General features: G+C 66.0%; 46 protein-coding genes, 1 tRNA gene, 1 pseudogene and 1 riboswitch. Of the genes and pseudogenes, 29 read left to right on the top strand and 19 right to left on the bottom strand.

The genetic code is table 11. From position 1 onward, the window contains the following. The first annotated feature begins 92 nt into the window (after positions 1 to 92). The 11 genes from atzF to uca all read left to right on the top strand — a co-directional run bounded on the left by atzF (position 93) and on the right by uca (position 13,893). Positions 93 to 1,979 carry an allophanate hydrolase gene (atzF, locus tag AC6A67_RS16445; protein WP_498037642.1) on the top strand — a complete coding sequence of 629 codons (1,887 nt, stop codon included), beginning with the start codon at positions 93 to 95 and terminating at the stop codon, positions 1,977 to 1,979. Positions 1,980 to 2,010: 31 nt separating this feature from the next. Continuing rightward, positions 2,011 to 2,976, top strand: a complete 966-nt coding sequence (locus tag AC6A67_RS16440) for an ABC transporter substrate-binding protein (RefSeq protein ID WP_498037641.1) — start codon at positions 2,011 to 2,013, stop codon at positions 2,974 to 2,976. 8 nt (positions 2,977 to 2,984) lie between these two features. Further along, complete coding sequence (locus AC6A67_RS16435) at positions 2,985 to 3,830, top strand: ABC transporter permease (protein ID WP_498037678.1); 846 nt, start codon at positions 2,985 to 2,987, stop codon at positions 3,828 to 3,830. Then, positions 3,823 to 4,602 (top strand): ABC transporter ATP-binding protein, encoded by a 780-nt coding sequence (locus tag AC6A67_RS16430; RefSeq protein ID WP_498037640.1) that lies wholly within the window; start codon positions 3,823 to 3,825, stop codon positions 4,600 to 4,602. The genes AC6A67_RS16435 and AC6A67_RS16430 overlap by 8 nt, the downstream gene beginning before the upstream one ends. A 157-nt stretch (positions 4,603 to 4,759) precedes the next feature. Further along, positions 4,760 to 5,575 carry an alpha/beta hydrolase gene (locus AC6A67_RS16425; RefSeq protein ID WP_498037639.1) on the top strand — a complete coding sequence of 272 codons (816 nt, stop codon included), beginning with the start codon at positions 4,760 to 4,762 and terminating at the stop codon, positions 5,573 to 5,575. A gap of 331 nt (positions 5,576 to 5,906) precedes the next feature. After that, a riboswitch (guanidine-I (ykkC/yxkD leader) is annotated at positions 5,907 to 6,015 on the top strand. A 72-nt stretch (positions 6,016 to 6,087) separates the two neighbouring features. Further along, the gene (locus AC6A67_RS16420) at positions 6,088 to 7,164 is read left to right on the top strand and encodes a putative urea ABC transporter substrate-binding protein (protein WP_498037638.1); all 1,077 of its coding nucleotides are present in this window, start codon (positions 6,088 to 6,090) and stop codon (positions 7,162 to 7,164) included. A 42-nt stretch (positions 7,165 to 7,206) separates the two neighbouring features. Then, positions 7,207 to 8,025 (top strand): ABC transporter permease, encoded by an 819-nt coding sequence (locus tag AC6A67_RS16415; RefSeq protein WP_498037637.1) that lies wholly within the window; start codon positions 7,207 to 7,209, stop codon positions 8,023 to 8,025. Beyond that, on the top strand, positions 8,022 to 8,795 hold the full coding sequence (locus tag AC6A67_RS16410) for an ABC transporter ATP-binding protein (RefSeq protein ID WP_498037636.1): 774 nt from the start codon (positions 8,022 to 8,024) through the stop codon (positions 8,793 to 8,795). Before AC6A67_RS16415 ends, AC6A67_RS16410 begins: the two co-directional genes overlap by 4 nt. A gap of 44 nt (positions 8,796 to 8,839) precedes the next feature. After that, positions 8,840 to 9,658, top strand: a complete 819-nt coding sequence (locus tag AC6A67_RS16405) for an urea amidolyase associated protein UAAP1 (RefSeq protein ID WP_498037635.1) — start codon at positions 8,840 to 8,842, stop codon at positions 9,656 to 9,658. A gap of 11 nt (positions 9,659 to 9,669) precedes the next feature. Next, positions 9,670 to 10,353, top strand: coding sequence for an urea amidolyase associated protein UAAP2 (locus AC6A67_RS16400; RefSeq protein WP_498037634.1), 684 nt, complete (start codon positions 9,670 to 9,672; stop codon positions 10,351 to 10,353). Between the two features lie 3 nt (positions 10,354 to 10,356). Continuing rightward, positions 10,357 to 13,893, top strand: a complete 3,537-nt coding sequence (uca, locus tag AC6A67_RS16395) for an urea carboxylase (protein ID WP_498037633.1) — start codon at positions 10,357 to 10,359, stop codon at positions 13,891 to 13,893. Between the two features lie 290 nt (positions 13,894 to 14,183). Here the strand turns inward: uca and AC6A67_RS16390 are convergent. After that, positions 14,184 to 14,259 (bottom strand) — tRNA-Thr (locus AC6A67_RS16390). A 221-nt stretch (positions 14,260 to 14,480) separates the two neighbouring features. Here AC6A67_RS16390 and AC6A67_RS16385 point away from each other — a divergent pair. Both AC6A67_RS16385 and AC6A67_RS16380 read left to right on the top strand, forming a co-directional pair. Further along, positions 14,481 to 15,338 carry a VOC family protein gene (locus AC6A67_RS16385; RefSeq protein WP_498037632.1) on the top strand — a complete coding sequence of 286 codons (858 nt, stop codon included), beginning with the start codon at positions 14,481 to 14,483 and terminating at the stop codon, positions 15,336 to 15,338. A 203-nt stretch (positions 15,339 to 15,541) separates the two neighbouring features. Further along, complete coding sequence (locus AC6A67_RS16380) at positions 15,542 to 17,206, top strand: FMN-binding glutamate synthase family protein (protein WP_498037631.1); 1,665 nt, start codon at positions 15,542 to 15,544, stop codon at positions 17,204 to 17,206. A gap of 7 nt (positions 17,207 to 17,213) precedes the next feature. On the opposite strand, the gene AC6A67_RS16375 is transcribed toward AC6A67_RS16380, so the two are convergent. Continuing rightward, positions 17,214 to 17,942, bottom strand: a complete 729-nt coding sequence (locus AC6A67_RS16375; RefSeq protein ID WP_498037630.1) for an RluA family pseudouridine synthase — start codon at positions 17,940 to 17,942, stop codon at positions 17,214 to 17,216. A gap of 242 nt (positions 17,943 to 18,184) precedes the next feature. Here AC6A67_RS16375 and ftsY point away from each other — a divergent pair, with 242 nt between their 5' ends. After that, positions 18,185 to 19,573 (top strand): signal recognition particle-docking protein FtsY, encoded by a 1,389-nt coding sequence (ftsY, locus tag AC6A67_RS16370; RefSeq protein ID WP_498037629.1) that lies wholly within the window; start codon positions 18,185 to 18,187, stop codon positions 19,571 to 19,573. Positions 19,574 to 19,660: 87 nt separating this feature from the next. On the opposite strand, the gene acs is transcribed toward ftsY, so the two are convergent. The 4 genes from acs to tsaD form a co-directional block, all read right to left on the bottom strand. Further along, a complete protein-coding gene (gene acs, locus AC6A67_RS16365; protein WP_498037628.1) occupies positions 19,661 to 21,625 on the bottom strand; it encodes an acetate--CoA ligase in 1,965 nt (654 codons plus the stop codon). 359 nt (positions 21,626 to 21,984) lie between these two features. After that, positions 21,985 to 22,401 (bottom strand): EVE domain-containing protein, encoded by a 417-nt coding sequence (locus tag AC6A67_RS16360; RefSeq protein WP_498037627.1) that lies wholly within the window; start codon positions 22,399 to 22,401, stop codon positions 21,985 to 21,987. Positions 22,402 to 22,452: 51 nt separating this feature from the next. After that, positions 22,453 to 23,475 carry an NAD(P)H-dependent glycerol-3-phosphate dehydrogenase gene (locus tag AC6A67_RS16355; protein ID WP_498037626.1) on the bottom strand — a complete coding sequence of 341 codons (1,023 nt, stop codon included), beginning with the start codon at positions 23,473 to 23,475 and terminating at the stop codon, positions 22,453 to 22,455. Between the two features lie 9 nt (positions 23,476 to 23,484). Continuing rightward, positions 23,485 to 24,543 (bottom strand): tRNA (adenosine(37)-N6)-threonylcarbamoyltransferase complex transferase subunit TsaD, encoded by a 1,059-nt coding sequence (tsaD, locus tag AC6A67_RS16350; RefSeq protein WP_498037625.1) that lies wholly within the window; start codon positions 24,541 to 24,543, stop codon positions 23,485 to 23,487. Between the two features lie 514 nt (positions 24,544 to 25,057). Between tsaD and hemC the strand changes: the two genes are divergently transcribed. Further along, positions 25,058 to 25,993, top strand: coding sequence for a hydroxymethylbilane synthase (hemC, locus tag AC6A67_RS16345; RefSeq protein WP_498037624.1), 936 nt, complete (start codon positions 25,058 to 25,060; stop codon positions 25,991 to 25,993). Positions 25,994 to 26,247: 254 nt separating this feature from the next. Further along, positions 26,248 to 26,961, top strand: a complete 714-nt coding sequence (locus AC6A67_RS16340) for a uroporphyrinogen-III synthase (protein ID WP_498037623.1) — start codon at positions 26,248 to 26,250, stop codon at positions 26,959 to 26,961. A 166-nt stretch (positions 26,962 to 27,127) separates the two neighbouring features. Here AC6A67_RS16340 and AC6A67_RS16335 read toward each other — a convergent pair whose 3' ends face one another. Then, a complete protein-coding gene (locus AC6A67_RS16335) occupies positions 27,128 to 27,484 on the bottom strand; it encodes a hypothetical protein (RefSeq protein ID WP_498037622.1) in 357 nt (118 codons plus the stop codon). A gap of 217 nt (positions 27,485 to 27,701) precedes the next feature. Between AC6A67_RS16335 and AC6A67_RS16330 the strand changes: the two genes are divergently transcribed. Then, positions 27,702 to 28,832, top strand: a complete 1,131-nt coding sequence (locus AC6A67_RS16330; RefSeq protein ID WP_498037621.1) for a COG4223 family protein — start codon at positions 27,702 to 27,704, stop codon at positions 28,830 to 28,832. Continuing rightward, positions 28,829 to 30,568 carry a heme biosynthesis protein HemY gene (locus AC6A67_RS16325; protein WP_498037620.1) on the top strand — a complete coding sequence of 580 codons (1,740 nt, stop codon included), beginning with the start codon at positions 28,829 to 28,831 and terminating at the stop codon, positions 30,566 to 30,568. Before AC6A67_RS16330 ends, AC6A67_RS16325 begins: the two co-directional genes overlap by 4 nt. Before the next feature lie 150 nt (positions 30,569 to 30,718). Here AC6A67_RS16325 and AC6A67_RS16320 read toward each other — a convergent pair whose 3' ends face one another. Then, positions 30,719 to 32,302: an aspartate ammonia-lyase gene (locus AC6A67_RS16320; RefSeq protein WP_498037619.1), complete on the bottom strand. Its 1,584-nt coding sequence runs from the start codon at positions 32,300 to 32,302 to the stop codon at positions 30,719 to 30,721. Between the two features lie 441 nt (positions 32,303 to 32,743). After that, positions 32,744 to 35,359 (bottom strand): ATP-dependent chaperone ClpB, encoded by a 2,616-nt coding sequence (gene clpB, locus AC6A67_RS16315; protein ID WP_498037618.1) that lies wholly within the window; start codon positions 35,357 to 35,359, stop codon positions 32,744 to 32,746. Positions 35,360 to 35,762: 403 nt separating this feature from the next. Here clpB and AC6A67_RS16310 point away from each other — a divergent pair, with 403 nt between their 5' ends. Next, the gene (locus AC6A67_RS16310; protein WP_498037617.1) at positions 35,763 to 36,950 is read left to right on the top strand and encodes a CaiB/BaiF CoA transferase family protein; all 1,188 of its coding nucleotides are present in this window, start codon (positions 35,763 to 35,765) and stop codon (positions 36,948 to 36,950) included. A gap of 122 nt (positions 36,951 to 37,072) precedes the next feature. Here the strand turns inward: AC6A67_RS16310 and AC6A67_RS16305 are convergent, their stop codons facing one another. The 6 genes from AC6A67_RS16305 to AC6A67_RS16280 all read right to left on the bottom strand — a co-directional run bounded on the left by AC6A67_RS16305 (position 37,073) and on the right by AC6A67_RS16280 (position 45,559). Then, entirely contained in the window at positions 37,073 to 38,008 is a 936-nt protein-coding gene (locus AC6A67_RS16305) for a DUF4167 domain-containing protein (RefSeq protein WP_498037616.1), read from the bottom strand. A gap of 645 nt (positions 38,009 to 38,653) precedes the next feature. Beyond that, positions 38,654 to 39,526: a peptide chain release factor N(5)-glutamine methyltransferase gene (gene prmC / locus AC6A67_RS16300; protein WP_498037677.1), complete on the bottom strand. Its 873-nt coding sequence runs from the start codon at positions 39,524 to 39,526 to the stop codon at positions 38,654 to 38,656. 38 nt (positions 39,527 to 39,564) lie between these two features. Continuing rightward, positions 39,565 to 40,656 carry a peptide chain release factor 1 gene (gene prfA, locus AC6A67_RS16295; RefSeq protein WP_498037615.1) on the bottom strand — a complete coding sequence of 364 codons (1,092 nt, stop codon included), beginning with the start codon at positions 40,654 to 40,656 and terminating at the stop codon, positions 39,565 to 39,567. A gap of 88 nt (positions 40,657 to 40,744) precedes the next feature. Then, the gene (ptsP, locus tag AC6A67_RS16290; protein WP_498037614.1) at positions 40,745 to 43,015 is read right to left on the bottom strand and encodes a phosphoenolpyruvate--protein phosphotransferase; all 2,271 of its coding nucleotides are present in this window, start codon (positions 43,013 to 43,015) and stop codon (positions 40,745 to 40,747) included. Positions 43,016 to 43,283: 268 nt separating this feature from the next. After that, positions 43,284 to 44,462, bottom strand: a complete 1,179-nt coding sequence (locus AC6A67_RS16285; protein WP_498037613.1) for an iron-containing alcohol dehydrogenase — start codon at positions 44,460 to 44,462, stop codon at positions 43,284 to 43,286. 206 nt (positions 44,463 to 44,668) lie between these two features. Then, positions 44,669 to 45,559, bottom strand: a complete 891-nt coding sequence (locus AC6A67_RS16280) for a methyltransferase domain-containing protein (protein WP_498037612.1) — start codon at positions 45,557 to 45,559, stop codon at positions 44,669 to 44,671. Between the two features lie 39 nt (positions 45,560 to 45,598). Here AC6A67_RS16280 and AC6A67_RS16275 point away from each other — a divergent pair, with 39 nt between their 5' ends. The 6 genes and pseudogenes from AC6A67_RS16275 (at position 45,599) to AC6A67_RS16250 (ending at position 48,516) form a co-directional block, all read left to right on the top strand. After that, on the top strand, positions 45,599 to 45,739 hold the full coding sequence (locus tag AC6A67_RS16275; protein WP_498037682.1) for a hypothetical protein: 141 nt from the start codon (positions 45,599 to 45,601) through the stop codon (positions 45,737 to 45,739). Positions 45,740 to 45,761: 22 nt separating this feature from the next. After that, positions 45,762 to 45,815 (top strand): annotated as a pseudogene (locus AC6A67_RS16270) (hypothetical protein); the annotation flags it as partial. A 51-nt stretch (positions 45,816 to 45,866) separates the two neighbouring features. Continuing rightward, a complete protein-coding gene (locus tag AC6A67_RS16265; protein ID WP_498037681.1) occupies positions 45,867 to 46,481 on the top strand; it encodes a ComF family protein in 615 nt (204 codons plus the stop codon). A gap of 160 nt (positions 46,482 to 46,641) precedes the next feature. Beyond that, positions 46,642 to 46,896 carry a glutaredoxin 3 gene (gene grxC / locus AC6A67_RS16260; protein WP_498037611.1) on the top strand — a complete coding sequence of 85 codons (255 nt, stop codon included), beginning with the start codon at positions 46,642 to 46,644 and terminating at the stop codon, positions 46,894 to 46,896. Positions 46,897 to 47,030: 134 nt separating this feature from the next. Further along, positions 47,031 to 47,843 carry a carbon-nitrogen hydrolase family protein gene (locus AC6A67_RS16255; protein WP_498037676.1) on the top strand — a complete coding sequence of 271 codons (813 nt, stop codon included), beginning with the start codon at positions 47,031 to 47,033 and terminating at the stop codon, positions 47,841 to 47,843. 208 nt (positions 47,844 to 48,051) lie between these two features. Further along, positions 48,052 to 48,516, top strand: a complete 465-nt coding sequence (locus AC6A67_RS16250) for a DUF1178 family protein (protein WP_498037610.1) — start codon at positions 48,052 to 48,054, stop codon at positions 48,514 to 48,516. 139 nt (positions 48,517 to 48,655) lie between these two features. On the opposite strand, the gene AC6A67_RS16245 is transcribed toward AC6A67_RS16250, so the two are convergent. Together AC6A67_RS16245 and AC6A67_RS16240 are read right to left on the bottom strand one after the other, a co-directional pair. Continuing rightward, positions 48,656 to 49,054, bottom strand: coding sequence for a hypothetical protein (locus tag AC6A67_RS16245; protein WP_498037609.1), 399 nt, complete (start codon positions 49,052 to 49,054; stop codon positions 48,656 to 48,658). A 118-nt stretch (positions 49,055 to 49,172) separates the two neighbouring features. Then, entirely contained in the window at positions 49,173 to 49,562 is a 390-nt protein-coding gene (locus AC6A67_RS16240) for a nuclear transport factor 2 family protein (protein ID WP_498037608.1), read from the bottom strand. 283 nt (positions 49,563 to 49,845) lie between these two features. On the opposite strand from AC6A67_RS16240, the gene AC6A67_RS16235 reads away from it, so the two are divergent. From AC6A67_RS16235 to AC6A67_RS16225, 3 genes are all read left to right on the top strand, one after another. Further along, the gene (locus AC6A67_RS16235; RefSeq protein WP_498037607.1) at positions 49,846 to 50,682 is read left to right on the top strand and encodes an acyl-CoA thioesterase; all 837 of its coding nucleotides are present in this window, start codon (positions 49,846 to 49,848) and stop codon (positions 50,680 to 50,682) included. A gap of 246 nt (positions 50,683 to 50,928) precedes the next feature. Beyond that, positions 50,929 to 51,294 (top strand): VOC family protein, encoded by a 366-nt coding sequence (locus AC6A67_RS16230; RefSeq protein ID WP_498037606.1) that lies wholly within the window; start codon positions 50,929 to 50,931, stop codon positions 51,292 to 51,294. 390 nt (positions 51,295 to 51,684) lie between these two features. Next, the gene (locus AC6A67_RS16225) at positions 51,685 to 53,094 is read left to right on the top strand and encodes an MATE family efflux transporter (protein WP_498037605.1); all 1,410 of its coding nucleotides are present in this window, start codon (positions 51,685 to 51,687) and stop codon (positions 53,092 to 53,094) included. 26 nt (positions 53,095 to 53,120) lie between these two features. Here AC6A67_RS16225 and ubiG read toward each other — a convergent pair whose 3' ends face one another. Next, positions 53,121 to 53,918, bottom strand: a complete 798-nt coding sequence (gene ubiG / locus AC6A67_RS16220; protein ID WP_498037604.1) for a bifunctional 2-polyprenyl-6-hydroxyphenol methylase/3-demethylubiquinol 3-O-methyltransferase UbiG — start codon at positions 53,916 to 53,918, stop codon at positions 53,121 to 53,123. Between the two features lie 463 nt (positions 53,919 to 54,381). Between ubiG and AC6A67_RS16215 the strand changes: the two genes are divergently transcribed. Then, a complete protein-coding gene (locus AC6A67_RS16215) occupies positions 54,382 to 55,326 on the top strand; it encodes a lipid A biosynthesis lauroyl acyltransferase (RefSeq protein ID WP_498037603.1) in 945 nt (314 codons plus the stop codon). Positions 55,327 to 55,578: 252 nt separating this feature from the next. Here the strand turns inward: AC6A67_RS16215 and AC6A67_RS16210 are convergent, their stop codons facing one another. Next, complete coding sequence (locus AC6A67_RS16210) at positions 55,579 to 57,018, bottom strand: aldehyde dehydrogenase family protein (protein WP_498037602.1); 1,440 nt, start codon at positions 57,016 to 57,018, stop codon at positions 55,579 to 55,581. Positions 57,019 to 57,671 lie beyond the last annotated feature (653 nt).

The raw sequence follows: 57,671 nt of genomic DNA, 5'->3' as shown, positions 1-57,671 counted from the left end.
TAGGAAACAGCTTGTTCAAAAACGAGCAATAGACGTCAACAGCCGCCGCAGCCACTCTGTCTCCCGTAGCCAACAGCCGACCGGAGACGACGATGTCCGCAGCGCCCGCCCTTCTTTTCGCAGACATCCCCGCCCGGGTGGCTGCCTACCAGGCTGGACGTGACGCTGGCGCCGATCTGCGCGCTGTCTGCGCGGCGCTGGCCGCCGCCCAGCCAACCAACGCCTTCATTTCACTCACGCCGCTCGCCGAGGTTGAAGCCATGCTCGCCGCCGCGACCGCGCGACGCGCCGCTGGCGAGGAATTGCCGCTGTTCGGCGTGCCGTTTGCGGTGAAGGACAATATCGATGTCGCCGGCCAGCCGACCACGGCCGCCTGCCCGGCTTTCGCCTATACGCCAGCGACCTCCGCGACGGCGGTGGCGCGGCTGGTCGCCGCCGGGGCCATCCCGGTGGGCAAGACCAATCTCGACCAGTTCGCCACCGGCCTGAACGGCACGCGCTCCCCCTATGGCGCCCCTGCCTCGGCGCTGGACGCCACGCGGGTGTCCGGCGGTTCGAGCTCCGGTTCGGCGGTGGCCGTGGCGTTGGGGCTCGTGCCCTTCGCCCTCGGCACCGACACTGCAGGCTCTGGCCGGGTGCCCGCGGCGTTCAACAATGTGGTGGGCCTGAAGCCCAGCAAGGGCCTGATCAGCGCCAGCGGCGTGCTGCCCGCGTGCCGCTCGCTCGACTGCGTCTCGGTGTTCGCCGGCGGCGTCGCGGACGCCCTGCTGGTGACGCGGATCGCCGCTGGTTTCGACGCCAGCGACGCCTTTTCCCGCAAGGCGCCAGTGGGCGCGCTGGTCGCCACGGCGCCGCATACCTTCCGCTTTGGCGTCATCGACGCCGACACGCTGGCGCAATGCGATGGCGAATATCGCGCCGCATACGCCGCATCGGTCGAGCGGCTTGCAGCGCTCGGCGGCGAGGCCGTGGCCATTGACTGGTCGCCGCTGCGTGACGCCGCCGCTTTGCTCTACAACGGCCCATGGGTGGCCGAACGCCTCGCCGCCATCGCGCCGTTCATGGCGGGCCACGCTGAAGACGTGCACGAGGTGGTGCGCGGCATCATCTCCCAGGGCGGCGATTACAGCGCTGTTGACGCCTTCAACGGCCAGTACCAGCTCGCCAGCCTGCGCCGCGCCGCCGACGCCATCTGGGACGCCGTCGACATTTTGCTGGTTCCAACCACGCCTGGACACCCCACCCTTGCGGCGATGCTCGCCGACCCGGTGGCGCAGAATTCGCGCCTTGGGCTGTTCACCAACTTCGTCAATCTGATGGATCTGGCGGCGCTCGCCATTCCGTCGGACCGCGCCGCCAATGGCCTGCCGACTGGCGTGACGTTGATCGGGCCAGCGTTCAGCGACGGGCGGCTCGCCGCCATCGGTGATCTGCTGCACCGCGCCGTGGCCGGCGCCACGATCGGCGCAACCACGACGCCGCTGGCCAGGGCCAGCGACGTGGTTGGCCTCGGCGGCGCCGGGGCAGGATGGGCCGGTTTTGCGGGGGCCGGTTTTGAAGGCGCCGGTTCCGCAGGCGCCGATGATGACAGCATCGTTCTCGCCGTTGTTGGCGCGCATCTGCGCGGCCAGCCGCTCAACTGGCAGCTTACGCAGCGTAATGCTGAGTTTTTAGGCGCCGCAAAAACAGGCAATGGCTACAGCCTGTACGCCCTTCAGGGCACGGTCCCGCCCAAGCCGGGGCTGGCCCGCGATGAAGGCCCGGGCGGCATTGAACTTGAGCTTTGGAAGCTGTCGCCGGCGGCGTTTGGCACGTTTGTTGCTGAGATACCCGCGCCACTGGGCATCGGCTCGGTCGAACTCGACGACGGCCGCGTCGTCAAAGGATTTCTCTGCGAGGCCTACGCCCTGAACGGGGCCCGCAACATCACCGCATTTGGCGGCTGGCGCGCCTACAGGTCCGCCGCCACCGCCGCCTGAACAGACATCACCGGAACAGGAGCCCCACATCATGATCCAGCGCAGACAGTTTCTGATGGGCGCCGTCGCAGGCCTCGCCGCCCCCGCCATCCTTGGCCGCAGCGCCATCGCCCAGTCCGGCAAGCCGGTGGTGATCCGCATGGGCACCCTGAAGCTCATCCACTCCATCGCCCCCTATTTCTACGAGCAGTTCACCCCAGCTGGTTACAGGATCGACGTGATCCCGTTCGAGAGCCCGACGGAAGGCAAGAACGCTGTTGTGACCAGGTCGGTTGATTTCGGCATGTTCGGCATCGCCGCCGGCCTGCTGGGCGCCTCAGCTGGCGAGCCGGTCGCCTTGGTGGCGGGCGCCTGCAACAAGGGCGTCGGCGTGGTGGCCGCCAAGAACAGCGACATCAACACGGTGAAGGACCTCAAGGGCAAGCGCGTCGCCATCTGGCCGGGCTCGACCCAGGAAATGTTCATCCTCGAGCGCATGAGCCAGGAGGGCATGACCATCAAGGACATCACCCCAGTGCGCATCTCCTTCTCCGAAATGCACGCGGCGCTGGCGCGCGGCGATGTCGACGCCTATGTCGGCGCCGAGCCAGCCCCTGGCGTCAGCCTGTCGACGGGCGTCGGCAAGATCGTTGAATATCCCTATGGCACCTCACTCGGCGCGTTGAACATGATCACCGCCACCCACAAGGACAATCTGGCCGCCAAGCCGGAAGAGCTGAAGGTGCTGCTTGAGGTGCACCGCAAGGCCTGCGAATTCGCCATGGCCAACCGCGACCGCATGGCCGAAATGGCGGTGGCGAAGCTGGGGCAGAAGCCCGACGCCATCGCCGCTTCGGTTCCAAACGTCGATTTGGTTTGGGACTTCACGCCTGAGGACCGCAAGCGCGGCGAGACCTACGCCCAGCGCATGCTCGACCTGAAGCAGATCCGTCGCCTGCCGGATTTCGCCTCCTTCTTCCAGACCGCTGGCGTCGACAGGCTTGGAGGCCGGGCATGACCATGGTGATGCATGGAGCGCCTGAGCGCGAGGAGGGAGCCACGCGCTTCCTCTTCCCCGGCTTCAGGGGCCTGGGCAACCGCCTGGGCAATCTCGCCCTCGCGCTGGCCTTTCCCGCCGCCATCCTCGCCGGCTGGCATTTCGCAACAACGGGCGAACAATATTCGCTGGTGCCGCCGCCGGCCGAAGTCGCCCGGGCGACCTGGGACCTGGCGTTCGGCGGCATCTATGATGACGCCTTCAGCCAGACGCTGCTGACCCATGTGCTGGCCTCGGTCGGCCGGGTGCTCGGCGGTTTCGGGCTCGCCGTGCTGGTCGCTCTGCCGCTGGGTCTGTTGATTGGCCGCGTGCCGTTCGTGCGCAAGCTGGTCGACCCCACCTTGCAGATCCTGCGGCCGATTCCAGTGACCGCCTGGTTGCCGCTGGCGATGATCCTGTTCGGCATTGGGCCGCGCTCGGCCTTCTTCCTGGTGTTTCTCGGGGCGTTCTACCCGATCCTGATCAACACCGTGTTTGGCGTGCGCAATGTCGAAAACCGGCTGTTTGAGGCCGCCAGCATGCTCGGCTGCAAGGGATCGGCGCAGTTCACCCGTGTGGTCTTGCCCGCGTCGCTGCCGGCCATCTTCACCGGCCTGCGGCTGGGCCTCGGCTTCGCCTGGGTGGTCATCGTCATCGGCGAGATGACCGGCGTGCAGACGGGGCTTGGGGCCATCATCATGGAAGCCCGTCAGCTCTCCCGCACCGAGATCGTTATCGCTGGCATGGTCGCCATCGGCATCCTTGGTTTTATCTCAGACCGCCTTGTCATGATGCTGGGCCGTCGCCTGCTCTCGTGGAGTCCGAACCATGTCTAAGGCCACCACGCCAATCCTAGAGATGCGCAACGTCTCCAAGAGCTTCGACTTTAACGGCCAGCGCATTCAGGCCCTCAGCGGCGCCAATCTGACCGTGGAGAAGGGCGAGTTCATCTGCCTGATCGGCGCTTCAGGTTGCGGCAAGTCCACCCTGCTGCGCATCGCGGCGGGATTTGAAACCCCAACCTCTGGCGATGTGCTGATGTGGGGCAAGCCCATCGAGGGACCTGACCCGTCGCGCGGCATGGTGTTTCAGGATTACGGCCTGTTTCCCTGGCTGACGGTGCGCGGCAACATCGCCTTCGGGCTGGTGTCGCGCGGACGCCCCAGGGAGGAGATCGCCGACACGGTGCAGCGTTACATCGATGTAGTGGGCCTTGGAAAGTTCGCCGACGCCTATCCGCACCAGCTCTCCGGCGGCATGAAGCAGCGCGTCGCCATTGCCCGCGTGCTGGCCAATGACGCCGAAGTGGTGCTGATGGACGAGCCCTTCGGCGCCCTTGACGCCATGACCCGCGACCGCCTGCAGGACGAGCTGCTGGAATTGTGGGCGTCGACTGGCCTGACGGTGCTGTTCGTCACCCACTCGATCGAGGAGGCGGTGTTCCTGTCAGACCGCGTTGTGGCGATGTCGCCTGGGCCTGGCCGCATCGACAGTGAATTGCTGCTCGAGTTGCCGCGGCCGCGCAGTGTGGCTTCACCCGAGTTCAACGCCATTCGCGCCGATCTCAACATGCGGCTGCACAGCCACCACGCCCGCAAGGCAGCCTGAACCCGTCGGTCTGACGACAATGTGCGACCAGTCGCCAGGCCCCGTTGCAGCGGGGCCTGGCGTTTTGTTTCGCCGGCTGCCCTATTTCACAGGTGATCCGATGACGTCCGCAGCCTTTGCCCCGCTCCCTGGATTTGCCCAAGTGGAATGGCGCAGCATGAACCAGGCGGCGCGCGACGCCGCCTATAACAACACCGCCGCCGTCGCCCGCAGCGGCGCATGGCTCGCCCAATGGGCGGAGCGCAGCGCCGGCTTACGCGCCAGCAGTCCGGGCCACGTTGAGGCCGCATACGGCGCAGGCGAACGCCACCGCATCGATGTAATGCGCTCGGGCAGGTCTGGGGCGCCGCTGTTCGTGTTCATCCATGGCGGCTATTGGCAGCGCAATTGCAAGGAGACGTTCACCTGCATGGCGGAGGGCTTGCTGGCGCACGGCGTCGATGTGGCGCTGCCTGGCTACACGCTCGCGCCCGACGCCGACATGACCCGGATCGTCGCTGAAGTCCATGACGCGGTGCGCTATCTGCGATGCGAGGCGACAGCGCTGGGATTGTCATGTAGCCGGCTTATTGTTTCGGGGTGGTCGGCCGGCGGACATCTGGCCGCGTCATGCATGGCCCTGCCGGAAGTCGACGCCGGTTTCGCCATATCCGGCATCTTCGACCTTGAGCCGATCGCCCACACCTATCTGAATGCGGCGCTGCGCCTGTCGGACGATGAGATCGCGGCTTTCAGCCCGCTACGGCATCCGCCGACCGGGGGCGGGCCGCTGACCATGGCGTGGGGCGAGGCGGAATTGCCGGAGTTGCAACGGCAATCGCGTCAGATGCTCGCCACCTGCGTTGCGGCGGGCGTCGCCTGTCGGGGCGCCCCCATCGCCGGCGCCGATCATTTCAGTATTCTGGACGGGCTGACCCAGCCCGATGGGCCATTGACCCGCGAGGCGCTGGCGTTGCTCGCCGCGCTGCCGTGACGCGCAAGCCAAGTCGGGCGCCTGTTTCAACATCACTGTGCCTCTGACAGGGCGCCTGCATCGCAGGCGCCCTACGTATTTCCACGTAGCTGCGGCAGCGCCTGGTGATCGCGCAAGCGCAAGGTCACGTATTCGTCACCTAACGTAAGCATTGACGCAGACACGCCATGGACCGTCGCGCCGCAGGACGTTGTCTATTCAGACAAACCCGCGCCAGTCATCGCAATACACCACGTGAGCTCAACCCGCCGGATGCAAATGATCCCGACCGCGCCGTGATATATCACACTCGGATACAGCTGTTGGCACACCCCTTGCTTGAATGCCCCCAGAGTTAAGCGGCTAGGGTTCCGGCGTCCGTCAGGACGCGCTGGTCCGAGAGCTGCAACCGGCGGGGAGACAATCCGCCGGTCGCACGGCGGGACAAAAGCCCGGGAGACCTCGCAACCAGGGGACTGGTTCGACGATGGTTTTCGTCCCGTCCCCTTCTGGCGAACAACAGAGGGACGGCCATGCAGGTATTTTCCAGAATAGCGACGATGGCGGCCTTGGGCATCGCACTGGGCTTCAGCGCATTCTCTGGCGCTGACGCCGCGCCGAAGAAGAGTTTCAAGGTAGCGTGGTCGATCTACGCCGGCTGGATGCCGTGGGGCTATGCAGCGGAAGCGGGCATCGTCACCAGATGGGCGGACAAGTATGGCCTGAAGATCGAGGTCACGCAGTTCAACGATTACGTTGAATCGATCAACCAGTACACGGCGGGCGCCTATGACGCCGTGACCATCACCAATATGGACGCGCTATCTATTCCGGCGGCCGGCGGCGTTGACACCACCGCCCTGATCGTCGGCGACTTCTCCAATGGCAACGACGCCGTGATCATGAAGGGCAAGGCGGAGCTCGCCGCCCTCAAGGGGCAGAATATCAATCTGGTGGAGTTCTCGGTGTCGCATTATCTGCTCGCCCGCGCGCTGGAGAAGGCGGGGATGAGCGAGCGCGACGTCAAGGTGATCAACACCTCGGACGCCGATCTGGTCGCTGCGTGGAAGACCCCCGATGTCACCACCGTCGTCACCTGGAACCCGTTGGCGGCGACCATCGTTGAAGACAGCGCCGCCAAGAAGGTGTTCGACAGCGCCCAGATTCCTGGCGAGATCATCGATCTGCTCGTCGCCAATACTGAAGTGCTCAAGGACAACCCTGATTTCGCCAGGGCGCTGACCGGCATCTGGTACGAAACTCTCGCGCTGATGACCGCCGACAGCCCCGAAGGCAAGGCGGCGCGCGAGGCCATGGCCAGGGCGTCTGGCGGTGATCTCGCCAGCTTTGAGGCGCAGCTGGCCGCCACCCGCCTGTTCGTCAGACCGGACGACGCCGTGGGCTTTGTGCGCTCGCCAGAACTCGAGACAGCGATGAACCGGGTGCGCACCTTCCTGTTCGACAAGGGCCTGCTCGGCCAGGGCGCACCGTCGGCTGACTTCGTCGGTATCGAACTGCCAGGCGGCAAGATTCTCGGCGACAAGGGCAATGTGAAGCTGCGCTTTTCCGACGCGCACATGGCCGCCGCTGGCGCGCCCGCGGGCAAGTAAGCCCCGGCGCTGCAACGACGGCATGTGAGCAGGAGAGCGCCCATGCGCTGGATTAACGCCCGTCCCGGCCGGGGCGCCCAACTTGTCCTGATGGCCCTGCCCTTTGTGCTGGTGGCCATCGCCTATGGCGCGGGTTCGGCGGCGCGCCTCGCCGAGAACCCCAATGACCGGCTGCTGCCTGGTTTGTCTGCCTTTGCCAGCGCCATCGACCGTATGGCGTTCATGGCGGATCCGCGCACCGGCCAGATTCAGCTGTGGGCTGACACCTGGGCCAGCCTGGTAAGGCTGTTCGCCGGGCTCGGTCTGTCAACGGCGCTGGCGCTCGGCATCGGCATGGCCATGGGCATGCTGCCCTATGTGCGGGCCCTGCTGGCGCCCTTTGTCGCCATCGTCTCCATGGCGCCGCCGCTGGCGCTATTGCCAATCCTGTTCATCGTCATGGGGCTGGGCGAGGCCTCCAAGATCGCCCTGATCGTCATTGGCGTTGCCCCGGTGATGATCCGCGAGCTGGCCTTGCGGGTGCAGGAGCTGCCGCAGGAGCAGGTGATCAAGGCGGAGACGCTGGGGGCGTCATCCTGGCAAATCGCGCTCAGGGTGACGCTGCCGCAGATCGTGCCGCGCCTGCTGACCAGCCTGAAGCTGCAGCTGGGGCCAGCGTGGCTGTTCCTGATCGCTGCGGAGGCCATCTCGGCTGACAGCGGGCTCGGCTACCGCATCTTCCTGGTGCGTCGCTACCTGGCGATGGATGTGATCCTGCCCTACGTCGCCTGGATCACCCTGCTCGCCGTCGCCTTCAGCTTCATGCTCGACCGTATCCGCGTCGCCGCTTTCCCGTGGTCTGAACTGGAGAAGCAGCCATGAGCGAACTCGTCATCGACAGGGTCTGGAAGGAATATGACGACCAGATCGTGCTGGAGAATGTCTCCATCACCATCGAGTCGCGCGCCTTCGTGGCGCTGGTTGGCCCCTCTGGCTGCGGCAAGACCACCTTCCTGCGCATGCTGCTCGGCCAGGAGCGACCGACGCGCGGCGCCATCTTGCTGGATGGCGCGCCGCTGCCGCCCGAGCCTGGCCCGGATCGCGGCGTGGTGTTCCAGCGCTACTCGGTGTTTCCGCACCTCACCGCGCTGCAAAACGTCATGTTCGGCCCTGGCATGAAGGCTGCGCCGCTCAGCGGCAGGCTGTTTGGCGCGCGACGTCGCGCGGCTGAGGAAAAGGCCCGCGCCATGCTGGCCGATGTCGGGCTCGAGGCCGCCATCGACAAATATCCGGCCCAGCTCTCCGGCGGCATGCAACAGCGCCTCGCCCTGGCCCAGGCGCTGATCAACCGGCCGCGGGTGCTGCTGCTTGATGAGCCGTTCGGCGCGCTTGATCCAGGCATTCGCGCCGACATCCACGCGCTGATGAAGCGGCTGTGGCGCGAGACCTCCATGACGGTGGTCATGGTCACTCACGACCTGCGCGAAGCCTTCACCCTCGCCACCCGCGTCGTCGCCTTCGAACGACCGCGCGACCGCCCTGAAGAGAAGCTGCGCTACGGCGCGACCATCACCAAGGACATCGCCATCTGGCCGCCCCGCATTCCGGAGGCGCCCGTCACCATGGACCGGGACGACCCGGCTTCCGCCTGACCATCCGCCGGGACGACCCGGCCCCGCTCATGTGGAGCTGAGCCATGCATACGCCACGCTCGCCAGAAGCCATCGCCGCCAGCCGCCGCGCCTATGAGGTGTTCCAGCAGGCCGGTCTCGATTTTACCTCGAAGCCATTTCCGGGCCCGGCGCCGAAGCCGCCGGCGCCGCTGTATCCGGCCAGGATCATCCATGAGGAGGTGATCCCGGGCGGCTGGTGCTGGTCCACCAATCTGCGCCAGGGCGAAGCCCTGCGCATCGCCCAGCAACAGCCGGGAACCACCGTGGCGCTGGTCGCATGGAGCGCCGCCGACGTCTCGGAACGTTTGTGCCTCGTCGACACCGCCAAGCTGCAGTGGACCACGGCCCTGAGCACCGGTCGGGCGCTGTTCTCGGACATGGGTCGGGTGATGCTGTCATTCCTCGCCGACAGCAGTGGCCAGCACGACTGTCTCGCAGGCGGCTCCAACGCCGCCGCCAACGCCGCACGCTATGGAACCGCCGGTCTCCGCAACACCCGCGACAATCTGGTGCTGATGGCGCTGAAGCGCGGCCTCGACCGGCGCGACATCCCCGGCGTGCTCAACCTGTTTGCGCCGGTGCGCGTCGATGACGCCGGCGCGCTGGCGTGGCGCGGCGCGGCGCCCGAGGCGCCGGATTTCGTCGAGTTGCGCGCCGAGATGGATGTGGTGGTCGGCCTGTCCAACTGCCCGCATCCGCTTGATCCAAGGCCGGAATACGCGCCGGCGCCGGTGGCGATCACCCGCTTCCGCGCGCCTGAGCCTGGCCCTGACGACCTGGCGCGCACCGCGACCGCAGAAGCGATGCGCGGCTTCGAAAACAACGCTTTTGCGTCAGCCTGAGGGAGCTCGCCATGACTGCTTTTGCTGACATGACAGCTTATGTTGAGCCGCAATTCGTCAGAACCTCGGCCGCCCGCACCCCCGCGAACGCCGTGCTGGACGTCCGCATCCCCGCTGAGGCCCCGTGGTCAGGCGTGGTGCGCAAGGGTCAGGTGATCCGCATTGAGGACACCTACGGCCAGCAGGCTGTCGACACCCTGTTCTACCGCGCCGACGATTTCACCGAGCGCTACTCGAACCAGGACACCATGCGCGTCCAGGGCGGGCCCTATATCGGCGTCGGCACGCGCATCATCTCCAGCGAAGGCAATGTGATGGCCTGCGTGAGCGCCGACACCTGCGGCCGCCACGACACCTCGGCCGGCGCCTGCTCGTGCGAGAGCAATACGGTGCGCTTCGGCCACGCCACGAAGTATCTGCACTCCTGCCGCGAGAACTTCGCCCTTGAGGTGGCGAAGCACGGCATGAGCAAGCGCGACATCGCCCCCAACATCAATTTTTTCATGAATGTGCCGATCGCCCCCTCGGGCGCGATGACCATCGTCGACGGCCTGTCGCGCCCTGGCGACTTCGTCGAGCTGGTCGCCGGGATGGACGTGCTCTGCGTCATCTCCAACTGCCCGCAAATCTGCAATCCCTGCAATGGCTTCGATCCGACGCCCATCCGCGTCCTGATCTGGAATGGCGAGGTCTGAACGATGTTCACCAAGGTTCTTGTCGCCAATCGTGGCGAAATCGCCGTACGCGTCATCCGCACCCTGAAGCAGATGGGCATCGCCTCGGTCGCCGTCTATTCCGACGCCGACCGCTTCGCCCGCCACGCGCTGGCGGCTGATGAGGCGGTCCGGCTAGGCCCATCGCCGGCCAGCGACAGCTATCTCAATGTCGAGGCGGTGATCAGCGCCTGCAAGGCGACTGGCGCCAAGGCGGTGCACCCGGGCTATGGTTTCCTCTCCGAGAACATCGGCTTCGCCGAGCGTCTGGCCGCCGAGGGCATCAGCTTTATCGGCCCACGCCCCGAACATCTGGCGGCCTTCGGCCTCAAGCATACCGCCCGCGCCCTCGCCGAGGCGGCGGGGACGCCGCTGCTGCCAGGGTCGGGACTGCTCGACAGCCTGGAACAGGCCCTCGCTGAAGCTGAGCGGGTGGGTTACCCGGTGATGCTGAAGAGCACCGCCGGCGGCGGCGGCATCGGCATGCAATTGTGCGCCGACGACGACGCCTTGCGCGATGTCTGGGACAGCGTGCAGCGCACCGCACGGGCCAGCTTCGGCGACGCCCGCGTCTATCTGGAGCGTTTTGTCTCCGGCGCACGCCACGTCGAGGTGCAGGTGTTTGGCGATGGCGCGGGCACGGTGATCGCCCTCGGCGAGCGCGACTGCTCACTGCAGCGCCGCAACCAGAAGGTGATCGAGGAAACGCCTGCCCCGGGCCTGTCTGACGACGTCCGGGCGCGGCTGCACAAGGCCGCCGCCGATCTGTGCGCCTCAGTCAATTACGCCTCTGCCGGCACCGTCGAGTTCATTTATGACCCGGCGCGCCAGGAATTCTATTTCCTTGAAGTCAACACCAGGCTGCAGGTCGAGCATCCGGTGACGGAAGCGGTTTACGGCGTGGATCTGGTGGAGTGGATGATCCGCCAGGCCGCTGGCGAAGGTCTGCCCGAGGGCGCCGCCAACCTGAAGCCCGTGGGCGCAGCGATTGAGGCGCGGATTTACGCTGAGGCGCCCCATGCTGATTTTCGCCCCAGCGCCGGCATTCTCACCGAGGTCTCATTTCCCGAAGAAGCCCGCATCGACGGCTGGATCGAGACCGGCGTGGAGGTGACGACCTTCTACGATCCCATGCTGGCCAAGGTGATCGTGGCGGCGGAGGATCGCCCGGCCGCCATCGCCCGCTTGCAGCAGGCGCTGGCTGCGACCTCACTGTGCGGCATTGAGACCAACCTCGCCTATCTGCGCGCCATCGCCGCCTCGGACCTCCTGTCCAGCGGACACGTCGCCACCACCGCGCTCAGGACGTTTGCGTTTACCCCGGATATTATCGAGGTGCTCGCGCCAGGGCCGCAGTCGACATTGCAGGAGATGCCAGGGCGGCTCGGCCTGTGGCACATCGGCGTGCCGCCCTGTGGGCCAATGGATACGCGCGCCTTCGCCCACGCCAACCGCCTTGTCGGCAATGCTGACGAGACGGCGGCGCTGGAGATGACCGTGGCCGGGCCAACCCTGCGCTTCTACGCTAACGCCACGGTGGCGATCGCTGGCGCCGAGATGGCGGCGAAGCTCGACGGCGCGCCAGTCGCGCATCATCAGGCGATTGCTGTGAAGGCAGGCCAGGTGTTGAGCATCGGGGCCATCATTGGCGCGGGCCAGCGCGCCTATCTGGCGGTGGCGGGCGGGTTCGCCGCGCCCGAAATCCTCGGCTCGCGCGCCACCTTCGTGCTTGGCCAGTTTGGCGGTCACGCCACCGGCGTGCTCAAGACGGGCGACACGCTGCATCTGGCGCGACAGGCCATGAACGGGGCGAAGCCGCCAGAGGCGCCCCAGCCGCTGAGCCATGACTGGGACGTCAGCGTCACCTATGGGCCGCATGGCGCGCCTGATTTCTTCCAGGACACCGACATCGATGTGCTGCTGGAGACGCCCTATGAGGTGCATTTCAACTCCTCGCGCTCTGGCATCCGGCTGGTTGGCCCGGCGCCGAAGTGGGCCCGCACCGATGGCGGCGAGGCTGGCCTGCACCCTTCGAACCTGCACGACAACCCCTACGCCATCGGTGCCATCAACTTCACCGGCGACATGCCGATCATTCTTGGCCCGGACGGGCCGAGCCTTGGCGGCTTTGTCTGCCCGGCGGTGATCGCCCGCGATGAGCTATGGAAAATTGGCCAGTTCCGTCCAGGCGACCGCATCCGCTTTCATCCGGTGAAGCGGGCCGGGGACCCGGTGGCGGGGCCGGCGCTGATCCGCGCGGGCGAGGATTTTGGCGCGGCCATCGTCGGGGCCAGCGACGCAGGGCCTGTGCCAGTGATCTACAGGCGCCAGGGCGACGACAATATCCTCGTTGAATATGGCGCCATGTCCCTCGACATCGGTCTGCGCATCCGGGTGCATCTGCTCAAGACAGCGCTGGAAGAGGCGCGTGTGGCTGGCGTCATCGACATGACCCCGGGCGTGCGCACCCTGCAGATCCAGTACGACGGCTCAACGCTGACCCGCCGCCGCCTGCTCGGCCTGCTGCAGGAAATTGAAAGCGGCCTGTCGCGCATTGAGGACGTGAAGGTTCCAAGCCGCGTCGTGCATCTGCCGATGTCGTGGAAGGATCCGGAGGTCGAGGATGCGGTGCGCAAGTATCAGGAGCTGGTGCGTCCCAACGCGCCCTGGTGCCCGTCCAACACCGAATTTATCCGCCGGATCAATGGCCTGCCGGATGAGGAGGCGGTGCGCAAGACCGTGTTCGACGCCAGCTATCTGGTGCTCGGACTGGGCGATGTCTATCTCGGCGCGCCGCTGGCCACGCCGGTTGACCCGCGCCACCGCCTGGTCACCACCAAGTACAATCCGGCCCGCACCACCACGCCGGAGAACACCGTCGGCATCGGCGGCGCCTATATGTGCATCTATGGCATGGAAGGGCCTGGCGGCTACCAGCTGGTCGGCCGCACGGTGCAGATCTGGAACGCCTGGCGGCAGCGGCCGCCGTTCGTCGCCGGCAAGCCGTGGTTGCTCGATTTCTTCGACCAGGTGCGGTTCTTCCCGGTCGACGGCCAGGAGCTGGCCGAGATGCGCCAAGCCTTCCCGCATGGCGCCTGCCCGCTGAATATCGAACAGACCACTTTCTCTTACGCCGATTACCAGCGCGATCTCGCCGCCAACGCCGCCGAGATCGCCGCCTTCACCAGCCGTCGCGAGCGGGCGTTTAATGAGGAGCGGCAACGCTGGATTGACGCGGGGCTGGACAGTTTCGTGGCTGATGTCGGCGTGGGCGAGAGTTTCGACAGCGACATTCCTGCCGGCTGCTCCGGCGTCGCCAGCAGCGTGCCCGGCAGCATCTGGAAGCTGCTGGTGGAGCCAGGCGCGATAGTCGCGCCAGGCGACACGCTGGCCATCATCGAATCCATGAAGATGGAAATTTCGGTGACCGCCCACGCGGCTGGTCGGGTGCGCGAGCTGCGCGGCGCGCCGGGACGCAACATCCGCGCCGGCGACATTATCGCGGTGCTCGAAGACGCGTGAGGAGCGGCAGGCCTACGCGCCTACCGCCAAACATCAACCGTGCGGCGCGTCAGTCAGGCGCGCCGCCGGAGCCCACCTGGGAGACCATTATGCGCGCAATCATGCACACCATCCGCCGCCTGCTCGCCGTCGCCATCACCGCGCGCTGCAACGCCATCGCGACGCCAGATGCGAACGGAACACGCCGCTCGCAATGACGGCCCGCTACGCCGCTGACAGCCATCGGGCGCGCCTGTCGCGACGCTGGCCTGCTGCTGGCGGTGCTGCAAAACTGTATTGTTTGGGAAAGGTGGTGCCGCTTGCGTGACTCGAACACGCGACCCCATCATTACGAATGATGTGCTCTACCGGCTGAGCTAAAGCGGCTTCCGGGGGCTTATCTGCCCCAATCCTTGCCGCAATGCAAGGGCCATGGCCGGCCAAAATCGCGGCGCTTCACAGCCATGACGGCAGGCCCGGCGCTGACGTCGCCACGCTCCAGCTTTCACGCAACGGGCTCAGGTTACGGCGTCCGCATCAAACAAGGCTATAGTCGCCCCCAGCGACAGAATCGCCATTCCGGCGGCGTCGTCAGGGGAGCACGCGCCATGGATGTTTTCGACGCTTTAAGCAGCCCGATCACCTACCCGCTGGGCATTGGCAAGGTCACCCTGATCGTCCACGATCTCGACGCCATGGCGCGCTTCTACGAACGGGCGGTGGGATTGCAGCTGCTGTCCAGGGACGCCAGCGAAGCCGTACTCGGCGTCGGCTCCCGCCCCCTGCTGGCGCTACGGCGCGATCTGGGCGCGCGCCGGCGCGACGCCTCGGAGCCGGGACTGTTTCACACCGCCTTCCTGCTGCCCTCGCGCCATGACCTTGGCCGCTGGCTCGCCTATGCCGCGCGCACTGGCGTGCCGTTGACGGGCGCAGGCGACCATCTGGTGAGCGAGGCCATCTACCTTGATGATCCCGAAGGCAATGGTGTTGAGATATACGCCGACCGCCCGCCAGAGCAGTGGAGCTGGAGCGACGGCGAGGTGGCCATGGCCAATGAGCCGGTGGACCTAGCCGCCCTGGCCCGGGCCCCTGGCCTGTGGGATGGCGCCCCTGCCGCGATCACAGTGGGCCATGTGCACCTGCAGGTTAGCGACCTGGACGAGGGCGCCGCGTTTTATGGCGACAGCATCGGTCTCGACGTGACCTGCCACTACCCCGGCGCGCTATTTCTGGCCTCTGGCGGCTATCACCATCATGTGGCGCTGAACATCTGGAACAGTCGCGGCGCGCCAGCGCCAGACCGCCCCTGCACTGGCATCGCCAGCTTTGAACTGCTGGCTGCGGCGCCGGCGACGCTCGCAGGCCTCGCACAGCCAGGCGAGAACCAGGACGGCGACGGCCAGAGCGTGTTGACGCGCACCGACCCGTGGGGGGTTGAGGCCATCATTCGTCTGGCGTCTGGCTGACATGGCGGAACCACTGTTTCACCGCCTCTGCTTTAGACCGTGCGCGTGATGACCCTGACCGACGCCAATCTGGCGGCGGCGCTGATTGCGGCGCACCTTGTCTCCGCCCCCATCCGTAAGTTGCGCCATTGCTTGCCTCATCAGGGCTTGGGGCGCACTGCGCCCATAACGGCCCTGCGCCGCATGCCGAAGGAGCCCGGACCATGCTGACATCGCGACATTTTCAGCTTTGCGCCCGCTACACGGTGTTTGGCCTGTGCATCCTGCTGATGGTGCTCACGGGCATCTTCTCGGATCACCTGCTGCTGGGCCGCTTCTGGTCCTGGCTGTTCGCGGCGCTGTCGCTGCTCGGCGTTTATGACCTGCTGCAGACGCGCCACGCCATTACCCGCAATTACCCCGTGATCGGCCACATGCGCTTCATTTTTGAGGCGGTGCGGCCTGAGATGCGGCAGTATTTTTTTGAGACCGACGCCGAGAGCCTGCCGTTTTCGCGGGCGCAGCGCTCTTTGGTCTATCAGCGCGCCAAGGCTGAGCCGGACCAGCGCCCGTTCGGCACCACCGTCGACACTTATGCTGACCGTTACGAATTCATGGGCCACTCGCTGCGCGCCGCCCCGCTGGCCGATCCTGCGACCTTCCGCATCACCATTGGCAATGCCCAGTGCCGACAGCCTTATTCCGGCTCGGTGATGAATGTCTCGGCGATGAGCTTCGGCGCGCTCAGCGCCAATGCCATCATGGCGCTCAACAAGGGCGCAAAGATCGGCGGCTTCAGCCAGGACACCGGCGAGGGCAGCGTCAGCCCCTATCATCTGCAGCACGGCGGCGATCTCGTGTGGCAGATCGCCAGCGGCTATTTCGGTTGCCGTAACGATGACGGGACCTTCTCGCCGGAGAAATTCGCCGAGCGCGCCAAAGACCCGCGCATCCGCATGATCGAGATCAAGCTCAGCCAGGGCGCCAAGCCTGGCCATGGCGGCATTCTGCCCGCCAGCAAGATCACGCCAGAAATCGCCGCAACCCGCGGCGTGCCCATGGGCGTCGATTGCGTGTCGCCGCCCACGCACAGCCGCTTTCACACGCCGCTGGAAATGATGGATTTCGTCGCCGAACTGCGGGAGCTGTCTGGCGGCAAGCCCATCGGCTTTAAGCTGGCGCTGGGCCAGCCGTGGGAGTTCATGGCCATCGTCAAGGCCATGCTGCAATCTGGCGTGACGCCGGATTTCGTGGTGGTGGATGGCTCGGAGGGCGGCACTGGCGCAGCTCCGGTGGAGTTCGCCGACAATATGGGCGTGCCCCTGCGCGAGGCGCTGCTGTTCGTGCACAACACGCTGGTGGGCACTGGCCTGCGCGATCAGGTGAAGGTGGCGGCGGCTGGCAAGATCATCTCGGCCTTCGACATCGCCTGCGCCATGGCGCTGGGCGCCGACTGGGTTAACAGCGCCCGCGGCTTCATGTTCGCGGTCGGTTGCATCCAGTCGCGCACCTGCCATTCCAACCAGTGTCCGACAGGCGTCGCCACCCAGGACCCGCTGCGGCAGCGGGCGCTGGTGGTGAGCGACAAGGCGCAGCGTGTCGCCAACTTCCACCGCAGCACCTTGCACGCCCTGGCCGAACTGATGGCGGCGGCCGGCCTGCGCCACCCCACCGAGATTTCACCGCATCACATTGCGCGCCGCGTCAATTCCACCGAAATCAGCCTGTTTTCGCACCTGTTCCCCTTCCTGGAGAATGGCGAACTGCTCAGTGGGGCCAGTGAACACCCCTTCTACGCCGATAGCTGGCGCATCGCCCGCGCCGACAGTTTTGCGCCCGCCGAAGCCCCTGGCCATGGGATGGGCGGGCGCATGGCGGCGCGAGCCTGAGGCGCGATCAGGCGAAGCCGCAGCGCGCCATCAGCTCCGCCATGTGCGGCGGCGGCGGCGCTTCAACGTCGATGGCCGGCTTGTTGGCGTAGAGCGGGATGCTGACGGAACGGGCGTGCAAATGCAGGCCCGGCCCGCCAAACCGTGGTCCCTCGCCATAAATGGCGTCGCCATAGATCGGCCAGCCCATAGCGGCGCAATGCACACGCAATTGATGCGTACGACCGGTGACTGGCGTCAGGCGCATTAGGGTGATCGGCGCGCCCGCCTGCTCGCCGCGCCCGACCACCTGCCACAACGTGCGTGACGGCAGACCATCGGGATCGACTTTCATCCACCAGCCGCGCTGCGGGTCACGTTTGCCGAGCGGCAGATCGATGTCGCCTGCCTCTTCGGTTGGGCCGCCCTGCACGACCGCCAGATAGGTCTTGTCAATGTCGCCAGACTTGAACATGCGACCAAGCTTGTCGAGCGCCTTGCGGTGACGCCCGAGCACGAGACAGCCAGAGGTGTCGCGATCGAGCCGGTGGGCCAACGACGGAATGCGCGGCAGGCCAAACCTCAGCGCGTCAAAGGCGCTCTCCAGATCCGGCGTATCCGCCTGGCCAGCGGCGACGGGGCCGCGATGCACCGGCACGCCGAACGGCTTGTTGATCACCAGGACCATGCCGTCGCGATACAGCAGGCGATCCTCCATCGAGGCGCGCAGGGATTCCAGCGTGATCGGCGATTGCATGCGATGTCCATGGCCTGACGGGCGCCTGGCGCGCCGCTGCGGGTGTTAGCGCATGTTCCATGTACTGGGAACCGTCGCGTAAATCCCTGAGGGGCTTTCGACGCCTGCAGGCCACGCCGCCACGGCCTGTGGCGCAAGCTGCATCGCCAGCAAATGGTTGCCATCGACGGTGCAGCGGTTAAGACCAATGCCAGACATGTGAGCCAGGCTGGGCCTGTGGCGGTGCGACGACCGGGACGAATATGAGCGACAACGAACGCAAAGGCTTTTTCTCGCGGCTGTTTGGCAAGAAGCCGGAGAAGGCCGCCGAAGCGCCTGGGACGGCGGCGCCAGTTGCTCCGGAGGCTGACGTTGCAGACGCTGCGGCGGAGGCTCTGCCGCCTGCGCAACCTGCTGCGACACAGAAGGCCGCAGCTGAGGCTGGTGACGTCTCTCTCGCTGCGGAAAACAGCGCGCCAGAGGCTGACGCTCCCGCAACGCACGCCCAACCAACGCCAGCCCAACTGACAACGCCCGTTGCGCCAGCAGCGCCAGTGGCGGTGGAGTCTCTCACCCAGCCCGTGTCGCCTGAAGCTGTCCCGGCCACAGACCATACGCCTGCGTCTGGCGACCTGACGCCCGCTGCGGCGCCCGCGGGCGAAACCACTGCGGCTGTTGCGGAAACCCCTGCCACTGCCACTGCCACTGCCACTGCCACTGCGGTCAAGCAGAGCTGGTGGCAGCGCCTCAAGGGCGGCCTGACCCGTACCTCATCGACGATTGGCGCTGGCATCACCGACCTGTTTGTCAAGCGCAAGCTTGATGCAGCAGCGCTTGAGGATCTGGAGGACATCCTGATTCAGGCTGACCTCGGCGTGGCCACCACCGAGCGGATCATCAAGGCGATCAGCGTCGGGCGCTTCGACAAGGAGATTTCGGCCGACGAGGTCAAGCAGGTGCTGGCGCAGGAGGTCGAGGCGACGCTGGCGCCCGTGGCGAAGCCGCTGGTGATCGATGCGGCGCGCAAGCCCTTCGTCATCCTGATGATTGGCGTCAACGGCGCCGGCAAGACCACCACGATCGGCAAGCTGGCGCAGAAGTTCCGCAATGAGGGCAAGTCGGTGATGCTGGCGGCGGGCGACACCTTCCGCGCCGCGGCCATCGAACAGCTCAAGGTGTGGGGTGACCGCACTGGCGCCGAGGTGATCGTGCGCCCGCAAGGCTCGGACGCGGCTGGCCTCGCCTTCGACGCGCTGAAAGAAGCCAGTGAGCGCGGCGTCGACGTGCTGATGATCGACACCGCCGGTCGCCTGCAGAACAAGGCTGGCCTGATGGCCGAGCTGGAGAAAATCGTGCGCGTGGTCAAGAAATTTGACCCGGAGGCCCCGCACGCAGCCCTGCTGGTGCTCGACGCCACCACTGGGCAGAACGCCGTCAATCAGGTCGAGATTTTTGCCAAAACCGCTGGGGTCACCGGCCTGATCATGACCAAGCTGGATGGCACCGCGCGCGGCGGCATTCTGGTGTCGATCGCCGCCAAATCCGGCTTGCCGGTGCACTTCATTGGCGTGGGCGAAGGGGTGGAGGATCTCGAGCCGTTCGCCGCGCGTGATTTTGCCCGCGCCATCGCCGGCTTGCCCCAGAACAGCTGACGCTTCCGGCGCACAGGCCGCTGCCGCATGCACAACGGGCGCGCCAAATGGCGCGCCCGTCGCATATCCAGGCACAGAGGCGTGGCGTCAGCCGCGCCGGTTTTGCCGGTTATTGATCAGTTCATCGACCACCGCTGGATCGGACAGCGTCGAGGTGTCGCCGAGCGCGCCAAAATCATCCTCGGCGATCTTGCGCAGGATGCGGCGCATGATCTTGCCGGAGCGGGTCTTGGGCAAATTCGGCGAGAACTGGATCAGGTCAGGCGTCGCGATCGGACCAATCTCCTGGCGCACCCAACTGACCAGCTGCTTGCGCAAGGCTTCGGTGGGCTCAACGCCGTTCATCAGCGTGACATAGGCATAGATGCCCTGCCCCTTGATGTCGTGCGGATAACCGACCACGGCGGCCTCGGAGACGCTGGCGTGCGCCACCAGCGCCGATTCCACTTCGGCCGTCCCCATGCGGTGGCCGGATACGTTAATGACGTCATCAACGCGGCCGGTGATCCAGTAATAGCCGTCCGCATCGCGGCGGCAGCCGTCGCCACTGAAATACTTGCCTGGGTAGGTGGAGAAATACGTCTCCATGAAGCGCTGGTGGTCGCCGTAAACCGTGCGCATCTGGCCCGGCCAGGATTCGGCGATGACCAGATTACCTTCGGCCGCGCCGTCCAGAACCTTGCCGTCAGCGTCCACCACCTGGGGCTCGATACCGAACAGCGGCAGGGTCGCCGAGCCAGGCTTGAGCGCCGTCGCGCCTGGCAGAGGGCTGATCAGTACGCCGCCAGTTTCGGTCTGCCACCAGGTGTCGACGATCGGGCAGCGGTTGTCGCCGACCACCCGGTGGTACCATTCCCAGGCTTCGGGATTGATTGGCTCGCCCACTGAACCCAGCAGGCGCAACGAGGCGCGCGAGGTGGCCTTCACCGGACCATCGCCCGCCTGCATCAGCGAACGGATGGCGGTGGGCGCCGTGTAGAAGGTGTTGACCTTGTGCTTGTCGATGACCTGCCAGAAGCGCGACATGTCTGGGTAGTTCGGCACGCCCTCAAACATCAGCGTGGTCGCGCCATTGGTCAGCGGACCATACAGGATGTAGCTATGCCCGGTGACCCAGCCCACGTCGGCGGTGCACCAGTAGACGTCGCCCTCGTGGTAATCGAAGACATATTTGTGGGTGATTGAGGTGTAGACGAGGTAGCCGCCGGTGGTGTGCAGCACGCCCTTCGGCTTGCCGGTGGAGCCGGAGGTATAGAGGATGAACAGCGGGTGCTCGGCTTCGACATGTTCGCAGGGGCAGTCCGCCGTCACCTGATCGCGGGCGGCGTGGTACCAGACGTCGCGGAGCGGATCCATCGCCACATTGGCCCCGGTGCGGCGCACCACCACCACATGGTCGACCTCGACGCCAGCCGGCAGCCTCGCGATGGCGGCGTCAACATTGGCCTTCAGCGCCACCTTTCGGCCGCCACGCAGGCCCTCATCAGCCGTGATCACCACCTTCGAGCCGCAGTCCTCGATGCGACCGGCGAGTGAATCTGGCGAGAAGCCGCCGAACACCACGGAATGGATGGCCCCAAGCCGCGCGCAGGCCAGCATGGCGTAGGCGGCTTCGGGGATCATCGGCATGTAAATGGTGACGCGATCACCTTTGCTGACGCCGCGATTGCGCAGCACATTGGCGAAGCGGCAGACCTCGTCATGCAGCTCCTGATAGGTGATGTGCTTCGACTCAGACGGATCATCCCCCTCCCAGATGATCGCCGTCTGATCGGCGCGGGTCTTCAGGTGGCGGTCAATGCAATTATAGGCGGCGTTGGTGACGCCATCCTCGTACCAGCGGATCGACACGGCGCCGGGGGCGTAGCTGGCGTTCTTGACCCTGGTATAGGGCGTGAACCAGTCAATGCGCTGACCATGCTCGCCCCAGAACGCCTCGGGATCGGCGATCGAGGCGGCGTACATCTCCTGATAAGAGCTGGCGTCCAACCATGCGCGCTTCCGCCACTCCGCTGAGGGCGGATAGGTCTTGCCGTGAGACAGGTCGGTCATGGTGGTCTCCCCAAACAGGTCAGCCTCCGCCCAGCGGTCAGGCGCGCCATCGTCAATTGCGGCAGAGGTTAGCCGCGCGCCGCGCGTTCGCGCAAGGCGACGAAAGGGGAGTTACTGGGGATCGCAGGATGGTTGAAACCTGAAACCGCGAGGAACCCGCGCCGGAGGTTCAGGGCGCGGTCGCAGGCCGGGCGCAGCCATGCAAGCGCAGAATTGTCGGACAAATGACGGGCCCGGCGGCGCTGCCAGTATCTTACTGCGTATACAGCCCCATTCCCCTGCCGTCCGGATCTGCTAAAGCGCCGGAAAAAAGAGGCCAGATAGCGGCTCACGTGTCGCGACACCGGGGGGTGGCCAGCTCAGGCAAGCCCGCCCAACTCCCGCACCACCTGCCATTCCGCTTCGGTGACGGGCTGCACCGATAGTCGGGAATTGTTGACGAGGATCATCTCCTTGAGGCGCGGCTCGCTCTTCGCCTCTTCCAGCGTCACGGGGCGCGGCAAGGCCTCAATGGCCTTGATGTCGACCATGCCGAACTTGCCGGAAAGGTCGGTGTGATCGGGATAATACTCGCGGATCACCTCCACGATGCCCACGATCTCCTTGCCCTTGTTGGAGTGATAGAAAAAGCCAAGGTCGCCGAGCTTCATGGCCATCATATTCTGCTTGGCGACGTGGTTGCGCACGCCATTCCAGTGTTCGCCCAAAGCGCCACGGGCCACCTGCTGATCCCAGGACCAGGTGTCGGGTTCGGATTTGAACAGCCAGAAGGCCATGAACGCGTGCTCCTGTGAGGTGAGATAATCGGGCCTGACTTGCGATATCGATCAGGCCTCGCTGCGCAGCGGGCGCAGCATCAGCTGGTCGATGGCTTCTTCGATGCCGATGCGACCTTCGAGAATAGCGGCGACAGAGGAGGCAAGCGGCATGTCGACGCCAGCCTCCGCCGCGCGCTGCAACATGATCGCGGCAGTGGCGGCGCCTTCCGTCAACTTGCCGCCGCTGGCCTCGGCCAGCGGGGCGCCGGCGCCAAGGGCCTGGCCGAAGGCGAAATTGCGTGATTGCGCCGAGCCGCAGGTCAACACCAGATCGCCCAGGCCCGAAAGGCCCATCAGCGTCGCCGGTCTGGCGCCGAAGGCGGCGGCGAAGCGGACAATCTCGGCGAACCCACGCGCCACCAGCGCCGCGCGGGCGCTCTCGCCGAGCCCCCTGCCCATGACGATGCCGCAGGCGATGGCCAGCACATTCTTGGCAGCGCCGCCGATCTCGACGCCGCGCATGTCGTCGCTGTGATAGATGCGCAGCGTCGGACCTGAGAGGCGTCGCGCCAGGGCGGCCGCCAGGGTCTCATCATCCGCCGCCAGCGACACCGCCGTCGGCAAGCCGCAGGCCACATCGGCGGCGAAGCTGGGCCCGGACAGCACGGCTGGCGCAGCCGAGGGCAGTATCTCGCGGACGACATCCGACATGAACAGGCCGGAAGCCCGCTCAATACCCTTGGCGCAGATGATCACCGGCAAGCCCTCGCGGGACAGATGCGGCTTCAGCCCGATGAGCGCCGGGCGTATCTGCTGCGCCGGAATCACCAGCAACACCGCGTCTGCGTCGGCTACGACCGCCGCATTGCTGGTCGGCGCGACCTCATCCTCGAGACGCACGCCGGGCAAATGTCGACCGGCCTCGCGCGTCTGCGCCATGGCGGCCATGTCTTCGGCGTTACGTCCCCACAGCGGCACGGTTTCGCCGCCGGCCAGCGGCTGCGCGCGCACGACGGCGTTGGCCAGCGCCACGCCCCAGGCGCCCGCGCCGACCACGGCGATCCGGGAGAAGCGATCTTCGGCCACGGCCATGCCCAAAGCTCAGGCCTTGGCGCCGGCGCGGGTATCCTTGCTCGGATCCAGCGGCCAGCGCGGGCGGGCGGCGACAGTGAGGTCATCCTGAATGCCCATGCGCAGCCGCTCGAGACCTGCCCATGCGATGATGGCGCCATTGTCGGTGCAAAGTCCCAGCGGCGGGGCGACGAGGCGCACGCCAGACTCCGCCGCCAGCCGGTCGAGGCCACGCCGGATCGCCATATTCGCCGCCACGCCGCCTGCCACCACCAGCGCCGAGGGACGCCCTGCAATCTCCCTGAAAGCGCGCAAGGCGACCCGGGTGCGGTCGACCACGGCGTCGACCACAGCCGCCTGGAAGGAAGCGCAGAGATCGGACACATCGACGGCGCGCAACGGCAGGATCTTCTGGGCCTCCTGACGCACCGCCGTTTTCAGGCCTGACAACGAAAAATCCGGAACGGGCCGGCCCAGCATTGGCCTGGGCAGTGCGAAACGCTCCGGATCGCCCTTCGCGGCCTCACGTTCAACCTGTGGGCCGCCCGGATAAGGCAGGCCGAGCATCTTCGCCACCTTGTCGAACGCCTCGCCGATGGCGTCGTCGATCGTGGTGCCGAGCCGGACGTATTCGCCGACGCCGAGTACGGCGATCAGCTGGGTATGGCCGCCAGAGGCCAGCAGCAGCAGATAGGGAAACTGCACCTGTTCGACCAGACGCGGCGTCAGCGCATGGCCTTCTAGGTGGTTCACGGCGATCAGCGGCTTGCCGGTGACCAGCGACAGCGCCTTGGCGGCGGTGAGGCCGATCATCACGCCGCCGATCAGTCCAGGGCCTGCAGCAGCCGCGAAGCCGTCGATATCGGACAACTCGACGCCTGCATTCTCAAGCGCCCTGGCGATCAGATGATCGACCACCTCGACATGGGCGCGGGCGGCGATCTCCGGAACTACACCGCCATAAGCTGCGTGCGCGGCGATCTGGCTAAACACTTCATTGGAGCGGATAATCGGACGCCCTGCGCCATCGGTTTCAACAACCGCCGCAGCCGTCTCGTCGCAGGTCGTCTCGATTCCAAGGACACGCATGGCGTAACCATCACTCCGCAGCACAATGCCGCTGTTACTGGGCGCCGCAGCGGGCGGCGACGGCGCACCGTCCATAGCATCCGACGCGCTTGCGCGCGACTTGCGCAGCGCTCGCAGGCCTGCGGCGAGCGCGCCAGCGCGTACAGGCCGGCGTCAATCAGGCGAGCATCACAGGCCGGCGCGAGCGACGTCACAAGCGCGGCATGGCGAGGCTGGCCGAATCCATGACCCGCGCCCAAGCGCTTTAATGGATGCTACGCTCAATTGGAATCCGGCGCAGCCCGCAAGGGGTGATCGAACCCGGTCAGCGCCCTACTCCATCACCGACAGTTAAGGCGGGGTTGCGGCATCCTGTCCGCAAATCGGCTCCCACTTTTGCATTTCATGCTCTATAGAAGCCGCGACGGCGCTGTTACCCAGGGCATCAGCCGCTTATCCAGTCGAATTGCAGTCAGGCTGCAGCGCGCGTTCCAGCCGGGCCGCGTTGCTGCTGGCCTTTGGAGTGAGATCGTCCATGTCCATGTCCCGCCTCGTCGTCGGCACGCGCGGAAGTCCGCTCGCCCTCGCCCAGGCGAATATTGTGCGTGACCGGCTACTCGCTGTGCTGGGGCTGGAACCCGCCCAGGTCACGCTCGACGTTATTCGCACCACCGGCGACATGATCCAGGATCGGGCGCTCTCCGAGGCAGGCGGCAAGGGCCTGTTCACCAAGGAGCTGGATTCGGCCCTGCAGGCTGGCGCCATCGATCTGGCCGTGCATTCGGCCAAGGATTTGCCAACCTGGCTGCCCGACGATCTGACCATTGCTGGCTATCTGGAGCGCGAAGACGTGCGCGACGTGTTGATCGCGCCTGCGGCGAAGGGGTTGGCTGCGCTGCCGCCAGGGGCGGTGGTGGGCACCGCCTCGCTGCGACGCGCCGCCCAGGTGCTGCGTCTGCGGCCCGACGTCACCACCGGCCTGCTGCGCGGCAATGTGCAGACCCGGCTGGCGCGTCTGCATGAGGGCCGCTTTGACGCCACGCTGCTGGCCTCGGCAGGTTTGCGCCGGCTCGGCGTCAGTGATCCTGCGGCGACCCTGCTGGAGCTGGACGAGATGCTGCCGGCGGTCGGCCAGGGGGCGATCGCCATCACCGCACGCACCAGGGACGACGTGGTGCGTGGCGCGCTGGCGCAGATCATTCACGCCGACACCGGCTACGCGCTGGCGGCAGAGCGCGCCTTCCTCACGGTGCTCGACGGCTCGTGTCGCACGCCCATCGCCGGTCTCGCCCAGGTCAGCGGCGAGACCTTGCGGCTGCGTGGCCTGCTGCTGTCTGTCGACGGCTCCGACTGGGTGGAGAGCATTCGCGAAGGTCACGTCAATGACGCGGCGGCGCTCGGCGAAGAGGCGGGCCGTGATATTCAGGCGCGCGCCAATCCTGCGCTGCTGCAGCACCAGACGTCCAAGTAATCCGGACGCCAGATTGTTGCGATGACAGCGAGACGGGGCGGGCTCGCCCGTTGCTGCGCCAGCGCGCCTGATGCGACCGGAGTGTTACAGCCGTTCGCTCATTTACCCCCTGCCGGGCATGGTCCTGCGGGTTGCGCGGCCTCCTGCATTCACAATCAGGCACGCCTCACTGTCGCGTTGATGCGCACGCATGAATTTTCGCGCATAAGCGGGTAGCGACTCATGTGCAGCGGCTCTGACATTGGGAGGCGGCCATGCGAATTCTTGTTACGCGTCCCGGTTCACGCATTGCGGCGACGGCGCAGCGACTGCGCCAGATGGGGCATGAGGTGATTGAGTCACCGGTGCTGGCTATCGCCCCAAGTGGGGTCGCCATGCCATTGGGGCGGTTCGACGCCATCATCATGACCAGCCCAGGCTCGTTGCTCGGTTTTCCCGAAGCCCCGGCCCACCTGCCGGTGCTGGCTGTCGGCGACCGGACGGCCGAGGATGCGCGCCGCGCCGGTTTTCTGCATGTGCTGTCTGCGTCAGGAGATCGCCGGGACCTGGCGGAAATGGCGCGCGAGACCTTGCCGCCAGGCAGCCGCCTGCTGCTCGCCGCTGGTCGCGAGCGCAAGGAAGACCTGGTCGACATGTTGCGGGCCGACGGCCTCGAGCCCGTTGTCTGGGTCTGCTATCACGCCGACGCTGCCGCCAGCCTGACGCCGCAGGCGCTGGCCGCGCTCCGCGACCATGCGGTCGACTGCATCCTGCATTATTCGCCGCGCAGCGCCGCGCTGTTCATGGAATTGGCGAAGGCGTCGGGTCTTGACGCAGTGGCGGCGACCCTGCGGCATGTGTGCATCTCGGCCGATACGGCCAGAGAGCTGAAAAACATCGGCGCAGACCACATTATCGTCGCCTCCCACCCTGACGATGACGCCATGATCGCCGCTGTCGCCGGGCTCGCCGAGAACGTCCGCGCCTGATTGTCTGGGGCGGCGAGGCGCCGCAGCAGACCAGATGGCGGATTAGCGCCTGTGGCGGATCCGCGACGGGCGCTGGCCTTTGCCGCCATCCCGGCGCATTCTGCTCTGGACTGGAAGGACCACGAGGCGATCGCGTGACGCCGGTTGGCGCTGCCGCCCGCAGATCTTATGTTTTCCGCGCAGGCCGGCCAGTCGCGGGCGGCGCGTTCAGACCCAGCGGAGAATGATTGGCGATGACGGACAGGTCTTCCACGGGCGCAGGCTCATCCGGGAAAGCTCCGAACGAGAACGCCGGTACGACGGCCCCCACATCCGCCACGCCTTCAGCGGCGCCGCCACAGACTACAGAGAGCAGCGCCGCCTCGCCGGTCCCGCCGATCCGTCCATCGCCATTACGCCAGCCCGCCACCATCGATCTGAAGGCCAACCCGGATGAGCCGGCGACGAAGCCGACGGCTGATACGAGCAACAAGCCTTCGGACAAGACGACGCCCAGCGCCGCGCAGTCGCCGTCCGGCAGCAAACATGCAGGGGCCTCATCAGCTCCGAGCCGTCCTGCGACTGACGGAGTCGCGCCTTTAGCGGCGGCAGGTTCCAGTGGAGCCGGCGCTGGGGCGGCCCATCAGGACGCGGCGGCTGGCTCTGGCAAAACGCCGCCTTCCGGCGCCGCACAGGCGCCAAAGTCCGGCCTGGGGTTTGGCGGTGGCCTGCTGGCTGCGGTGATCGGCGCCGGCGCGGGTGTGGCCGGCGCCTGGATCGTCTCGGTGATTAGCCCGACGGGGATCGGCACCATTCAGCAGGATGGCGCGCTGGAGCAGAAGTTTTCGGCGCTCGAGCAACAATTGGCGGCACAGGTGAATGCGCTGGCGCCGAAGTCCGAGGTAACGGCGCTCAGCGCCAGGGTGACTGAGGTTGATGGCCGCCTCGCGGCGCTGGCCAATGAGGCCAAAGCGCTGGCGCAGCAGATCGCCACAGCGCAGCCGGCGCCCGCGGCGACGTCCACTGGCGAAAAGCCGGACAATGGGGAAGCCCCCTTACAGCAACCAGCGCAGGATGACGCGCTCGCTGCGCGTCTGACGGCGATGGCCGAGCAGTTGACCAGCCTCCAACAGGCCACGCGTCAGGCCAGCGCCCAGGCCAGTGAGGCGCGCTCCGAAGTGGGCGCGCTCGCTGGCGCGGTGCGTAGCATCGACATGTCACGCGCCGACGCGGCGGCCAGCGCTGCCGCCGAGGCTGGAAGGCGCGTTGCGACCCTCGACGCCCGTGTTGGCGAGCTGGGGCGCAACCTCGCCGCCCGCAGCAATGAGCCGCGCATCGCCGCAATCGCGCGCGCCCTCGCCGCCTCGGAGGTGTTGCAGGCGATCCAGGAGGGGCGTCCGTTCGCTAGCGACATCGCGGCGCTGGCCGCAGCAGGCGGCGATCCAGCGGCTATGGCCCGATTGCAGGCTGGCGCTGCGGGCCTTGCCACCGTTGCAACGCTGCGTCAGGAGTTTGCGCCGCTGGCTGACCGGCTGTCCACGCTGCAACATCATAATGAAGGCATGCTCGACCGCCTCAAGGCCAGCGCCTCGCGCCTGGTGCGCATCCGGCCGGTTGATCAGGACGGCCAGCCGGTTGCGGCGGAGGAAGGTACGCTCGAGCGGCTGACAGACGCCCTGCAGCGCGGCGACCTTGATATGGCGGCGCGGGCCTGGGCCAGCTTGCCAGAAGGCTTGCGGCGGGAATCGTCAGCCTTTGGCGCTGCCCTGCAGGCGCGCGTGTCCGCAGAGCAGGCAGCCCGCGCCGCGCTCAATGACGCCATGGCCGCCATCGTCAGCCAGGGCGCGGCCGCGCCGGCCGGCGCAGTGCAGACGCAGGGTGGCCGGCCATGATCAGGGTGCTGTGGTTCATCATTCTGATCGCCCTGATCGCGACCGGCGCTGCCTGGCTGGCGGATCGCCCGGGCGATGTCGCCGTGGTCTGGCATGGCTACCGCATCGAGACGTCAGTCGCCGTGACGGTGCTGGCGATGCTCGCCGTGCTGGTCGCCGCCATGCTGGCGTGGACCGTGGTGCGGCTGGTGTTTCGCCTGCCGGATATCATGAGCGTCGCCACGCGAGGCCGACGGCGGCAGCGCGGTTTCACGGCGTTGTCACAAGGAATGGTCGCTGTGGGCTCCGGCGACGCGGCGATGGCGCGTCGCCATGCGCTGGAGGCCGAGAAGCTGCTTGGTCGCGAGCCCATGACCTTGCTGCTGCGCGCCCAGGCGGCGCAGCTGGCCGGTGATCGCAAGACCGCCGAGAACGCCTTCCGCGCCATGCTCGAACAGCCTGAAACCCAGGTTCTGGGATTGCGCGGCCTCTATGTTGAGGCGCGGCGCAAGGGGGAGCTGGCTGAAGCCTATGGCTTCGCCGGCAAGGCCGCCCATCTGGATCCCGGCATTGGCTGGGCCAATGACGCGATGCTTGAGCACTTCGGCGCGCAAAGGCGCTGGCGCGAGGCGCTGGCCATGCTTGAACGGCGCCTGTCGACGGGCCGTGTCGACAAGGACGCGGCGCGGCGCCAGCGCGCGGTGTTGCTCACCGCCGACGCCATGGATCGCCAGGACAAGGACCCTGATGGGGCGCTCGACGCCCTGCGCCAGGCGGTGAAACTTGCGCCAGAGCTTGTGCCCGCTGTGTCCCTTCAGGGCAGACTGCTGGCGCGCCAGGGGTCGCTGCGCAAGGCCGCCCGGGTGCTGGAGGCAGGCTGGAAGCTGCATCCGCACCCCGAGATCGCTGCAGCCTATATCGACATGCGACCTGGCGATTCCGCCCTCGACCGGCTGGAGCGCGCCCGCGCCTTGCAGCGCATCGCCCCTGGCCATGAGGAATCGCGGATTATCGTGGCGCGCGCCGCCATCGACGCCCGCGAATACGATCGGGCCAGGGCGGCGCTGGAGCCGCTCCTGCACGTGCGGCCGCCGGCCCGCGTCTGCCTGATGATGGCCGAGATCGCCGAGAATGGTCCAGCTGGCGCCGGCCAGGTGCGTGAGTGGCTGGCGCGCGCCTCACGCGCGCCACGCGATCCCGCATGGATCGCCGACGGGCTCGTGGCGGACGCGTGGATGCCGATCTCACCGGTCACCGGCCGACTGGACGCCTTTGTCTGGGCCGCGCCAACAGAGATGCTGGGCGCCCACGCCAGCCATCACCCAAGTGAAGATGTGCTCGCTGACGGTGATGAGGCGGCGGTGCACGGCTTCATTGAAGCCACACCGGAGCATGTGCAGCAGTCAGCGCCGCCAGAAGCCACGCCTATTACCACAGCCGCGCAGCAGGCCGAGGTTGCGACGACTTCTCCACGAGCGCCTGGCGGTGTGACGCCCGAGGCCGGCAGGCCTGCAAACGCCGCAGGCCCTGCCCCGACGGACGCCACAAAATTGGCGGCGCAACCGCCCGCGGCCCCGTCCACAACCACCGGACCCGCAGCGACCTCGGCGAATGGGTCGGCCAGCAAGCCGTCGCCATCACGACCACGGCCGCCTGGCGAGGTGATCTTTCCGATCGCCCGCGCCCCTGATGATCCTGGGCCCGGCGGCGACCTGGATGAGCACGACGCAGCGAGCGTTCGCCGTATCAATCTGTAAGGCGTGAAGGGCGGCCTTGGCGCCGCCCTGTATTGCGCCGGAGGCAAGATGCGGGTGGAGGAGTCCCCCCGCCTGGGATGCAGCGACGCCGCGTCTGTCGCCTGCAGGTCGGCGAACGGGTATTGTCGCGGACCGCCGTAGCCTTGTCGGTTAAGGTTTTACCGGGCTGGAGCGTAGCGCAGGGCTGGCCTTCAGACGCTGGGGCGCGGTCATCGCCTCGATCCGCAGGGCCTCTGCGAGGCGTTCGGGCGCCATGAGTCCCTCCTCCAGAACCAGATCAGCGATGCGGCGATTTTCAAGCAATGCCCGACCGGCGAGGCGCGAGGCAGTTTCATAGCCGAGCGCTGGTCCAAGCACGGTGACCAGGCCGATGGAGTTCTCGACACTGTCGCGGCAATGGGCGCGATTGGCTGTAATGCCGTCGATGCATCGCTCCCGAAGCACGTCAATCGCCGACGTCAACTGCTTGAGCGATGTCAGCAGGCAATAAGCGATGGTTGGCTCAAAGGCGTTGAGCTGCAACTGCCCGCCCTCGGCGCACAGCGTGACCGTGAGATCGGCGCCGATGACCTGAAAGGCGACCTGATTGACCATTTCCGGGATCACTGGATTGACCTTGCCGGGCATGATCGAGGATCCGGCCTGCACCGCCGGCAGATTGATCTCATTGAAGCCGGCGCGCGGACCGCTCGACAGCAGGCGCAGGTCGTTGCTGATCTTCGACAGTTTCACTGACAGTCGCTTGAGTACGCCGGAAAACAGCACAAAAGCGCCCATGTCCGAGGTGGCTTCGACCAGATTGGCCGCTGGCGTCACCGCCACGCCAGAAAGATGCGCCAGCTCCTCCACCGCCAGCGTGGCGTAGCCAGCGTCCGCCGTCACGCCGGTGCCGATCGCTGTCGCGCCCAGATTAATCTCGCGGAATAGCGCCGCCGCCTCCTGCAGCCGGTCGATGTCCTCGCGCAGGGTGACGCACCAGCCGTCGAACTCCTGCCCGAGCGTCATGGGCACCGCGTCCTGCAGCTGCGTGCGGCCAATCTTCAGCACATCGCCGAACTCCGCCGCCTTGCCCTTGAGCGCGTAACACAGCTGATCGAGCGCCTTTAACAGCGGGCGTGTCGACAGGATCAGCGCCAAGCGCACCGCAGTCGGATAGGCGTCATTGGTCGACTGCGCCATGTTGACGTCGTCATTGGGGTGCAACGCCGCGTAATCGCCCTTGTGGCGCCCCATCAGCTCCAGCGCGCGGTTGGCGATGACCTCATTGGCGTTCATATTGGTGGAGGTGCCAGCCCCGCCCTGAATGACGTCCACGATAAACTGGTCGTGCAGCAAATCGCCTGCGTGAATGTCGGCGCAGGCGCGGCTGATGACATCGGCCTTGTCGGGCGACAAGGCGCCGAGGCGGCGGTTAGCCTGGGCCGCGGCGTGTTTCACCAGCGCCAGCGCCCGCACCAGTTGCGGGAAATCACCGATTCGCACGCCCGTGATGGGGAAGTTGTTGACGGCGCGCCAGGTGTGCACGCCCCAATAGGCATCCGCAGGGACATCGGCCTCGCCCAGCAGATCGTGTTCGCGCCGTGTCGGACTGGTTGGCTCGATAGCGACTGTGGCCACGTCGTTTGCTGCACCGAGAGGCTGGGTGCCCCCGCTTTGGGCCGATGCAGACGCCTGATCCGCCTCGCCGTCTCCGTCCACTCCAACAGAAATCGCCGTTTTCACCCTGCTGCGCATGGCTTGCCTTATCCAAACTCTAACGCCACGAACAGCTGACCGGCCAGGATTGACCTGCCATGCGCCGCCCCGGCAGCGCCCCCACACAGATCATCGTGCTACCAGCACAGCAATAAAATCAAGAAAATTCACAAGCCACCCGGACGAATACAAGGAGACACGCTCAATAGTATTGTCACAGCGATGATATCCCGACGTCACATTTTGCGCGCCAGCAGCAACCCGTGGCAAATTCAACGAAACAGGCGCACCGCCGCGACACGCAAAAAGGGCGTGGCGCCTATGGCGCCACGCCCACTGTCGGCAAGATTGCGATGCTGTTCGCGGTATCTATGCAGCCCTGGCTGGCGGCATAGACGCTGACGCATCCGCGACCGGCAAGTCTCAGGCCCGCTCTGGCTTGACCATTACCTGATGAGCCATGCTCCTCGGGTAATGGCGTCAGTTGAGCGGCGCGCCCTGCGGGCGTTCCGCAGCGGCGCTGACGGACAGATCGCCGACCGCCAGCCCCAACGGGCCTGCGGTGACAGGCACCGTGTCGCCATCCTTTACTTTGCCGGCCAGGATCAGCTCGGCCAGCGGATCCTGGACGTTCTTCTGAATCACCCGCTTCAGCGGACGCGCGCCATAGGCCGGGTCGTAGCCCCGGGCCGCCAGCCACTCCCGGGCGTCCTCATCAACTTCGAGCGAGATCTTCCGCTCCTCCAGAAGCCGCGACAGACGCTTCAGCTGGATGTCGACAATCTGCCCCATCTGGTCGCGCATCAGCCTGTGGAACAGGATGATCTCGTCGACGCGGTTCAGGAACTCCGGCCGGAAGTGGCTGCGCACCACGCCCATGACCTCATCCCGCACCGCGCCGGAATCCTCGCCATCCTTCTGGTTCACCAGATATTCGGCGCCGAGGTTCGAGGTCATGATGATCAGCGTGTTGCGGAAGTCGACGGTGCGGCCCTGGCCATCGGTCAGACGGCCGTCATCGAGCACCTGCAGCAGCACGTTGAACACATCCGGATGCGCCTTCTCGACCTCGTCGAACAGCACGACCTGGTAGGGCCGACGCCGCACCGCCTCGGTCAGCGAGCCACCTTCCTCATAGCCGACATAACCAGGAGGGGCGCCGATAAGGCGCGACACCGAGTGTTTCTCCATATACTCGGACATGTCGAGGCGGACCATGGCGTTCTCGTCATCGAACAGGAACGACGCCAGCGCCTTGGTCAGCTCGGTCTTGCCCACGCCCGTCGGGCCGAGGAAGATGAACGAGCCGATCGGCCGGTTCGGATCCTGCAGACCGGCGCGCGCACGGCGCACGGCGGTCGACACCGCGACCACGGCCTCATGCTGGCCAACGACGCGCCGGCCGAGCTCATGCTCCATGCGCAGCAGCTTGTCGCGCTCGCCCTCCAGCATCCGCTCCATGGGCACGCCAGTCCAGCGAGACACCACTTGGGCGATATTGTCCGGCGTCACCGCCTCCTGCACCACATCCTTGCCGCTTGCCTCCGTGTCCGCCAGCTCCTTCTCGAGACCGGGGATGACGCTATAGGTCAGCTCGCCAGCCCGCTGATACTCGCCACGACGCTGGGCGATGGCCAGATCATTGCGCGCCTCGTCGAGCCGCCGCTTGAGGTCAGCCGCCTTGCCGAGCTTGTCTTTCTCCGCCTGCCATTTACTGGTCAGCGCCGACGACTTCTCCTCAAGGTCAGCCAGTTCCTTCTCAAGCCGGACGAGCCGGTCCTTCGAGCCAGCGTCCGTCTCCTTCTTGAGGGCCTCCGCCTCAATCTTCAGGCGCACGACCTCGCGGTCGATGGAGTCCAGCTCCTCCGGCTTGCTGTCGACCTCCATACGCAACCGCGCCGCCGCCTCATCGATCAGATCGATCGCCTTGTCGGGCAGAAAGCGGTCAGTGATGTAGCGGTTCGACATGGTCGCGGCCGCCACCAGCGCCGCATCCTGAATGCGAACGCCGTGGTGCTGTTCGTAGCGCTCTTTCAGGCCACGCAGGATCGAGATGGTGTCTGCGACCGTAGGCTCGGACACGAAAACCGGCTGGAACCGGCGGGCCAGAGCCGGATCCTTCTCCACATGCTTGCGATACTCATCGAGCGTGGTGGCGCCGACGCAGTGCAGTTCACCGCGCGCCAGGGCGGGCTTCAGCAGGTTAGAGGCATCCATGGCGCCATCGGTCTTGCCGGCGCCGACGAGCGTATGCATCTCGTCGATGAACAGCACGATATTACCCTCGGCGGACTGCACCTCCTCAAGCACGCTCTTCAGGCGCTCCTCGAATTCACCGCGATACTTGGCGCCGGCGATCAGCGCGCCCATGTCGAGGGCGAGCAGTTGCTTGTCGCGCAGGCTCTCGGGCACGTCGCCATCGACGATGCGCCGGGCCAGACCTTCAACGATGGCGGTCTTGCCGACGCCCGGCTCGCCGATCAGCACCGGATTGTTCTTGGTGCGACGCGACAGCACCTGGATGGCGCGACGGATCTCCTCATCGCGGCCGATCACCGGATCGATCTTGCCCTCGCGGGCCGCCTGGGTGAGGTTGCGGGCGTATTTTTTCAGCGCGTCATAGGCCTGTTCCGCCGATGCGGAATCGGCGGTGCGCCCCTTGCGCAAGGCCTCGATGGCGGTGTTCAGATTCTGGGCGGTGACGCCTGCAGCGGCGAGCGCCTTGCCAGCCTCGCTGTCCTTTTCGATGGCCAGCGCCAGCAGCAGGCGCTCCACGGTGACATAGCTGTCGCCCGCCTTGTCGGCAGCCTTTTCGGCGGCCTCAAACACCCGCGCCAGGCCAGGCGCCAGATAGACCTGACCGCTGCCGCCCTGCACCTTCGGCAATTTCGCGAGCGCCTGCTCGGTCTGCTGCAAGGCGAGACGTGAATTGCCGCCGGCGCGATCGATCAGACCGGAGGCGAGACCTTCGGGATCATCAAGCAGGACTTTCAAAAGATGTTCAGGGGTGAACTGCTGGTGGTTCTCACGTAGGGCGAGGCCCTGGGCCGACTGCAGGAATCCCTTGGAACGGTCGGTGTATTTCTCAATGTTCATGCGCATCTCCTCTGGGAGCCGCCCCAATTGGCGCGCTCCCCCTGGCGATCCCTCAAAGGCAATCACCCGAATACGACGCCCGGAAACAGGTTCTCATGTCCATCGCCAATGTGGGTGTTGCCGACGGGCAACACCAGAGGGAGGCGCCAAATTTTTACCCAGTGAGGAGGTCATTGTCGGTCCTCTGCAATGGACGCGCGGCGAGACCAGCCACGACGGTTCGCCGCCATGGATGGCGCCCGGCCTTAACAGCCATGCGCGCACCGCATCGGCGGCGTCCTGGCGATGCACTAATTTGTTATAGAAAATGCGAAAAGAAATTCCACCGTCAGCGCATCGGCCCTAAACTCCCGGACAAATGGGCGACGCCCCCGGCGTAGACCCACAGCACAGGGAGGTATGAATGACGCAGGTGCTTTCAGGCGTACGCGTGCTTGATTTCGGCCGCTTTATCGCCGGGCCATATTGCGCGGCCCTGCTCGCGGACTTTGGGGCTGACGTGATCCGCATCGAAAAGCGCGACGGCGGTGAGGATCGCTATGTCGCGCCAATTTCGGACACCGGCGCTGGCGCCATGTTCATGCAGATGAACCGCAACAAGCGCGGCATGACCCTGGACCCCATGAGCGAGGCTGGCGCCGCGATTGTCCGCAAGCTGGTGGCCAGTGCGGACATCGTCGTCGCCAATCTCCCGCCCGAGACCCTGAAGTCCATGCGTCTGGATTATGGCAGTCTCACCGCCATCAAGCCGGATATCATCCTGGTGACCGCATCAGCCTTTGGCTCGGTCGGCCCCTACCGCGACCGCGTGGGGTTCGACACCATCGGCCAGGCGATGTCAGGCGCAGCCTATATGACGGGGACGCCCGGAAAGCCGGTGCGCGCCCTTGCCTCCTATGTGGACTTTGGCACGGCCTTCGGCATGGCCTTCGGCGCGCTGATCGCGCTGATGGAGCGGGCGAGATCCGGCAAGGGTCAGATCGTCGAAGGGGCCTTGCTGCGCACCGCCATCAATATGATGGGCTCCACCCTGATCGAGCAGGCGGCGATTGAGATCAATCGCGTTCCCTCCGGCAATCGCGGCCAGACCTCGGCGCCATCTGACATTCTGCCGACGAGGGATGGGCATGTGCTGGTCGCCGTGGTTGGGCAGCCGATCTACAGGCGTTGGGCAAAATTGATGGGCAATGAGGATTATTGGCTGAATGATCCGAAATTTGCCGATGATCTGAGCCGTGGCCGCCATGCTGAGCTGATCAGCGGCCGTCTTGGCGAGTGGCTGGCTGAGCGGACCACTGCCGAAGCCATCGCCGAACTGGAGGCGGCGCGTGTGCCAGCCGCGCCCGTGCTGACGCCCCAGCAGGTGCTGGAAGACCCACATGTGGTGGAGACCGGCTATCTGCAGCCTGTCGAATTCCCTGGCATGAGTGGGCCAGCGCCCTTGCCGCAACCGCCAATGGTGCTGTCACGCACGCCAGGCGCCATCCGCAGCCGGGCGCCGCTGAACGGCGAGCACACCAATGAGATCCTGCAGGAGATTGGCCTCGACGCGGCGGCCATAGACGCCCTGCGCGCCAGCAAGGCGATCTGACGGCCCCTCTGTCTGCCGCCCGCCTGCCAGGCGCCAGACGCCGACCATGTTCGGGATGCCAGAGCACATGAAAAAGCCGGGCGCGGGCCCGGCTCTTTCAACACCTATCTGATCCAGGCTGATCAGCCAGCGGCGCTCTGCTCGGCGTCGGCGCCATCCGCCTGACCTTCGGCACGGGTACGGCCGCGGCGGCGACGGGCGCGGACCGGGAAGCGCTCGCCGCCATCCTCAGCTGCGGCTTCACCGGCGCCTTCAACCTGCGGCGCGGGAGCCTCAGCCACCTCTACGGCGGCCGGCGCTTCGACAACCACTTCCACCGGCGCGCTGGCACGAACCGGCGCGCTCAGAGGCGTGGTCAGGAATGCAGGCAACCCGCCTGCATCGTCTGCAACGTCCGCCGGGGCCGCCAGATCGAGCTCCCGGTTCGGCGTCCGATCACGACGGAATCGCTCACGACGACCGCGCGGCTCCCGATCGCCATCGGTCCGCGGCTCCGCCCCCTCAGCCGCCACACGCGGCTGACGCTCTGGACGCTCCTGACGTGGTTGACGCTCGCTACGCTCAGGGCGGTCCTGGCGCTCAGAACGATCCTGACGATCAAAACGCTCGCCGCGCTGCGGTCGCTCGAAGCGCTCCTGGCGCTCCTGGCGCTCCTGGCGCTCACGATAGGCCGGAGCTGCTGCCTGGCCTGGCTGCGGCGCGCCCACCGGATAGGCTTCGTCCGGGACGCCAGCGCCGGGCTGGCGCGGGGCAATCGGGCCATCCTGGAACTCGTCGTCCAGATCACCCTCATCGCCATCGTCAAACAGTCGCGGAGCGACGCCGTAGGCCTGCTGATACTGGCTCTGCGCCGCTGCGATGATGCGGAAATAATGCTCTGCGTGCTGCAGATAATTCTCGGAAGCGACGGGGTCGCCAGCCACCTGCGCGTCACGCGCCAGCTGGGTGTACTTCTCAGCAATGTGCTGGGCGGTGCCCCTGATCTTCACATCAGGGCCATTGGACTCATAGCTGCGCGTCAGCGGATTCGGGCCCTTGCGGTTCGTCCGTCCCCGCACACGCCTGTTCTGGCCTGGTCTCATCTGTCTCTCATGTGAAGCCATGGTCTTGTCTTAACTCCCGATCCGCGCCGGCTTCCTACGCAGAATGCTGGGAACAGTCATCTGCCACGGGCTCGCGACCACTGTTCTGTCCGGAACAGCTGTCGGGACCCGATGATCAACTTGCGCGATATCTTGTGACGGTGGTTTACATCCGGTCTCTTACATCCGGTTCCGGGCTTCCAGGCGCGCGGCCAACGCCTGCACGCCACAGGATCTGACAGGATGGCGGTCCATCATGCGGTCCAGACCCGGACCAGATAAAAGCCATCACACATCAGAAGGTCGAAACGCACCCCATGAGTATGCGAGACCAAAAGTCCGTCTCCGCAGCACGCAACACGCTCTCGCGCACGCCGGGCCAGCAGATCAGCATCTGACCAGCAATGACCTGTTCAAGGGAACGCTCGCAGCCAAATGACCCGGAACACCCCGGTCGGGCGCGATACCCGACTGCGCAAATGTCCAAATTTCAATGGCCAACCGACGAGCCGCCTTCGGCTGCTTCCCGCTCCGAAGCATGCAAACTCAGGCGCAAATCACGTCGTATGCCTTTCACCTTATCTGGTTCCACAACCATCGCCAAGCAGAAATTCGACCTATTCAGCAGCCATCAGAAGGACGAACGCCTGACACCACCCGCATAACGCCGCCCAGATCCACGCTCACGTCGACCTCATTCAGGCCGGCCGTGCGCATGAGCATGGCGACGCTGGCGGCCTGCCCGGCGCCAACCTCAAACGCCGCCAGCCCGCCGGGGCGCAGTAATCTCATCGCTTCTGGCGCCAGCAGACGGTAAGGGCCGAGCCCGTCAACTCCCCCATCCAGAGCCAGGGCCGGGTCGTTGTGGCGCACCGCAGCAGGCAGCCCAGCCAGCATCCAGCTTTCGATATAGGGCGGATTGGACGTAATGATGTCGAAGCCAGACTCACCGGCGCTGATTGCCGCGGTCCAGTCGCCGACCACCAGGGCGCAGCGATCCGCGACTGCGTTAAGCCTGGCGTTGGCTGCGGTGGCGCGCGCCGCTCCCGGCGACAGATCAACGCCAATCCCGAACGCCGTGGGCAGCTCGTGCAGCAGCGCAACCAGAATGCACCCGGAGCCGACGCCAAAATCCGCCAGACGCAACGGGCCGAGACGCCGCCGAGACGGCAGGCGACGCAGCACCGTCTCCACCACCGTCTCCGTATCAGGCCGCGGCTCCAGTGTGTCCGGCGCCAGCCTGAAACGCAGCCCCCAGAACTCACGTTCGCCGATGATGCGACCGGCCGTCTCGCCCGCGCAATAGCGGCGCGCAGCCTGTTCGAGCAGACTGACCTGAGCTTCGTCGAGCAGGACGTCGGGCCCCGTCACCAGTTGCAGTGGCGACAGGTCGAGCAATGACGCGAAGAGCACTCGCGCCGCCTGGCGGCCGTCGTCGGCATCGTGCGCAGCGAGGCGCCGGGACAGCGCCGCAAGAGCGCGAGCGCGGGGCATGCCGGGCAGAAATTGCTCAGGGCTATCGCCAGGCAGGCTCACGACTGTTCGCCCTGCGCCGCCAGCAGCTCGGCCTGATGCGCCGCAGTCAGCGCGTCCACCAACTCGTCCAGCGCCGCGCCAGCGATAACCTCTTCCAGCTTGTAAAGCGTCAGGCCGATGCGGTGGTCCGTAACCCGGCCCTGAGGAAAATTATAGGTGCGGATACGTTCGGAGCGATCGCCAGACCCGACCTGGGAACGGCGGTCGGCGGCACGCTCGGCGTCCTTGCGCCCCCGTTCGGCGTCATGCAGCCGCGCGCGCAACAGGCTCATCGCTTTTGCGCGGTTGCGGTGCTGCGACCGCTCTTCCTGAACATGCACCACCGTGCCGGTGGGAATATGGGTGATGCGAATGGCTGACTCGGTCTTGTTGACGTGCTGGCCGCCTGCCCCGCCTGCGCGCATGGTCTCAATGCGCAGGTCGCTATCGTCAATGGCGACATCCACATCCTCGGCCTCAGGCAGCACCGCGACCGTCGCCGCCGAGGTGTGTATGCGCCCCGACGATTCCGTGGCCGGGACGCGCTGCACCCGATGCACCCCCGATTCAAACTTCAACCGGGCGAACACCCCGACCCCGCGCACCTCTGCGATAATCTCCTTGTAGCCGCCGACCACGCCTTCGCTGATGGCCAGAGGCTCCACCGCCCAACCCTTCAGCGCCGCATAGCGGCTGTACATGCCAAACAGGTCGCCAGCGAACAGCGAGGCCTCGTCGCCGCCGGTTCCGGCGCGGATCTCCAGAATCGCCGATTTCTCATCAGCCTCATCGCGCGGCAGCAACATCAGGCGCATGGCGTGCGCCGCCTGCGCGAGCGCCGCCTCTGCCTGCGGCCACTCATCCCTTGCCATGGCCCGGAGTTCGGCGTCGGCGGCGACGTCATCGATCACGGCCTGCAGATCTGCGACATTCGCCTGCGCCTGACGCCAGGCGAGGATCGCCTCAACGACCGGCGTCAGGGCCGACAGCTCGCGCGATACACGGCCGAAAACGGCGCCGTCTGGACCATCTGCCAGGATCGCGTTGAGTTCGGCATGGCGCGCCAAAATGGCGTCGAGTCGCGCTTCTGGTGGCGAAAATCCATTCATGGCAACCGCAATGGCAGAAACTGGGCGCGCTGGAAAGTCTGGAGCAGGTGCAGGCGCACGTGATGCGCCGCAAAGACGTTAGTCGCGTTCACTCCATCGGGATGGCATGCGTGCAGGCCCAGGCTTCCAGGCGCGGTCGCAGCGTGGCCTCAGCGGCCTCATCCTTGAGCATGGCGTCGATATGCGCCGCCAGGGGGCCTGCCTCGACTGCCAGCAGCATCTGCTTGACCGGGCCAATCGCGGCAGGGGGCATTGACAGGGCGCGGAAGCCGAGCCCAATCAGCGTCATCGCCTCCAGCGGGCGTCCAGACATTTCCCCACATACGGTGGCGAGACAACCGTGGCGCGCCGCCGTGCAGGCGATGTGGCGCAAGGCCCGCAGCGACGGCGGGCTGAGCGGATCGAACCGGCCGGCCACCCGGCGGTTCTCGCGGTCCGCTGCGAAAAGGAACTGCATCAAATCGTTGGAGCCGACGGAGATGAAGTCCGCCTCGGCGCAGATCTCATCGAGCTGGAACAGCAGCGACGGCACCTCGACCATGACGCCCAGTTCGACCTTCTGTGGGCACGCGTGGCCGTGCCGTTTCAGATAGGCGCGCTCGCGCGCCACCATGGCGCGGGCGCGCAGAAACTCGTCCACTGTCGCGACCATGGGAAACATGACCCGCAGCGACCGGCCGGCCGCCGCCTTGAGCAGCGCGCGAATCTGCGAACGCAGCAGCGCCGGCCTGTCGAGGGCAATGCGGATCGCGCGCCAACCGAGAGCCGGGTTCTCCTCCTCCACCTGCTCCATATAGGGCAGCACCTTGTCGCCGCCGATATCCAGCGTGCGGAAGGTGACCGACGCGTCTCCAGCGCCGCGTAGCACCTCTTCGTACAGCGCCTGCTGCTCCGTGGTCGACGGCAACTTGTCGGCCACCATGAACTGCAGTTCGGTGCGAAACAGGCCGATGCCGCTGGCGCCAGATTCCGCCAGATGCGGGATATCCACCAGCAGGCCGGCGTTGATGTTCAGGCGGATATCCACCCCGTCCCGGGTGACTGCGGGCGTCTTGCGCAGCCGCTTGTATTTCGCCTGGGCGCGCGCCCGCAGCCGCGCCTTCTCGGCATAGGCCGCCTCGACATTGGCCTGCGGCCGCAGTTGCACCTCGCCAGCGACGCCGTCGACGATGATGGCGTCGCCGCTCTCGACCAGGGAGACAATGTTGTCGATCTCGCTGACGGCGGGAATGCCGAGGGCGCGGGCGACGATAGCGATGTGCGAGGTGGGGCCGCCCTCTTCGAGCACCAGCCCGCGCAGCCGTGAGCGGTCGTAGTCGAGCAAAGCCGCCGGGCCCATGGTGCGGGCGACCAGAATGGCGTTGTCAGGCAGCTCATCGTGGCGTGGCGCGAACACCGTTCCCGCCAGCTCATGCAGCAACCGGTTGGCCAGCTCATCGAGATCATGCAGCCGTTCCCGCAGATAGGGGTCGGTCTGGCGCATGATGCGGGCCCGGGTGTCGGATTGCACCCGCTCAACCGCCCCTTCAGCCGTCAGACCGGTGTTGATCGCCTCGCGGATGCGGCGCAACCAGCCTTGGTCATTGGCGAACATGCGCACCGTCTCGAGCACGTCACGATGCTCGCCGCTATGGGAGACATCGCCGCGCGCCAGCAGATTGTCGATGCGCTCGCGCAGGCTGAGAATGGCGTCGTCGATACGCGTCAGTTCACCGGCGACATCGTCGGCGATCAGCTTCTGCACGACGACGCGCGGCTCATGCAGCACCACATAGCCGAGGCCAATGCCTTCCGACAGCGAGGCGCCGCGGTGCGCCATCGAACGACGGATGGCGATGTCCTGCCCCGGCGTCGCAAGGGTCTGCAGATCGCCGGACGCCACCATCTCGGCGATGACCATGGTGGTGGTCTGCAGCGCCTCGATTTCTTCTTCGGTGTAGATGCGATAGGCGCGGTTCTGCACCACCAGCACGCCGAGCGTATGGCCAGCGCGCAGGATCGGCACGCCGAGGAAGGAGTGATAGACCTCCTCGCCAGTCTCGGGCTTGTAGGAAAACGCTTCATGGCTCTGGGCGTCAGACAGCGCCAGCGGTTCAGCGCTGGAGGCGATCAGGCCAACGAGACCCTCGTTCGAGCCGATGATGGTGCGATGCACTGCCTCGCGCTTGAGACCTTCGGTCGCGAACAGCTCCAGATTACCGTCGGCGCGCAACACATAGACCGAGCACACCTCGGCGACCATGTTGTTGGCGATCAGGATAACGATACGATCAAGCTTCTCCTGGGCGCTGACGGACTCCGCCATCACCTCCCGGAGACGACGCAAAAGCACGCGTGGGCCGCCCAAAGCGCCTCGCATCAGCCATCACCTCGATCAGCCGGAAATCCGGCGGTTACCGCGCCGCGGAGTGTGTCAGCAGCGACGCCTGTCGCCGCCCGTTCTGTTACTGTTCTATAAGGGACAGGCAGGGCGCCCCGCAAGCGCGCCTGAGGCCTGGGTTGGCCGCCTTCCATGGGCCAATGGTCGAAGCCCGATGACATGTCACGGATATTTTGGCCGTTTTTTGCCCGCTTCACATAAGCACGCCGTGGGGCTGGGCGCCCTGCAGGCGTTAGCGCCCGCCAATTCACCAGGCTGCCTGATAGATCGCCAGCGCGTCACTCTCATCAAGCGGTCGTGGATTATTGGCCAGCAGGCGCGTCTGGTTGCTGGAATCACTGGCCAGTTCGCCCAGCGTCGCCGGGCTTGCGCCGATGTCGCGCAGGCGCGTTGGCAACCCAATCTCCTCAACCAGATGGGCCAGCGCATCAGCAAAGGGGGGCCCACGCCTTGAGGCTGGTATCTGGGCGAGGAAAGGAAACAGGGCTGGGGCGACCGCGCTGTAGGCGCTGGCGTCGGTGGCGCAATTGTAGCGCACCACGTGCGGAGCCATGATCGCGCTGGAAACGCCATGGGCGACGCGCAAACGTGCGCCGACCGGATAGGCCAGCGCGTGAATGGCGGCGACCGGGGCATTGGCGAAGGCCTGCCCGGCATACATGGCGCCAAGCAGCATCTGGCAGCGCGCTTCAGCATGGGTGCCTTCCCGCACGGCGGAGCGAATCCCTTCACCGAGCAGGCGCAACGCCTCGCGCGCCAGCAGGCGCGACAGCGGGTTATTGTTAGCGTTGGCGGATTCATGGGCTTCGATGGCGTGCACCATGGCCTCGAAGCCCGTCGCCGCCGTCACCAGATGCGGCAGGCCGTAGGTCAGCTCCGGATCAAGCAAGGCCACATCCGGCAGCAATACCGGCGAGGATACGCCCAGTTTCTCCTGGGTCGCGGTGGTGACCACCGCCACGGGCGTCACCTCGGAACCGGCGCCGGCGGTGGTGGGAACCAGCATCAGCGGCAATCGCCGCCCGCGCACCCGACCCACGCCGTAGATCTCCTCCAGCGTCTCATCGCTACGCGCCAGCAGGGCGACGAGCTTGGCGGTATCCATCGGGGAGCCGCCGCCTACGCCAATGACCGCCGTGGCCTGCATGGCGCGCGCCTGTTCCACCGCCCGCATGATCAGGTGGTCAGGCGGATCAGCGACGACCTCATCGAACACTTGCGCCGCAAGCCCCACGTCCCGCAGTGAACTGAGGGCGGGATCGACGAGATGCGCCGCCACCACGCCAGGGTCGGTCACCAGCAAAATGCGCGCCGCCTTGCCGCCGAGATAGCGCACGGCGAGCTCGCCGATCCGCTGTGAGGCGCCTGCGCCAAATATGATGGTGCGCGCTGTGTCGAAGGTGAACTGCTGCGTGAACCAGGTCATGGCGGACTCCCGTTAAAAGCAGGCGACGCGCATACTCTGCTGGGATTGTCTCCATTTTCACCGCTAAGTCATGACCTCGACTGATCATATTCCTGCAACCGCCTCCGGCGGATGGGGGCGCGGTCTGAAGTGAAAGCGCTAACAAGTTCAGATGAGGCTCCGGGCTCTGCCCCTGGTGCAGGTGGGCGCCCAGCCAGAGCCATGGATCAATCTCGCGCCGCCTTGACGGACGCCATCGCAGCTGCGTCGACGCGCAGGGCGTCGATCATGCGCGCCTTCGCTGAACCAGGACGCAAGGGTTTTTGCTGGCTTTCATGCGGCGCCCACCCCGACATCCACACCAGCTCGAAGGTGGCGCGCACCCGTCCATCCGGATCAGCAAAACGCGAGGCATAAATCTCGCACATGCGTCTCAACGTGTCGCGACGCAGCGGCGCCCGGCGGCGGTCCATCAGGGCGTTGCCCGCCCCCATGGCGCGCAGGTCTGCAGCAAGGCGCAGGGGGTGGCCATAGCGGACGGCGACGCTCTCCAGATCGGCCACGGGCAGGGCGAAGCCGGCGCGCTGCAACAGGCCGCCCATGTCACGCACATCGGCGAAGGGGGCGACGCGGGGACTGACGCCGCCCGTTGTTTCAGCTTCAGCGGCTGTAAAAGCCTGGCGCAATTCTGTGAGCGTGGCGCCGCCGGGAAGGCAGCCGATGAACAGGCCGTCCGGCCGCAGGCACCGCCGGATTTGCACAAGTGCGCCGGGCAAATCGTTGACGCCCTGCAACGACATCATGCCAATGATCAGATCAAACGACCCGGCGGCGAAAGGCAGCGCTTCTTCGTCCACCACTACATCGCCGCCCAGACCTCGCGCGCCTGGCGCACGTATGACCTGACCGACGCCATGGCGCTCAAGCACGGCGCGAATTTGCTCCCTCGTCCCCCCGAGTTCCAGCGCGCACTCAAACCGCCGCTTGATGGCTGACAGACGCAAATCGAGGTCTTCTGCGGCCCGGTCAACGAGAAAATCGGCCAGGCCAGCCCGCGCTGCGCGCTCAAGGCGGCGGCGCGCCATTTTGCGGTCAAATACCAATGGTGACGTGGACATTCGGGCTCTCCTCGCGCTGTTATGGAGCGCAAGACAGACATGGTCAAAGCTACGCCCCATGACAGCACCAGCGAACGGCGAATTTGCGACGTCACCCACACTGGCTGGGGCGACGTCCACTGTTCCGTCGTGGCGCTGCGCCGGTCGCTGGGGGCGGCGGGCGGCGCAGGAGATCGCTGACGCCATTTATCCGCCGGTCTGCGTGCGCTGCCGCGCGGCGGTGGCGACGCGCCCGGCGCTGTGCGCGTCTTGCTGGGCCAGCGTCAGATTTATTAGCGCGCCCCTCTGCGACCGGCTCGGCCTGCCCATGCCGCCTGACCTTGAAGCATTGCACACTCAAGCCGGCGTCGAGGAGGAACGGGCGCCATCTGTTCTGATTTCGCCGGCGGCGATCGTCAACCCACCGCCATGGCGCAAGGCGCGGGCGGTTGCGCGATTTGGCGGCGTGGCGCGAGATTTGGTCCACGCGCTCAAGTTCGGCGATCGCACCGATCTCGCCTTGTTGCTGGGGCAGATGATGACCACCGCCGGCATGGAGTTGCTGGCCGAGGCGGATGTGATCGTCCCGGCGCCCCTGCACCGTCGTCGGCTGTGGAGCCGTCGCTATAACCAGGCGGCGGCGCTGGCCGCAGTCATCAGTTGCCATAGCGGGGCGCCACATTGGCCGATGGCGTTGACCCGCATCAAACGCACGGCGCCGCAGATTGGCCTTTCACGCAATGCCCGGGCGCGCAATGTGCGCGGCGCTTTCGCTGTGCCGCCAGCCTGGCGGACGAGGCTGACCGGCAAAAGCGTGCTGCTGATCGACGACGTGATGACGACCGGCGCAACGGCGGCGGCCGCGACCCGGGCGCTGCGCCGCGGCGGCGCCGCTCAGGTGGACGTTCTGACTTTCGCTATCGCCATTCAGGAAGGCCTGTGACGCCTGACCGCGCCTCCGTCGTAATCTTGCCTGCGCAGACCGCTGACTTGTCGACGCTGGCGCCCATATAATGCGTGCAGCAGATCGCTGGCGCCAGCACCCTGTCATGGGCAGTTCGCCCAGGCGTGAGACGCGCCAGCCGCCGGCTCAGGAGACGCACGTGCCGCACATCACCATCTACACCAAATCCACCTGCCCTTACTGCCAGCGCGCCAAGCAATTGCTGACCGCCAAGGGCGCGTCGTTTGAGGAGATCGAGATCATCGAGCGCCCGGACCAGCGCGCAGTGATGATTGAACGCGCCGGCGGCCGCACCACGGTGCCGCAAATTTTCATCGGCGATCGCCACATTGGCGGCTCTGACGATCTGCATGACCTCGACGCGGCAGGCCAACTCGACGCGCTGCTTGCCTGAAGGAACGGCCCATGACCGACACTGGCGCGCCGCGCGCGGCGGAGACATTGGCGACGCCCGTGCCAGCGGGCGGGCAACTGCCGGAGGAACCAGCCGCAGGCGCCAGCACGCCGGTGATTGTCGCCTGCGTGCAGATGCGCTCAGGGCGCGACCCTGCGGTCAACCGTGAGGACGCGCTGCGGCTGATCTCGGAGGCTGCCGACGCTGGCGCCTCTTATATCCAGACGCCAGAGATGACGGCGCTGGTCGAGAGGTCGCGCGCCGACCTGATGCAGAAGATTTACGCGCAGGAGGATGATCCCCTCGTGGCGGCGGCGCAGGAACTGGCGCGCCGGCGCAAGGTCACCATCCACCTCGGGTCAATCGCCTTTCGCAATGGCGACAAGGTCTCCAACCGCGCCGTGGTGATTGGCGCCGACGGCGCCATCGCCGCCACCTATGACAAGATCCATCTGTTCGATGTCGATTTGCCGAATGGCGAGTCATGGCGCGAATCACGCACCTATACCGGCGGCGACACGGCCCCGGTTGTGGCGACGCCTGTCGGCGATATTGGCGTCACCATTTGTTATGATCTGCGCTTCCCCTATCTCTATCGCGCGCTGGCCGACGCCGGGGCCAGCATTCTGACCGCCCCCGCCTGTTTCACGAGGCAAACCGGCGAAGCCCATTGGCAGGTGTTGCAGCGGGCCCGCGCCATCGAGAACGGCGCCTTCGTCATTTCCGCCGCCCAGGGGGGGAGACACGAAGATGGGCGGGAGACCTATGGGCACTCGCTGATCGTCGACCCATGGGGGACGGTGCTGGCGGAGGCCGACGACCGGCCTGGGGTCATTCTGGCTGCCCTCGACCCGGGCGCAGTGGCGTCGGCGCGCCAACGTATCCCCTCGCTCAGCCACACGCGGACCTTCATCGTGCGAAAGCATGGTCGAACGCAGCCTGAATAACAGCCCTGGCGGCGCACAGGATGCCAGGGTGCCAAGTTGCTGACGCGTCCGCATCCTGAAATGCACAGGCGCCGCACGGGCTCTGTTATGAGACGCCCAATCGGCTGAAACTGGCGCGTCGCCTGCGAACATCCTATCTCTGTAAGGGAAGATACACGCAGCGCCAGTTCACTGGCGCAAGGGCACTGGCGAGGGGGTCGCCGCGCACATGATCCGTTACACGCTGGCCTGCGACCGGGGCCATGAGTTTGAGAGCTGGTTCGCCGACAGCCGCGCCTATGACGTGCAGGCTGCGGCTGGTTTTGTGTCTTGTCCATCGTGCGGATCGGTGAACATTGGCAAGACGATCATGGCGCCGGCGCTGGCACGGTCAGCGTCTCATGATCGCACCGAGGCGGCTGAGGCCCCGCCGACGCCTGCCGCCACGCCAATTGCTGTCAGTGACGAGGCGTCCCAGCGCGTTCGCGCCGTGATGCGCGCCGTGCGCCAATATGTCATTCAGAACACCGACGACGTCGGCAAGAGCTTCCCCGCCGAGGCCCGCCGCATCCACGCGGGGGAGGTGGAGCCACGCGCGATCAGGGGAGAAGCCGCCCCGGAGGAGGTCAAGGCATTGGTGGAGGAAGGCGTCAGCATCCTGCCTCTGCCTGCGCTGCCTGAAGACCTGAACTGACCACAAGGCGCAAAAGCGCCCCATGACGGGCTGTCGACCTGCCACAGGGCGTGTGGAGTAGATGTCTGCGTACATGATGGTCAGCTCAAACCGCGCGCAGGCATCCACGCATGGCGCGTAAGGCCGAAGCCTTCCGCCGTTAGCGGCGCACGTCTGTCGGCAAAGCGCCCGACTGCGCGACCCGCGCCGCTTTGTCCCGCTTCAACAGCACAATCTGGACTGAGGCGAGGGCCGCGACCCAGAATGCCTGGGCGAGGACAAAAACGATGCCAAAAGCATTCGGCGACACCGCTCCGGCCAACAGAACCGCGACCGACTCCACTGCCCAGACAATGTTGCAGGCGATGATCGCCATAACAGCTGCGGTCGCCAGGGCCTGCTGACGGGCAACTATGAGCACACCGGCGCCAAAGACGATCAGAAACACGCCGGCGCCGAGCAACAAATTGCCAGGCAGCGCCAGCAGGCCAGCTAGGAAACTGGCCCCAATCGCCATCAGCAGGCCGGCGGCGATGCAGGATACGCCATCCAGCAGCAAAATATTACGAAGCAGCGGGCTGGGTTGAAACCGGGTCATGATGTTTCTCCAGGTATTTGCACAGGTCAGGCATTGTGGGAATGTGCGGCGACGCGTGAGGGCCGCAGCGCGTCGGGGCTCAGGCCGGCGGCGGATCCCCCGGCGCCTGATCGATAAAGCCGGTGATGGCGGCGAAGCGGCCCTGGCTGAGCCGGGCAAAATCTGAGCCGGCGACGACGGAGGGACCATTCTGAGGCCCCAGTGACCACGCGAACCGCACGTGATCGCCAGTGGCCTGTGGCGTCCCCCTGAGCGCAAAATGCAGGCCTTCGAATTGTTTGCGCGCCTCGCCGATCATCGTCGCGACGCCGTCGAGGCCAGCGGCTGACATCATCGGATCGCGGTAGGCGGCGTCCGGGGTCAAAATTTCCGCAGCGATGGCGCGGCGTCGTTGCGGATCCGCCTCGTTCCACATGTCGATGTAGCGCGCGGCGATCGTCCTGGGCTCGATGTGATCAGTCGCGTTCATGGCGCTCTCCCTTGGTTTGGCTTCCATGGAGGCATGATGGGTGTGATCGCGGGCCTCTGCGATTACGCAACAGGTAAAGCGCGCCACGCGGATGGCCCAGCACGGCGGGAGGACAGCCTGGGGGGCCGCGGCCGGGTCAGGGCATGGACGCCTGTAACTGGGGCGTGCACACTGGCCTGATCGCAGGTGACCCCAATGTCTTGCGCCTGCTCGCAGACGTAGCAAGCGCCATCGAGAGGTCGGCGATCAGGGAGAAACGCTTATGGATGCAGGCGTCGGCGCCATGCAGCAGGTCACGTGCGACCACCCCCTCGATGTGGCGACCCAATTGCAGTGGCGCGCGGAGACCGGGTGCTTTCTTGGCGTGTTGACGCGCGCCTACTGGAATTTTTCAGGGCCGTATGGCGGGATCACCGCCGCGCTGCTGATGCGGGCGTTGCTGCTGCACCCGGACCGGCGCGGGTCGCCCATCGCCATGACGGTGAACTATTGCGCCACCATCGCCGAAGGTCCGGTTCAGATAAAACTCCGGCCAGCCCGCACCAACAATTCCACGCAGCACTGGATGCTGGAGCTGCTGCAGGATGACGCCGCCCCGCTGATCACCGCCACCGCCATATGTAGCGCCCGCCCGCAAACCTGGGAGCATCAGCCCGCGACGCCGCCGCATTTGCCCCCAGGGCCGCAGCTCGTGCAGTTTCCGTGGCGAAGTTCGCCCTGCGCGTGGATGGCCAATTATGAGGTTAACCACGACCGCTATACGCCGCTGGGCCCCCAGCCGCTGGCGGAGCCTGTCTCAGCCGCCCAATTGTGCCTGATGCGAGATGAGCCTCCGCGGCCTCTGGATTATGTCTCACTGGCGGCCATCGCGGATTGCTTCTTCGCCAGGGTGTTCGTGGCGCGCGGCGCCCTGATGCCCGTTGGCACCATCACCATGTCGACGTGGTTTCATGCCACTGAGGACGATCTGGCACGCCAGGGGGACCGGCCGCTGATGGGCCGTGTCGACGCCCGGGTTTATCGGCGCGGCTACCACGACCAGTCCGCAGAAATCTGGAGCGATGACGGCCGCCTGCTGGCGACGTCGCATCAGCTCGTCTATTACCGCGACCCACGATGAGCCATGGCGGGCGCGTGTCCGCCTGTTGCGCGCGTAACGGACTCGCGAGGCGCGCGTTTTGCGGCTCAGGGCGTGCTCCCTCGCGCTCCAACGGTCCTACAGCATCTACAGCATCCCGCTCATGGCTGCCCTGGGCGCGTCCACAGGCCTGGGTCTTGACGGCGGCTCTGGCCTGGCGCCCCATGCGACACAGGGATCGTGTCGGACAGCCTGACAAGGGCGCGACGGTCCATCTGGGAGGATCACATGCTTGGCTACATGACTTTGGGCACCAACGACCTGCAGGCGTCGGGCAAGTTCTATGACGCGCTCGCCGCCGAGCTTGGCGCGCGACGCACCGTCGACAATGACCGTATGATCGGTTGGGGCCGCAAGGGCGCGGCCGGCATCATGGTGTGCAAGCCCTATGACGGCAATCCTGCTTCCGTCGGCAATGGCGTCATGCCGGCGCTCGCTGCGCCGAGCCGCGAAGCCGTGGACAAGGCCTATCAGGTAGCGTTGGCCAATGGCGCCAGCGATGAGGGCGCCCCTGGCGAGCGCATGCCGACGTTCTACGGCGCCTATTTCCGCGATCCCGACGGCAACAAGGTCGCCGTCTTCCACATGGGCTGACGCCCGCCTGAGCATTGGCGAGGCCTGCTCCACGCGCCTCGCAGCACTGTGTGATCCAGGCGCGCAGGTGTTTTCAATTTGGCGGGCGTCGCAGTCGCGGCGCTCGCCTTTTTAATGGTTGCCTGGCCAGGATCAGCCGGCGCCGATTGAATGGCGCTGCAGGCCCGTCGTCGGGCTCATGTGATGGTGCGAGGTCGAGGTGTTCGCGCTCGCACTGGGCGGTCCATAGCCTCCACGCGCTTGCCAAGTAGCGCTTGGAGTAGACGCGCTTTCCGGAAAGCGCCTGGCCTGTTCGGCAATGACCCTGGACGTAATGGACCCGCGCCGGTCGCACGGTCGATGCTGGAAGGAGATGGGACATGTGTCCCGGTCACCTTCAGCAGGTTCTCCATGTCCAGTAACGCTTCCGCAGCAATTATCGAGCCCGGGGCTGCGCCAACCGCGCATGCGGCACTTACGCCGCGCACCATCTGGCTTCTGGAGGGGCCGGTGGTCAGTCGCCTGCTGACGCTCGCCGCGCCGAATGTCGGCGAGGCGGCGGCGCGGATTACCTTCATTGTCGCTGACGCCTATTTCGTGTCCTGGCTCGGTCCAGAGGCGCTAGCCGGCGTCTCCGTGGTGTTTCCGCTGCTGATCATCCTGCAGACGATCACCGCCGCCGGTCTTGGCGCTGGCGTCGCCTCGTCCATCGGCCAGGCGCTGGGAGCGGGGCAGCTCAACGCCGCCCGCGCCCTATCGGGCGTATCAGTCGCTTTGGCCCTGACCGGCGCGGTGTTTTGCACGGTGATCATGCTGCTTGTTGGACCAATGCTATATCGGGCCATGGGGCTTCACGGTGAAGCCCTCAACGCCGCCGTCGCCTATGGCGCCATCGGCTTCAGTGGCTGTGTGTTCATCTGGCTGCAGAACACCCTGGCCAATATCTGCAGGGGCGCGGGCAATATGCTTGTGCCAGCTTCGGCGATCGTGCTGGGGGAGATCGCGCATCTGGCGCTGTCGCCGACGCTGATCATGGGATGGGGACCGTTTCCGCAGCTTGGCGTGGCTGGCGCTGGCGTGGCCTTTCTGTCTGCCTATGCGGTGGGCAGCCTGGTCATTGGCTGGCATCTCCTGTCGCCCCGCGCGCTGGCGCCGGTTCGCCTGTCGGCCATCCGCCTGCATTGGCTCCAGGTGAACGCCATCATGCGCGTCGGCCTGCTGGCTTCGATCTCCATGCTAAGCTTTCAGCTGGCGCTGTTTCTCGTCACGGGCATGGTCGGCCGTTTTGGCAGCGAGGCCATCGCAGGCTATGGCGCAGCGGCGCGTCTGGAATTGCTGCAGTCGCCCATCACCTTTGCCTTCGGTTCGGCAGTGATCACCATGACGGCGACGGCCGTCGGCGCACGAAACATGGCGCGGGCCAGAGCCATTGCCTGGGCCGGCATGGGGATTGCGGCGGCGATAGGTTTGTTGTTCACCCTGGCCGCGCTGAACGCCCCCCGCTGGATGGCGCTGTTTTCCGCCGACCCCACGGTTTCCGCCTATGGCGTCGCCTATCTGTATTGCCTGCTGCCGATATTTCCGCTGATCGGCGCCGGTTTCGCCGCCTATTTCTCACTGCAGGGGCTAGGGGACATACGCCGCCCCTTCCTGCTGGCGCTGCTGCGCTTCGTCATCGCGATTGGCGGCGGATTGCTGGCGTTGCAACTCTGGGACGACATCCTGGCGATCTATCTGACCAGCGCCCTCGCCTCGTTCATCTTTTCCATCGCAATGGTCGCCCTGGCCGTGCGCGCGTTTCACCGCCCGGGATGCACGTGACGTGGGCCGGATGTGATCGGCGCGCCTCAGCCGCCCATGCGGCTGGCGCTGAGCATGTAATTGACATCCGTGTCGGACGACCGCCGCCAGACATCGGCCCAGGGCTGGTAAACCACACCCTCGGTCTGAGTTACCGTGAGGCCGCCAGAAGCGATAAAGGCCGTGAGTTCTTCCGGCGTGACGAAACGGTCCCAGTCATGGGTGCCGCGCGGAACCCAGCGCAGCACATATTCGGCCCCGACAATAGCCAGGGCCCAGGCTTTGCGGGTGCGGTTGAGCGTCGCCATGATCAGTAGACCATCAGGCTTGACCGCCGCACAGCAGGCCGCGACGAACCGCGCCGGATCGGGCACGTGCTCGATCACCTCCATGGCGGTGACAAGGTCGAAGCGTTCGCCAGCGGCCGCCACGTCCTCCACCAGTTCTTCCCGGTAGGTGATGGCGAGCCCGCCAGCCTCGGCGTGGGCCCGCGCCACAGCGATATTCTCTGGCGCCGGATCGAGCCCTGTCACGCCAGCGCCCATGCGCGCCAGCGGCTCGCACAACATGCCGGCGCCGCAGCCGACATCCAGCGCGGTCAGACCCGCCAGAGGCGAAACGCTCTCGGTATTGAGGTTGAAATGCCTGCAGGCGACGTCGCGGATGAACGACAGACGCACGGGATTCAGACGGTGCAGCGGTTTCATTGGACCTTGGGGGTCCCACCACCGCTGCGCCAATGCGTCGAAATGCGCCACCTCTGTTGGGTCGGCGCTCGCCGCTGACGATGCTGATTTCGACGTCTGGTTTTCGTGGCTCACGGCACATGCCCTTGCTACGCGCATCCAGCGCAGTCTCCGCGCCAGGCGACCATTGCGCCAGCCACCGGCCGGCGGCGGCGCCCACGGCGTCGTCACAGTCATTGCACTGAAGCGATCAAGGGCGACGCGTTGCTGATGAGCGACCTCTAGTGCATGCGGCGACCGCTGCAAACCATGGTCAGCCATGCTGTGCGCATATGCGACGCTTCGTCAACGCCAGCTTCCGGCCGCCACGCGCTGACGTGATCACATTCAGACGCCCTGGAGCGCATGCCGGTGGGCGCAGCCAGCATCGCCCTGGCACACAGCATCTATCCCGTATCGTCAGGCGAGGTGGCGCCGGGCGGCGCCGATTGAGGTCGAACGTCACGGCGCTGACCATCCAGCGGCTACTCGTGTCGGCGCCCCCCTTCCTTATGCTTGCTCTTCGCCCCACATGCGGGCTATCTGCACATCCCGCCAGGCCCCTCCCACGCATGGATTAAAAGTGCCGCGCCTACAGACAGTTATTCGACGCGCCGGAACACGGCTTGCTGGCGTCCTCATGCTCGGTCTGGTACGCGCCGTATTTGGGTTCTTCCGACTGCTCGGCCCTGATCGTTCCAGCGCCCTCGGCGGCGCGCTGGCCCGCGCCATCGGCCCATTGCTCGGCGTCAATCGCGTGGCCATGCGCAACCTTCGCGAGACCTTCCCCGAAAAGCCCGAGGCCGAGCTGCGCGCCATCGCCCGTAAGGCGTGGGAGAACCTCGGCCGCACGGCGGCGGAATACCCGCATCTGGCGACAATTTTCGACTACGACTACGACAACCCTGACCCTAATGGCCGCATTCAGGTCGACGGCATCGAGCATTTCATCGCCCTGCGTGACGACGACAAGCCTGGCATCCTTTTTTCGGCGCATTTTGCCAATTGGGAGCTACCGGCCATCTGCGCAGCCCGCTACGGTCTTGATCTGACGGCAGTGTTCCGGGCGCCCAATGATCCGGCCATCGCAGGCGTCGTCCAGGAGATCCGCAGTCAGACCATGGGCGGCCTCGAGGCGGCTCGGCCGGGCGCTGCCTTCGCCATGGTGGAGGCGCTGGAGCGGAGCGGACATTTGGGCATGCTGATCGACCAGCATTTCACCAGGGGCGTCGTCACCCAATTCCTGGGACGTCCAGCGCTGACCAATCCGATCATGGGCAAGTTCGCACGTCGCTTTGACTGCCCGGTGCATGGGTCCCGGGTAATCCGCCTCAATGGCGCCCGCTTTCGCATTGAGCTGACTCCGCCGATCGTCATGCCGCGTGACGCCAATGGCGAGATCGACGTGACCGGCGCCATGCAGGCCATGACGGATGTCGTATCGGATTGGGTGCGGGAGCATCCCGAACAGTGGATGTGGATGCACCGGCGCTGGCGCCCGCAATTCATCAAGCCACAAAAAAGCTGACGCTGACGCCACGTCCGCGCGCGCCTGAGCCGGGTGGTTGTTCGCCTGCGGCGCCAGGTGGCGACGTCGCCGCCGCCCTGGCCGGACATGTTGGCGATCGATACCTGTTCTCGGGGGCGACCTTAACCGGACGGCACAGGCTGACCTGATCAGCGCTCCCGATCGGCAAGATCAGGCGCCGAATTTGACCCGACGCCAACAAAAAGGGGCCGGACTTTCGCCCGACCCCATTCGCTTCTCAATGCCCGAGATTTACTCAGCAGCCTGCTTCGGCACGCCAAGTACAGCCTTGATCTCGAGGAATTCGCCGAAGGCGTGGTCGCCCCACTCTCGGCCATTGCCCGACATCTTGTAGCCGCCGAACGGCGCCATCAGATCCGGGTTGGCGCCGTTGAGGATCACCTGGCCAGCGCGCAGACGCGAAGCGACCTCGCGCACCTTCGCCGGATCGCTGCCCGACACATAGGCCGCCAGGCCATATTCGGTGTCGTTGCCGATCTGCACAGCCTCATCCACGTCCTTGTAGCCGAGGATGGAAACCACCGGTCCAAAAATCTCTTCCTTGGCGACGGTCATCTCATTGGTGACATTGGCGAATACGGTCGGCTTGACGTAATATCCCTTGTCGAGCCCCTCGGGGCGGCCCACACCGCCAGCGACGAGGGTTGCGCCCTCATCGATGCCTTTCTGGATCAGGCTCTGGATCTTGTTGAACTGAACCTCGGACACCACCGGACCGATGGTGACCTTGTCCTCAGGCTTGCCGACAACGGTCGCTTCCGCCGCTGCGCGGGCGATGGCGATGGCCTCGTCCATGCGGGCGGCAGGCACCAGCATGCGGGTCGGCGCGTTGCAGGACTGGCCCGAGTTGTTCATAACGCTCTTTACGCCGCCAGAGACGGCGCGTTCGAGATCTGCGTCATCAAGGATGATGTTCGGGCTCTTGCCGCCCAGTTCCTGGTGCACGCGCTTGACGGTCGGGGCGGCGTTCTTCGCCACTTCGATGCCGGCGCGTGTTGAGCCGGTGAACGACACCATGTCGATGAGCGGGTGCGAGCTGATCGCAGCGCCAACCGTCGGGCCATCGCCATTGACGAGGTTAAACACGCCAGCGGGCACACCCGCCGCGTCCATGATCTCGGCGAAGATCTGGCCCGAGAACGGCGCCACTTCAGACGGCTTCAGCACCATGGTGCAGCCGGTAGCCAGTGCCGGCGCCACCTTGCAGGCGATCTGGTTGATCGGCCAGTTCCACGGGGTGATGAAGCCGCAAACGCCGATCGGCTCCTTGACGATGACGGTGCCGCCGCGATCTTCCTCGAACTTGTAGTTCTTCAGAACATTGAGGGCCGTCTGCAGGTGGCCGGTGCCCATCGGGGCCTGCGCGCGCTGGGCAAGCCAGGTCGGCGCGCCCATCTCGGCGGTGATGGCCTGAGCCATGTCATCGAAGCGCTTCTTGTACTCTTCGATGATGCGCTCCAGCAGCGCAATGCGCTCCTCGCGCGTGGTGCGCGAGAACGTCTGGAAGGCGCGCGCAGCGGCCTTGGCGGCTGCGTCAACATCTTCGGCGGAGCCGAGCGAAATCCGGCCCGCGACGCTTTCGTCGGCTGGATTGATGACGTCAAGGGTTTTGGCGCCAGCGACCGGCTCCACCCATTTTCCATCAATGTAGAACTTCGTGTAGTCGCGCATGACGGTCTCCCTGTCCCCCGCTACTCCGGCGCGGCGCCGGGCACGGTATGCATTGATGTTTATTGCCAGCCTCGTGCGATGCCAGGCGTGGGCCGAAATCGACCCCTCCGGCCCCCGGGAGGCAGCCTGCAGGCGCATTCACCGCCGGCAGGCGGCGAGCGCAGACGATGCCTGCGCGTCGCCCTCGGCCCGATGAGGCCGTGTTCCAGCCTCCGTGAATACTCTGCCTGATGGGTGCTTAGCAACACGGCGCCAGCTGAGCGTTGATGTGGGATGTCTCACCACATCAGGCAAGCCGTTGACGGGGTGAGCGTGAGGCGGATCTTGCTACATTCCTCCGCAAAAAATTTGGTCGCCGCTTGATGAGTTCAGGAGGAGCACCCTCCGGACCCGTCCAGCCGGTGAGACGCCGCCAGCACGCACTCAGCCGCGCCACCCCATCTCGCGCGCCGCCACCACCAATGTGTGTCGCATCGCATCCCGGAAGGCGACGGAGGCCTGAGCAACCGCGGATTGCGGTCCCCGCCAGTTCTGGATGAAGCTGAAGGTCAGAGGTGGTCCCGGAAATTCGGACCAGTCGTTAAGCTCGAACACCTGACGAAGGACGGGCAATATGACGACACGGAAACGCTATTCGGCTGAGTTCAAGGCGA

It is taken from the genome of Camelimonas sp. FR25 (assembly GCF_059740505.1).
The sequence above is the reverse complement of the archived record's forward strand: the minus strand, read 5'-3'. Positions and strand labels throughout refer to the sequence as shown.

Coding starts and splice junctions, on each gene's coding strand:
- atzF (WP_498037642.1), top strand. CDS start 93: ATGTCCGCAGCGCCCGCCCTTCTTTTCGCAGACATCCCCGCCCGGGTG.
- AC6A67_RS16440 (WP_498037641.1), top strand. CDS start 2,011: ATGATCCAGCGCAGACAGTTTCTGATGGGCGCCGTCGCAGGCCTCGCC.
- AC6A67_RS16435 (WP_498037678.1), top strand. CDS start 2,985: ATGCATGGAGCGCCTGAGCGCGAGGAGGGAGCCACGCGCTTCCTCTTC.
- AC6A67_RS16430 (WP_498037640.1), top strand. CDS start 3,823: ATGTCTAAGGCCACCACGCCAATCCTAGAGATGCGCAACGTCTCCAAG.
- AC6A67_RS16425 (WP_498037639.1), top strand. CDS start 4,760: ATGAACCAGGCGGCGCGCGACGCCGCCTATAACAACACCGCCGCCGTC.
- AC6A67_RS16420 (WP_498037638.1), top strand. CDS start 6,088: ATGCAGGTATTTTCCAGAATAGCGACGATGGCGGCCTTGGGCATCGCA.
- AC6A67_RS16415 (WP_498037637.1), top strand. CDS start 7,207: ATGCGCTGGATTAACGCCCGTCCCGGCCGGGGCGCCCAACTTGTCCTG.
- AC6A67_RS16410 (WP_498037636.1), top strand. CDS start 8,022: ATGAGCGAACTCGTCATCGACAGGGTCTGGAAGGAATATGACGACCAG.
- AC6A67_RS16405 (WP_498037635.1), top strand. CDS start 8,840: ATGCATACGCCACGCTCGCCAGAAGCCATCGCCGCCAGCCGCCGCGCC.
- AC6A67_RS16400 (WP_498037634.1), top strand. CDS start 9,670: ATGACTGCTTTTGCTGACATGACAGCTTATGTTGAGCCGCAATTCGTC.
- uca (WP_498037633.1), top strand. CDS start 10,357: ATGTTCACCAAGGTTCTTGTCGCCAATCGTGGCGAAATCGCCGTACGC.
- AC6A67_RS16385 (WP_498037632.1), top strand. CDS start 14,481: ATGGATGTTTTCGACGCTTTAAGCAGCCCGATCACCTACCCGCTGGGC.
- AC6A67_RS16380 (WP_498037631.1), top strand. CDS start 15,542: ATGCTGACATCGCGACATTTTCAGCTTTGCGCCCGCTACACGGTGTTT.
- AC6A67_RS16375 (WP_498037630.1), bottom strand. CDS start 17,942: ATGCAATCGCCGATCACGCTGGAATCCCTGCGCGCCTCGATGGAGGAT.
- ftsY (WP_498037629.1), top strand. CDS start 18,185: ATGAGCGACAACGAACGCAAAGGCTTTTTCTCGCGGCTGTTTGGCAAG.
- acs (WP_498037628.1), bottom strand. CDS start 21,625: ATGACCGACCTGTCTCACGGCAAGACCTATCCGCCCTCAGCGGAGTGG.
- AC6A67_RS16360 (WP_498037627.1), bottom strand. CDS start 22,401: ATGGCCTTCTGGCTGTTCAAATCCGAACCCGACACCTGGTCCTGGGAT.
- AC6A67_RS16355 (WP_498037626.1), bottom strand. CDS start 23,475: ATGGCCGTGGCCGAAGATCGCTTCTCCCGGATCGCCGTGGTCGGCGCG.
- tsaD (WP_498037625.1), bottom strand. CDS start 24,543: ATGCGTGTCCTTGGAATCGAGACGACCTGCGACGAGACGGCTGCGGCG.
- hemC (WP_498037624.1), top strand. CDS start 25,058: ATGTCCATGTCCCGCCTCGTCGTCGGCACGCGCGGAAGTCCGCTCGCC.
- AC6A67_RS16340 (WP_498037623.1), top strand. CDS start 26,248: ATGCGAATTCTTGTTACGCGTCCCGGTTCACGCATTGCGGCGACGGCG.
- AC6A67_RS16325 (WP_498037620.1), top strand. CDS start 28,829: ATGATCAGGGTGCTGTGGTTCATCATTCTGATCGCCCTGATCGCGACC.
- AC6A67_RS16320 (WP_498037619.1), bottom strand. CDS start 32,302: ATGCGCAGCAGGGTGAAAACGGCGATTTCTGTTGGAGTGGACGGAGAC.
- clpB (WP_498037618.1), bottom strand. CDS start 35,359: ATGAACATTGAGAAATACACCGACCGTTCCAAGGGATTCCTGCAGTCG.
- AC6A67_RS16310 (WP_498037617.1), top strand. CDS start 35,763: ATGACGCAGGTGCTTTCAGGCGTACGCGTGCTTGATTTCGGCCGCTTT.
- prmC (WP_498037677.1), bottom strand. CDS start 39,526: ATGCCCCGCGCTCGCGCTCTTGCGGCGCTGTCCCGGCGCCTCGCTGCG.
- prfA (WP_498037615.1), bottom strand. CDS start 40,656: ATGAATGGATTTTCGCCACCAGAAGCGCGACTCGACGCCATTTTGGCG.
- ptsP (WP_498037614.1), bottom strand. CDS start 43,015: ATGCGAGGCGCTTTGGGCGGCCCACGCGTGCTTTTGCGTCGTCTCCGG.
- AC6A67_RS16285 (WP_498037613.1), bottom strand. CDS start 44,462: ATGACCTGGTTCACGCAGCAGTTCACCTTCGACACAGCGCGCACCATC.
- AC6A67_RS16280 (WP_498037612.1), bottom strand. CDS start 45,559: ATGTCCACGTCACCATTGGTATTTGACCGCAAAATGGCGCGCCGCCGC.
- AC6A67_RS16275 (WP_498037682.1), top strand. CDS start 45,599: ATGGTCAAAGCTACGCCCCATGACAGCACCAGCGAACGGCGAATTTGC.
- AC6A67_RS16265 (WP_498037681.1), top strand. CDS start 45,867: ATGCCGCCTGACCTTGAAGCATTGCACACTCAAGCCGGCGTCGAGGAG.
- AC6A67_RS16255 (WP_498037676.1), top strand. CDS start 47,031: ATGCGCTCAGGGCGCGACCCTGCGGTCAACCGTGAGGACGCGCTGCGG.
- AC6A67_RS16250 (WP_498037610.1), top strand. CDS start 48,052: ATGATCCGTTACACGCTGGCCTGCGACCGGGGCCATGAGTTTGAGAGC.
- AC6A67_RS16240 (WP_498037608.1), bottom strand. CDS start 49,562: ATGAACGCGACTGATCACATCGAGCCCAGGACGATCGCCGCGCGCTAC.
- AC6A67_RS16235 (WP_498037607.1), top strand. CDS start 49,846: ATGCAGCAGGTCACGTGCGACCACCCCCTCGATGTGGCGACCCAATTG.
- AC6A67_RS16230 (WP_498037606.1), top strand. CDS start 50,929: ATGCTTGGCTACATGACTTTGGGCACCAACGACCTGCAGGCGTCGGGC.
- AC6A67_RS16225 (WP_498037605.1), top strand. CDS start 51,685: ATGTCCAGTAACGCTTCCGCAGCAATTATCGAGCCCGGGGCTGCGCCA.
- ubiG (WP_498037604.1), bottom strand. CDS start 53,918: ATGCGCGTAGCAAGGGCATGTGCCGTGAGCCACGAAAACCAGACGTCG.
- AC6A67_RS16210 (WP_498037602.1), bottom strand. CDS start 57,018: ATGCGCGACTACACGAAGTTCTACATTGATGGAAAATGGGTGGAGCCG.